We start from the raw sequence: 46226 nt of genomic DNA, 5'->3' as shown, positions 1-46226 counted from the left end.
AAAACCGGAAAACCGGAAAACCGGAAAACCGGAAAACCGGAAAACCGGAAAACCGAAAAACCGGAAAACTATAATAGTGAAAGCCACATCCATGCGGTCAGCACGCAGGCGGCGGTGGACAGCAGAACAGATGACGCTGCAACACGTTGCGCACGGCCATAAATCGACGCGAAGACATAAGCGTTAATACCCGGGGCCATAGCGCTTGTCAGGACCAGAGATCTGAACATTTCTGAGGGCAGGTCGTGGGTGCGGCCAAGGATCCAGGCCAAGGCGGGGTGCATAAACAGCGAAATTGCACAGACATATAGGATTACCCGCATATCGCCTTCGGGTTTATATTGTACCAGCACACCCCCGAGGCCAAACAGGGCCGCGGGCAGGGCGGCGCGGATCATCATATTGATTGCATCCGTCAGGGCAGTGGGGAGAGCGATGCCAGTAAAATTCACGAAAAAACCAAGCGTAATCGCAATCACCAGCGCGTTGCGGAACATAGCGTTTAGGATGGCCTTTAGCGTGTCGCGGGGACGCCCCCCCCGGTTGCGCACGATTTCCATCGCAGTGACGCCGATACCGTAACAGAAGGGGGCGTTGAAGGCGATGATCATATAGTTTGGGCCGAGGGCGGCTTCGCCAAAAGCCCGTTCGGTAATGGGCAGGCCGAGCAAAACGGTATTTGCAAACATGCAGCCAAAGCCGATAACAACGCTGTCTTCCCAGTCCCGCCCGAAAATATAGCGTGCGCCCAAAAGGCCCGCGACAAACCCAGCGCCGGATGCCCCATAGTAGGATAGCAAAAGGCCTGGTTCGAACTGCTGATCCAGATTCAGCGTGGCGATGGCGCGAAACAGCAGGCAAGGGATGGCAAATTGCTGGGTGAATTTCATCAGCCCTTGCACGCCTTCGGGTGAAAATAACCCGCGCCAGACTGCGACATAGCCAAACCCGACGACCAGAAAAACCGGTAAGATAACGTCGAGCAGGGCCTGCATTATCGGCCGTCCGGATCGGGGAGGGTCAGCACCATGCCGTCATAGGCGGCGCTGATGTGATCGGGGGTTTCGGCCTCGACCGTCGCATAGTCAAGATCAATGTGCATATTGGTCAGAACCGCCTGTTTCGGCTGCATGTTCTCGATCCAATCCAGGGATTTTTCCATGTGGATATGGGTCGGATGTGGATCGCGGCGCAGACAGTCCAGCACCCAGATATCTAGGTCCTGCACGTGCTCCCAGGCCTCTGGGTACATGTCAGACACATCTGGTAGGTATGCAAGGTTGCCGATGCGGAAACCATGGGCGTCAATACGCCCATGGGCCACAAGGAAAGGTGTGAACGTGATTTTACCTCCGTCACCATCGACAGTGATCGGGCCGTTGATCAGGTTCAAGTCAAGGATTGGCGGATAGGAAGATCCTTCCGGTTGCACAAAGACATAGGCAAATTTTTCTATCAGCTGGTCAGTGGTGGTCTGATCAGCCCAGACGGGCAGGCGCTGTTTCAGATTGTAAACCACCACACGCAGATCATCGATGCCGTGGATATGATCGGCATGGGCATGGGTGAAGATCACGCCATCCAGTGACCCGATGCCCGCAGACAGAAGTTGTTCCCGAAGATCGGGCGAGGCATCAATCAGCACGCGGGTTGTGCCGTTTTCAGTCACGCGTTCCACTAGCATGGAACAGCGGCGGCGGCGGTTTTTGGGATTGTCCGGATCGCACTGGCCCCATTCGCCACCGGGTTTATCAGACAGACGTGGAACGCCGCCCGACGATCCGGTGCCAAGCAGGGTGAAGCGCAGTTCCGCCATTACGCCGCTTTCCCAATGGCAACGGCCCGCGTGAAGATGCGTTCAAAATTGGCTTCGGTCCGGACAGCGAAATCGGCGTAATCCAAACCAAATACCTCTGCACCAATTCGACCTGTATGGGCGGTATAGGCGGGTTCGTTCCGTTTGCCACGGAAGGGTGTTGGCGCAAGATAAGGTGCATCTGTTTCAAGCAGCACACGATCAACGGGGACGGCTGCAAAAATATCGCGGACTTCCTGGCTGTTCTTGAACGTCGCGATACCGGACATGGACAGATAGAACCCCAGATCGATGGCAGTTTTGGCCAGTTCCGGGCCGGAACAATAGCAATGCATCACGCAGTCATAAGCGCCTTTGGCGTGTTCGTCAGACAGGATGCGGGCCATGTCTTCATCTGCGGCGCGGGCGTGAATGATCAGGGGAAGTTTTGTCTGACGGGCTGCTTCGATATGGATCAGCAGGCTTTCCTGCTGGATCGCTTTGCTTTCGGCTGTGTAGTGGTAATCAAGACCTGTTTCGCCGATACCTACGAATTTGGGATGTGCCGCCAGCGCGACCAGGTCTTCAACGGACACCAGTGGTTCGTCAGCCGCGCTCATCGGGTGGGTGCCTGCGGCCCAGTAAACGGGGGCGTAGGTTTCGGCAATCGCCTTCACCTGATCGACGTTTTTCATTTTTGTGCAGATGGTGACCATGCGCTGAATGCCTGCGTCCTGCGCACGGGCGATGACATCAGGCAATTCTTCTGCGAAATCTGGGAAATCCAAGTGGCAGTGGCTGTCGGTTATTACGGGCGTATCGGTCATCATTTATCTCGTGGCATGTTTCGCGGCAAGCGCGTCAATTTTCAATCCCATATCCAGCAGCAAGGCCGCTGGGTCAAGGTTCACGGCCTTTCCGTGGCGTGCGCGTGCACCCAGTTCCTGCTGGGCTTCCGCCCAAGCACGACCTGCATGCGGATTGGGGGACAGGCGAGTCAGGGTTGCGGCCTCACCATTGCAGGCTTCATGGGCGGGAGGACCTGCAACACCGGCGCGGGCCAAGCGGGCAATGAAGAAATCCAGCAGGCGCAGCAGCAGATCGAAATGATCGGCGTTTTTAACACCAGCGGCACTTTCTGCAAGGCGTAGAATGCCCGGACGATCAATGCCAGGACAGGTGCCAAACAGTGCCACGATATTGTGGTAAGCTTCCATACCGCCAAGGTTCAGGAGACGCAGGGCGGTGCCCGCAGAACCACCGGCAAGGGTGGCAAGCGCTTCGGTGCTGGCCGGGATTTCTGTGCCTGTCTCTGTTAGGGCCTGCGCCATATCCGCAGGGTTCAGTGGATGCAGGCGCAATGTCTGACAACGGGAACGGATCGTCGGCAGCAGGGCAGAGGGCTGATGTGAAATCAGCAGCAGCGTCACATCGGCGGGCGGTTCTTCCAGCAGTTTCAATAGGGCGTTTGAGGCTGATGTGTTCATCTCATCGGCACTGTCGACAATCACCACACGACGTCCGCCATCGGCAGCGGACATCATGAGGAAGTTCTTCAGTTCACGCACTTCATCAATGGTGATGACCGTTTTATGTTTGTCTTTCTTATGGTCCCAAGCCCGACGCAGAAGTTTCAGGCGGGGTTCGGACAGGGCCGCGATCCGTGCGGCAACGGGGTGGAATTCATCGACGTCGAGGTTTTCTGGTGTAGCCGGGGTAAGATCTTCGCCAAACAGTCCGCCGCCAGCATCCGCGTTCACAGGTTGTGTCAGCAGGAAACGCGCCATACGCCATGCAAGTGTTGCCTTGCCGATGCCCTGAGGACCAGTGATCAGCCAGGCATGGTGCAGATGACCAGCGTTAAAGGCTGTTAGAAATTCATTTTCGGCACTGGCCTGTCCAAACAGGATCTGCGTTTCGCGCGGGTGTGGGGCACCTTCAACGCGGTCGGCTTCGGGGATGTTGTCGTCTTTCATGCTGCCCCCGCTATGCGTGCCTGCACCACGGCCAGAATGTCTGAAGCCACGGCATCCATATCCTGTGCGCCTTCAATGATTTCGCAGCGGTCAGGGAATTCCTGTGCCAGTTGCAGAAAGCCCGCGCGCATTTTGGTCTGCAGATCTTCGCCAAAGCCTTCAAAGCGTTCCTCTGATGTCTGGCGGGACAGGGCGCGGGACAGGCCGGTGGCTGGATCCATATCGACGATGATGGTCAGATCCGGTTCACGTCCGATCATCAGGCTGTGCAGTTGATCAACGACACCGCGCAGATCGCCGCGTGAAATGCCCTGGTACATGCGGGTACTGTCTGCGAAGCGATCACAAATGACAATCTTACCGGCCTCAATCGCGGGGGTGATTGTCTTTTCCAGATGATCACGACGCGCGGCAGTGAACAGCAGAATTTCGCTTTCTGGGGACCAACGATCTGGATCGCCTTCTAGCACCAAAGACCGGATTTCTTCGGCCCCGACTGATCCGCCGGGTTCGCGTGTGTGCACAACCTCATGACCGAGATCGCGCAAAGTGGTGGCAAGTCGTTTGGCTTGGGTCGATTTGCCCGAACCGTCAATGCCTTCGAAACTGATGAAAATGCCTGTGTTCATATGGGTTCAATACAGGGGAAAAAGGGTGCTGACCAGAGGCAGCGACGGCGATCAGCCCGCGGGGGCATCAGACGTAAGGAAGCGACGGATCAGAACCGTTGCGGCGGCTTGCATACGTACAATAACACCGCCCTGGGGGACATCGCTTTTTGCCACCAGCGGGATCTGTGCATCGGGCAGACCATTGCGGGTTACAACAAGGGTTGCGACTTCCTGACCGGCTGTTAAGGGCGCTTCCAGTGGGGCGTTATATACAACCTGGGCCTCAACCGCGCCTGCGGATTGTGTGGCTGGGATCAGTACATTGGTGTCACGTGCAGCGACAAGGGCCACATCACGTGCAGCCCCCATCCAGACATTTGCCCGAATGACTTCCTGACCTTCTTCCAGCAGGGCCTGTTCGCGGAACTGACGGAACGCCCAGTTCACGACGGATTCTGCTTCTTCGGCGCGTTCACGTTCAGACTGCAGACCGGTGATCACAAATATAATCCGGCGTGTCCCCTGAACAGCTGATCCGACAATGCCGTAACCTGCTTCGTTTGTGTGACCGGTTTTCAGCCCATCAGCGCCGATATTTAAACGCAGCAGAGGGTTGCGGTTAAAGCGGTTGTCCGGTGCGCGCCCGTCAAAGGCAAATTCACGTTGGCCAAAATAACCGTAATATTCGGGGAACTCGGTGATCAGGCGTTTCGCCAATGTGCCGAGATCACGCATGCTCATCCGTTGGCCTGGGTTGGGCCAGCCAGAAGCATTAGCGAACATCGAATTGGTCATGCCAATGGCTTTGGCACGTTCATTCATCATGCGTGCAAACCCGTCTTCGGTGCCGCCAAGACCCTCCGCAATGGCCACGCAGGCATCATTGCCAGACATGACGATAACGCCCTGAATCAGCTCTTCGACAGTGGGGCGATCCCGTTCGTTCAGGAACATGGTTGATCCGCCCATGCCCGCAGAACGCGCGGAAACGCTGAATTGGGTGCCCATGGTGACGCGGCTATCACGCAGCGCTTCGAACAGCATATTCAGGGTCATGAGTTTTGACATCGATGCCGGGGGCAGGGCGACGTCGGCTTGTTTTTCAAACAAAACCGTGTCGGTTTTGACATCATAGATCCATGCAGCCGTGGCGCGGGTATCAAGCGTGGAAGCCGTTTGCGCCTGCATTGGCAAAGCCGCGCTGATCATGATGATTGCCAGTGCGAACAGATTTTTCACTGTGATTCGGAGGCGGTGGATTTTCCCTGTCATCAGATGTGTCCTCTCAGCGGCTGACGTAATAGGCGTCGGCGAAGCCCAGTTCTTTAACTTTGTTCAGCAAATCACTGCGTTGCGCGGTGGTGGTGGCGGGCCCGACGACAACACGCCAGAATTCGCGGCCATTGGACGTGAGAGAACGCACATCAGATGACATGCCTGCGGTGCGCATGGCTGTGGCTGTGTTGTTGGCGTTTGCTTCGACACTGAAGATGCCGATCTGAATGAATGGCTTACTGACTGTGGAGGTCGTGGCAGCAGCGGCGACCGTTGCCGGGGCCGTTTCCGTTGCGCCATCAATTGCAGCGGCAGCGGCAGCGATCGGATCCAGCTGCGTTTCGTCGATGTCATCGGGTGCGGAAATGGCCGCCTGTTCCGGGGCAGATTCGATCTCTTCAACGATCTCTTCCCGGCGCAAGGCTACCACGTTCAATTGTGCAGGCTGCCCGGCCAGCATGCCAAGGGCGGCGGCCGCTTCGGATGAGACCTGAAATTCAGGACCTGGGCTTAGGCGTTCGCGGCGAAACAAGGCGCCGACGACAAATTTCCCATCATTTTCGTTGCGGATGATCACGCGGCCAGGTTCGCTGACATCGGCATGGGCGACCCAGACACCCCCTAGAGACGGACGCCCATCCCAGAGACCTCGGTCATTTTTCTGAAACACTTCCGGGGCTTCGACATCACGTTCCACGGTGCGCGTGACCGTTTCTTCGGCTGCAGTTTCCGCGGCAGGAGAATTGCGTGGTTTAAACGGGTTAAACCCTTCGCCGTCCTGACAGCCCGTGAGAACGGCTAAACTGCTGAGAATCATGACGGAAGTTCTTAAATAATATGATGTTTTCATGCCTGCCACTTTATTGCCCTCAACTGCCCCGTTATCGTATTGGAAATATGCTTCGCCTGAGACCATCTGAACGGGTCCATTTTTGTGTGCTGAAACATTTACCTGATACACCCGGACTTTAGGTCCCGATTACCGGGATAATAGCCAGAGGAACGGCCCTTGGAAACCCTTGCGACAGGCCGAAGTGAAAAACAGGCGTTTTTCCCCCTTGCAGTCCCCGAAACAGGACGCTAAATACTGCCGTGTCGGAGGAGTGGCAGAGTGGTCGAATGCACCGGTCTTGAAAACCGACGAGGGTTAACGCCCTCCCAGGGTTCGAATCCCTGTTCCTCCGCCATTTTCGCTTGTGGCATTCATCTTGTTGATATTTAGCTATTTTTGCTATTTTGAATGTGCTGCTGCAGGCTTTCACACACGCTTGCCACACACATTTGACCTCTGAAGCGCCCTTGATCGCACTTGGCCAACCCTGTTTCGAGCGTCACGTATGAAATACGTCTCGGGCAGGGGGCGTTCCGTGATGTCGATGGTTCATGCAACAAAGCTATCTAAGGGACAGCAGTATTGTCGCCGCCCTGAAATCACGCCAACCAGAACTGGCAGTTCTGCCAGTTGTGAGAGCGGGTACTTGTTTTCATTATGACGCCCAACACATCGGTCGGTGAAGTGGTTGATTGGGGGAACGATGAAACGTGAAGGAAATAAGAGAGAAATGGATCGCACTGATCAGGCGATCCTGAACGAGCTTTCTGAGAATGCGCGTATTCCCGTCGCGGAACTTAGCAAGAAAGTAAATCTGTCGAGAAATGCCCTGCGAAACCGCCTGAGCAAACTTGAAGCCGATTCAATCATCAAGAAATACACAATTGAAAGAGGGGCGCCTGGCCCCAACGATACCGGCACAATCGGAATAATCATGATTGATCGGCGTGATCGGATGCGCGGGGCTGACGTGACCTCTGCGTTGAAAAAAATACCAGAGGTGAAAACCTGCTTCGTACTCAGTGGACGCTTTGACCTGATTGTTCAGGTTGAGGTCGAAAGCGCCGAGCGACTGAAACAAATTTGTGCGGAGATCTGGGATCTTCCCGGTGTGCAAGACACCAGAACCTATTTCGCCCTTTCCACCATCATCGACCGCAGATGAGCAAATCGGCCAACTGCAGGGCAGACCGCGCAGTCTGAGGGGCAGATTTGGTCACACTGGTCTCTGTGCACTGAGCAGACTCTTGAACAAAATGACCACAAGATGGACACATACGAACGGAGAACAACCATGAAATATCGTCTCGCATTGATTGGGTATGGCGGCGTCGCCCGTGCACTTGCTGAAATTATCAAAGAGCATGGCACACGTTTGCGCCAGGAACATGATCTTGACCTTTCGATTGTTGCAGTGTCGGATATGCGTTTGGGTTCTGCCCAGGATGCGGCGGGATTGCCCCTTGACGATCTGGTGAACCTACCGTCGAGCGAAGGGGCATTGTCCGGTTTGCCAGGAGGATCTGACGCGGCAAACAACGAAGCGATCATTCGCAATTCAAATGCAGATATTGTGGTTGAAGCGACTTTCACCAACCCCAAAACTGGGGAACCTGCGCTAAGCCATTGTGAATGGGCGCGTGAAAGTGGGAAGCATTTGGTGACAACCAATAAGGGACCTGTCGCCCTTAAGGGTGGCCAACTCTACGATCTGGCAAAACGAAATCAGGTCGGGTTCGAATTTGAAGGCGCTGTCATGAGCGGAACCCCTGTTATTCGCTTTGCTAAAAAATGCCTTGCCGGCAACAAGATCACCGGATTTCGCGGCATCCTAAACGGCACAGCGAATTATGTCTTAGGTCTGGTTGAAGAAGGCGCAAGCTTTGATGATGCCATCAAACAGGCACAAGAGCTGGGCTATGCAGAAGCTGACCCGACTGCGGATATTGGTGGATCCGATGTTTTGATGAAAGTTCTCATTCTGTCAAATCAGCTGCTTGGTCATGGTGCGGATCACACAACATCTGTTTGCAACGGACTTGGTGATTTGACGGAAGAAGATGTGCGTTCGGCGCGCAATGATGGGTTTCGTTGGAAATTGATCGGAGAAGGGCGTCTAGATGATGCTGGCAATCCAGCGATTTCAGTACGTCCGCTGCGATTGCCCGAGACTGACGCATTGGCTAGCGTTTCCGGCCCGACAAATGCCGTGACGTTTGAAACTGACCTTTTAGGCGATGTCACTGTGACCGGTCCTGGCGCAGGCCGGATCGAGACAGGATTTGCCTTGCTTTCAGACATCATCGCCATCCAGGAAGCCAGTAGACCTGCACGGTTTGTTTCCAAGAACACCGAGGTGGCGTAATGGCTCATAATACGAAAACCATGGAGCCAGAGTTCACCTCATCCATCGTTAATCCGGCAACGGGTAAGGTGATGGCAACAGTTCCCATTGCGCTGGATCAGGATATTGAGAAAGCCGTCTGCGATGCGAAGCGCGGCAGAGCGATTGCAAAATCTCTTTCCCGAGCAGAGAGAGCGCGTGTTCTAATGACTGTTGCTGAACTTGTTCAAAGCCGTGCTGAAAAATTTGCCAAGACCATTGTGATGGAAAGCGGAAAAACCATTCGCCAAGCCCGCAAAGAAGTTGCACGCTGCGTGAACACACTGACGCTTTCTGCGGAAGAGGCGAAGCGACTGGCAGGGGAAGTCATTCCGTTTGATTCATTCGCAGGAAATGAAGATCGCGACGGGTATTTTCTGCGCGATCCACTGGGGATTATCCTTGCGATTACGCCGTTCAATGATCCGCTTAATCTGGTCGCTCACAAGTTAGGCCCGGCAATTGCTGCGGGCAATACGGTGATCTTGAAGCCATCATCGCTCACGCCACTGTCGGCATTGGCACTGACCGAATGCTTTCATGAAGCGGGCCTACCAAAGGAAGTGTTGTGCGTCGTCACCGGTGACGGGGCAACGGGCGATGTTCTTGTCCGTCATCCAGAAATCGCAATGGTTTCCTTTACTGGCGGTTCGCAGACGGGAGAAAAGATCACGCGTGCGGCAGGTCTTAAACGGATGTCGATGGACTTGGGGGGCAATGCACCGGTGATTGTTATGCCGGATGCTGATATTGCAGATGCGGTCGACGCCTGTGTTTCTGGTGCATTCTGGGCCTCAGGGCAAAACTGTATCGGTACGCAAAGAATTTTCTGTCATGGCGACGTCTTCGAGCAGTTTCTGACGCTCTTTAAAAACGCGACGGTGAACCTGGTGTTTGGCGACCCAATGGACGATATCACCGATGTCGGGCCTATGGCCTCTGCGGTTGAAGCGGAACGTATTGAATCTTGGGTCTCTGAGGCAATCGAACAGGGGGCGGTCCTGGTCACAGGTCACAAACGTGACGGCGCCTTTTATAGCCCAACCGTTCTGACCAATGTGCCGGAAAATGCGAGTGTTCGCTGCGAAGAGGTGTTTGCCCCGGTTGTGATCATCGAGGCTTTTGATGAATTGTCTGAGACGCTGAACAAAGCAAATCAGCCAGACTTCATGCTGCATGCCGGAATTTTCAGCAATGATTTGCGCGTCATTCAAACTGCGATCGAAACGCTGGATGTGGGGGGCTTGATGATCAATGACAGTTCAGATTTTCGGTTTGATGGCATGCCTTTCGGGGGATCTAAGCGCGGCAGCATCGGGCGCGAAGGTGTCAAATTCGCGGTCGAAGAAATGACGCAAACCAAAGTTGTCTGCTTTAGAAGACTTGCTGAATAAGGACGCAAAAATGACCGCATCCTTTGAATTGGCAACATGCAAAGACCAAGCGATTGCATGGCGGCATGACTTCCACATGCACCCGGAAATTGCGTTTCAGGAACATCGGACTGCGTCTAAGGTTGCCATGACTTTGCGGTCGTTTGGGCTTGATGTTGTCGAAGGGCTGGCCGGGACTGGCGTGGTGGGAACTTTAGCAGAAGGCGATGGTCCGTCCATCGCCCTTCGTGCCGACATGGACGCTTTGCCGATCATTGAGGAAAACACCTTTGCACATGCCTCGAAAACTCACGGGTGCATGCATGCCTGTGGTCACGACGGCCACGTTGCGATGCTATTGGCTGCGGCGGGTCATTTGGCGCAGACGCGGAAATTCAGGGGAACGGTTCACTTTATATTCCAACCCGCCGAAGAGAACGAAGCCGGTGCGAAAGCCATGATTGATGACGGTCTATTCGATCGGTTCAACGTGAATGCCGTATATGGAATGCACAATTGGCCGGGGCTTGCTGTTGGGGCGTTTGAGACATGCGAAGGGCCGATCATGGCGGCATTTGATAGGTTTGAGTTGGCAATCAATGGGCAAGGCACGCATGCAGCTATGCCCCATCTGGGGCAAGATGCGGCGCTATGTGCCAGTCAGCTTGTATCGGCATTGCAAACAATTGTCAGTCGCCGGCTCAATCCGATCTCGCCTGCAGTCGTCAGTGTTACCAAGATGCATGGCGGGGACACTTGGAATATCTTGCCCCAAAGATTCACCTTGGCTGGGTCGACGCGGCATTTTGATCCTGCGGTTCAAAATCAGATCGAGACTGAAATATACCGAATATCACAAGGCATCGCGATGATGGCTGATGTGGCGATTTCTTTTGATTACCAGCGCTTTTATCCCGCAACATTTAATTCCCCAGCGGAAACCACATTGGCGGGGCAGGCGGCAACTGCGCTGGTCGGGGCGCAAGCCTTCTCGGCAAATGCAGAACCATCACTTGGATCTGAGGATTTCGCGTTCATGCTTCAAAAGAAACCAGGATGTTATATGCGGGTCGGCAATGGTTCGGCCAACGGGGGGCGCAACCTGCACAGTCCGACGTATGACTTCAATGATGCGGCGTTGATGCCAGGCGCGGCGTATTGGGTGAAGCTGGTGGAGACATGTTTAGGCTGACGTAATACAGCATGTCATTTTACCTTTTCCACCCAATACAACATCAAACACCTAAAAGGCGTTCCGTCGTGAATTTTACGCCTCTTTTTCTAACATTTCCTGCATCATTTTCCGCATGATGAACTTCTGAGGTTTACCTGTTATTGTCATCGGAAGCTTGTCCACGATCCGGACATGTTTGGGGATTTTGTAATGTGCGATTTGTTCATTACAGAATTTCACCACGTCTTCAGAACACAGCGTTTCCCCTTCTTTCGTGACGATCCATGCACAGACTTGTTCCCCAAGCTTTTCGTGCGGAATCCCGAAAACCTGAACTTCGCTGACCTGTGGATGGCGATACAAAAACTCCTCGATTTCGCGAGGGTAGATGTTTTCACCGCCGCGAATGATCATATCTTTTACGCGGCCCGTAATGGTGCAAAACCCTTCTTGGTCGATCACCGCCAGATCACCTGTATGCATCCAGCCATCTTGAATACTTGCTTTGGTTTGCTCTGTGTCTTCCCAATATCCCTGCATCACGGAATAACCATGGGTGCACAATTCACCTTGTTCCCCTACGGGTAAAGTTTCGCCATTGGGGCCGATGATCTTTACCTCAAGATGTGGGTGCACACGCCCAACCGTTTCACAACGCTTGTCTGTCGCGTCATCAACAAAGCTTTGGAAGGAAACCGGTGAAGTTTCCGTCATCCCATAGCAAATTGTCACTTCGCGCATATTCATGTCACTGTTGACGCGCTTCATGACATCTACGGGGCAAGGCGCACCGGCCATGATCCCTGTGCGCAGAGACGACAGATCACGTGGTGTCTGGTCGATTTCTTGCAGCATGGCAACAAACATCGTTGGAACGCCATAAACGGCGGTGCAACTTTCTTTTTCCAGTGTCGCAGCGGTCTGAGCGGCGTCAAACCCTTCGCCTGGAAAGACCATTGTGGCACCCTTGCTGACCACCCCCAACACGCCCATGACCATGCCGAAACAATGATATAGGGGCACGGGAATGGCCAATCGGTCCTGGCATGTCAGGTTGATGCGATCGGTAACAAATCGGGCGTTGTTGACGATGTTATAGTGACTCAGGGTTGCGCCTTTTGGATTTCCCGTCGTGCCAGATGTGAACTGAACATTGATTGGGTCATTCGGTTTAAGCTGGGCTTCAAAAACGTCCAATTCTTGTAACAATTCCGGTGTTGCCAAACCAAGAAGGTCGTCAAAGCGTATCACCTTGCCTGGGGCTTCTTCGCCCATCACAATGACATGCTCAAGCATTGGGAGGCCATTGGCGCAAAGTGGGCCTGTTGTTGCTTGATCCAACTCAGGCGCAAGGGTTCGGATCATTTCAAGATAGTCAGACGTCTTGAAAGATCGCGCAAGAATCAAACCTTTGCAGCCAACCTTGTTCAGCGCGTATTCCAATTCGCTGAGGCGGTAAGCTGGGTTGATATTGACCAGAATGACCCCGATGCGCGCAGTTGCAAACTGGGTCAGAACCCATTCAAATCGGTTGGGCGACCAAATACCAAGTCGGTCACCTTTGCGAAAGCCCTTTGCCAGAAAACCCGCCGCAAGCCGATCGACCTCTTTGGAAAAGGCCTTATATGTCAGACGCAGATCTTGCTCAGGAAATACGACGGCCTCTTGGTCTGGATGTTGATCTACCGCCTGCGCGAGAAGCTCAGATATGGTTTGCACGACAAGTTTTGGCTCAAGCGGTCCTTTAACATGTGACATGCCATTTTCTGGAGCCAATGGAAGCGTTTGTTGCTCAGTCATTGTGAATATCCTTTACAATTCTTCCGCTCATCTGGGTGCATCAGTTGTTTTCTGATCCACCGCGGTGTTGCTTTCAAGAAAAGCAAAGAGCGCTAGATTGAATTCGTCTGGTTTGTTGAAAAATGGCGCATGCTTCCCACCTTGGATGTCCTGAGGCGCACCACGCCAGAGATTGCCGAATTTCAGACGGGCAATATAGGCATGGTTCAAAAAGGGATCATCGCTGCCATTGAAGATCGCAAAAGGGAATTTTCCTTCAGCCAACATGCGCATCTGACGGGGCCAATCCACTACGCCCAGTTTGGTCAGCGCATAAACCCGTGCCCGTCCGTCAGTTCGGCCCAAATTGCGGTGCAGAAAGGCGCTCTCTTCGGATATTGGCGCAGTTGCATTATCTGCATAGTCACGCGCTTCATGACGAGAGAAATACTGCTTACTGGCCAAAACAAGATGCCCATCAGGGTTGTAACCACGGCCAAAATCATCTGGCACCTTATTAAGTGGCGGTGTGCCAGCCAAGGCGACAGCGTTCACCTTCACGTTCTCACGCGCGGCAAGTTCTAGCGCCACATAGCCGCCCAAAGACCAGCCAAAGATACTGACATCTGTCACATCAAGGCTTGCAAGAACTTCCTCGCCGACCTCGGCATAGGCTGCGATGTTATAGGCCGTTTCCGGATCCGCATTGTCCGACATACCATGCCCAGGCAGATCAAATGCGATCACCCGATGCGTTTCAGAGAAAGCTTTAAATTGCTTGTGAAAGGCTTCTTTACAGGCAGAATTCCCGTGCACAAACAATAGGGCGGGCTTATCTACAGCGCCATTGTCAGCAACCGAAATAGCACCGTGACGCGTTTTAACAGAACGTTCAGTTGCTGTTGTCAAAGCCTCGCGGGCAGGACGTTCACGGCGACGCAGGGCAAGCAAGATACGGGTGCGAATTGTGTCTGCCAACTCGCGGATTTCTTGCAACGCGGCCCACAACCCACCGGGGTAAAACACAACAACCAGAATGATCGCGACAGCAATGATGATATTCTGCCAGGCGCCAAAACCTGACAGCCATTCGGTTAGAACTGATATGGCAAATGCGGCGATTACAGGTCCCCAGATCGTACCTGTTCCGCCCACAAGCATGATCGACAGAAGGATCGTCAAAAAGCCCATGCCAAATGCATCTGGCGAAGCCACGCGCAGATAAGCTGCATAGAAAGCGCCAGCCATCCCTGTGAAAATAGCACTGCACATTAGTGTCAATGCGCGTGTGCGAGCTTCAGAAACGCCGCGAGCAATCGCATAGTATTTGTTGTCGCGCAAAGCCACGATGGAACGCCCAAGCCGGGATCGTGTTAGAGCATAAAGGAACCCGATATTGGCCACCAAAAGCACCAAGCCGACGAAATAATATCCGATGCGCCCATCTTTGGTCAGGCGATAGTCCCCAATTTTTAGGGTTGGAAGTGTGACCATGCCGGATGTCCCGCCGGTCACATCAGACCAGGACACGATGATCAGATAGATAAGTTGGGTGAAAGCAATGGTAACCAAGATGACGTATATGCCGTCCAGCCTGAGCACGGGAAAGGCGATCAAGAGCGCCACAATCGACGCCACGAGCCCGCCAGCAGGGATAGCAAGCCAAGGTGACAGTCCCAATGTTTTGGCAAGGATCGCATAAGTGTAGATGCCGACGGCAAACAGGGCCACATGCGCAAAGTTGAACAACCCGCCATATCCAAGGCTAAGATCCCAGCTGGTCGCAACGATGGCAAAGACAAACGCCAAGATCATCACATGTCTGAAGTAGGTTCCTTCAAAGAAGAACGGAAAGGCGACAAGAAGCCCAAGGGCGCCAATGATAGGCAGCAAGCCCTGTGTCTTGTGAAGAGGTGGATCATAACGCATTAGAGAGTCCTCTGATGTTTACCGAACAGGCCTTCAGGCTTGATCAGGAGTACGACAATCATGGTGAAGAACAGCACCGCCGGAGCCATGTAGAGGCCAACGAAATAGACCGAGAAAGCCTCAAGCAGGCCAATGATAAAGGCGGCATAGATCGGGCTTGAGAAACGCGCGACCCCACCAAAAATCACCACGATAAGGGCCTTCATCAGGGGTTCTGCCCCCATGGCTGGGTTCATAAATCGGATGGTTCCGACAAAAACTCCGGCCAGTCCGGCGGTCACGGCGGCCAAGCCAAAAGCCGTTGCAAAATATAGGGGAACATTCAGGCCCAGCAGTTGCGCGGCATCGCGATTTTGCGCAACAGCGCGCATGGCACGACCCGCGCGGCTTTTCTTTAAGAACAGCCCAAGGCCAATCAGAATGGCCATCACAAGCCCCAGAAGAAGCAATTCACTGACTGCAAATTGCAGACCAAAGAGATGCGCTTTGCCTGTTGTCAATTGTTCGATCTGACGTGACCGTGGGCCCCAGATCAACAGCAAGCCGTTTTCAATGATGGCAGAGCCGGCCAATGTGGTGATGACAGAAATCAACACAACATCGGCGCGCCGTTCAAACGGTTTTACGAGAAGGAAGTGAATGACCACGCCAACGGCAAACATAACCACACAAGTCAGCGCGATTGCCGGTGCCATAGGTAAGCCAAGCGCATCGGCATTGCTGAATTGCCAGGCGACATAGGCACCCAAAGCGATGAATGCCCCATGGGCAAAGTTGAAAATCCCAAGTGTGGTCCAAACCAGTGAAAGGCCCGTCGCCATCAGCGCATAAAGCGCGCCAAGAACAAGACCACCCTTCAAGATCGCAGCTAAAGTAACGATATCCATTAGTGATGCTCCCCAAACAAAATGACCATCAATTCGTCATGGTTGGGCATTTCTTCACGGCTCATTCGGCCAGAGATCCGTCCATGATCAAAAAGATAGAGTGTGTCGATGATTTGCTCGAGAAAGGCGACATCTTGGTCGATCAAGATGATCGGAAGCCCGGTTTCCCGAACGCTTAGAACCGCGTCGCAAAGTTCTTGTCTGATCTTTGGGGACAGTCCCAATGTTGGCTCATCTAGGATAAGCAGTTTAGGTGCTGACATAAGCCCCGCGGAAACTGAAACCATCTGCCGTTCACCACCAGACAGGAACCGGATTTTATGGGTCCAACGTTCCGCAAGACGCGGGAAAAGCTCTTTGACCTCAGCAAGCGACCAACCTTTGCGCCCCATGGCGGCGGTGCCTGAAATGGATAGGGTTTCTTCAACCGTCAGTTCCGGAAACAACAGGTTCCCCTGTTGAACATGCACAAGTCCAGCACGCGCCACATTCTTGGGATCCATCCGACGACGCGTGATGGCGTCATAGTTGAAATTGCGCCACTTGCGACTGCCGCGTTCGCCTTTTTTATTGAGGCGTTCATTGCAGAAAAAAATGTCCCCGGCCCATGGGTCAATCAAACCGCTCAGGGTTTTCAGGAGCGTCGTCTTGCCGTGGCCATTTGGCCCGAAAATGCCAATGGATTCACCGGCAGCAACTTGCAAGGTTACATCCTGAAAGACCTGTGTCGGTTCATAACCGCCTGACAAAGATCGGATGTCTAAGATTGGATCAGGCATGTGCGCCTCCCAGATATGCTTCGATGACTTGAGGGTCTTGCGTCACTTCGCCAGGCAATCCGTTCGCGATGACCTGCCCTTGATCAATGATGAGAAGCTGATCGCTGACCTCCATCAACAGGGCCAAGACGTGTTCGATCAAAACGATGGTCACGCCGGAGGCTGAAACCTCCAGAATGATCTCTTTCATGGCGTCGATTTCCGGGCCTGTCAGGCTTGAGGCCGGTTCATCCATCAAAAGTACTTTAGGCTTCAACGCCAAAGCCGACGCAATCATTAACTGCTTACGATAAAAAACTGGTACCGAGCCGGCTTTGACGTTGTGCATTGTTGGCGGAAAGCCAACAATCTCTAGGGCCCTTTCGGCGCGGGCCACTTGTTGCGAAAACCCAAGTTTGGGTGAATGACTTTCAACTGCGACCAACACATTGTCGATGCAACTGAGGCTATCAAAAACATTTTCACGCTGAAATGTCCGCGCGATTCCCGAAAGGCTGATCGCATGCGGGCTGGCTTTTTGCATTTCTTGCCCATCAAGCAAAACCGTGCCGTGGGTTGCCCCAAATGGCACACGCGTGATGACATTGAACAGTGTGCTTTTGCCGCTGCCATTGGGGCCTGCGATACCAAATATCTGGCCGGATTTGACATCAAAGCTGACATTATCCACGGCTTTCAAGCCGCCGAAGTGCTTCGAAATGCCTTGAATACTGAGACGAGGATTTTCCATCGGGGTTCCTGCAATTCTGTAAGTTATTCGCGAGGATGCACCTCAGCTGAATGAAATGCGTTCACCACAGGAAGAGAGGGGGTGGTGAACGCTTTGCGCTACAAAGGGGGTTTGTAGCTAGGGAGACTTCATTGCTCGGCTGTCACCCAAGGTGGCAGGCGGAAGTCACCATTCGTGTATTGCTCAGGGCCAACCAGAACACGTTCCCCTTCCCAGATCTGCCAAAAGCTGACTGGAATATGATCGTTGCTTTGCAAGGCAACGTGGGTTTCGGGATTGAATTCGATATTGCCAGCAACCGTTTCGACCTGGGTTTCACCAATAGCTGTGCCAATGGCGTCATGATCTGTTGGATCACCCACTTGTTCCAGGGCTGCAAAATACATGTTGGTCATCTCATAAAGACCAACACCATAGGCACCGGATTCAAGGTCGAACTTATCCTCATAGGCCGCCAACAAGTCCTGCGCGCGGGGCCATTTAGGCGAGTCGAGCGGACCATTGATCAGATTATAAAGCACGCCGGTAGATTGCTCGCCGGTGAGGTTAATAAATTCTGGAACTGATGGGGCATATTGCAAAAACATCAGGCTATCGGTCGGGTTCTCAAGAAACTGCTTAAGAAACAGCGCTGAGTTGCCTGGGATATAGTCTGTGTTGACGATCAAATCTGGGTTGGCTTCTGCAACCTTCGCCAGGATCACTTTCCAATCGCTCACTTCACCGAAGGGAACCAATTCATCGACAACAACGTTCCAGCCACCTTCAGAGAAATCAGTTTTCATGCCCTCAGAGATGGTCCGGGAATAGGGGTTGTCCGAACTGATAATCGCAACAGTTTTGTCATCGATGATGAACGTACCGCTTTCGCCGATCGCTTCCACCATGGGGCGGACATCGGTTTCGTAGCCTTTGAACGATGCAGTGTAGGACCAGCAACAATTGTAATACTCAGGGTCTTGGCTGACGATGGCCTCAAATCCTGGGCTTGGTCCGGCTGCGATGTACGGCATGTTTTCTTCGGCCATCAGATCGACCTCAAACATGGACAGGCTAGCGTACCCGGTCAGGATGACCTCAACTCCATCTGTTCCTAGCAGGCGTTCAACCGCGCTGGAAACATTTGCTGCGGAATGATCCTTTACGTCGGCCACTTCGATTTCAAAGGTATGACCTGCGACGCCGCCATTTGCATTGGCTTCCTCAACGGCCCATTGAACGCCGCGGATGAACTCCTCCCCATCCGAAGCTGTGGCACCGCTCAAGGGGGCGAGGACACCGATTTTGACAACATCAGCACTTGCCACCCCTGCGCAAAGCGCAAGCGCTGACGCCGACATGAACATCCGTAGACTAAGTGGTTTATGCATTTTTTCCTCCCGAAAATTACCTGTTGAGTATTCGGCGGGAAGAGGCTTGCAGCAACTGGTAGATCTACTAGTTCTGCATATCTGAAAAGATTACCACGCAAAAAACAAACTGATGTGCTATGCCCTAAAGTATGAAAAAAATCGGAGATATCGACTTCACACCCGAGTTGCTTGGTGTTGACGCCCAAGCGGCCCAAGAAGAGATTCGTGCCTTTTTGGACGGGCTGGGGTTGAGCGATTTCAGTTTTGCTATCACATCCCAAGGGGTGAACGCGCCGGTGAACCCAGGTTTTGAGTTGGAAACAACATATGATCCCGAGTGGGAAGAGCGTTACCATCAGAAACGTTATGACACGATCGACCCTCTCATTCAAAAATCCAAACTTGAACGGCGTCCCTTTTTTTGGGGTGACGGCGAATTTCTGAAACGCCTGACCAAACGTGAACACCATTTCTTTATGGAAGCGCGCGAATTTGACGTCAGGGTGGGATGTTCATTTCCAATACGCGAACGCGATGGAACGGTGGGGCTGGTGACATTCACGGCCAACGACGAGGACACACTCAAAACCGTCTTTCGCGAAAACGGCACCAAGCTGTTGCTTGCATCGCATCAAATTATGGATCTTCTGTCCCAACCTTATGAAACCACGGAGCAGGAGAACCCCCTTTCCCTTCGAGAGCGAGAAGCTTTAATTTGGGTGGCACAAGGACTGACAAGCGAAGAGGTCTCAGACAAGATGTTCATCTCGGTTTCTGCGGTGAATTTCCATTTGAACAACTCAACCCGCAAGGTCCACGCGCGAAACCGTCACCACGCAGCTTTGATCGCACTTCAAAACCAGTTCATCTAGGCTCAGGATACAAAACCAGAATATGACGGTTGCGGCGCGCGCGCCGGCGGAGAGGAATACCCTAGGGCATCAGTCGTAACGAGTGGCCACGCGCCGCCAATATTCCAGACGGCCAAACATGATCTCAATCCCATTCGGTCTTTTGTAGCGACGCTTATCGTACTTGATGGTTTTCTCGGGTGTCTCCCGGCTAGGGATACAAGGCGTTCTGCCTATATCTACTATGGCTTCACGGAACCAATTCGCATCACAGCCATGGTCCCCGAGCAGCCAGTAAAGATTGCCAATAAAAACCCCTCAATTTGGGAGTTTGAAACACACAGATCCTACGGCTTCTAGTGACTTAATGGCTCCTGAGTCTAAGGGCACTTCATATAGCGTAAATTACTCGCTTACTCTGAGGTTGGTATGAGCCCTCGTTCTTCCAGGACTTTGCGGGCAATGCGGAAACACTCAACACCCTGTGGCACGCCACAGTAGATTGCGATCACGTGGATGGCGGCGCGGATCTCTTCCATGGTGCAACCATTGGTGATCGCCCCATTCAGGTGCAGTTCCCATTCGTGCATTTTGCCAAGTGCGCCGATCATCGACAGGTTCATCAAGGAACGTGTTTTGACATCAATCGCCTCATCGCCCCAGCCAAAGCCCCAACACCATTCGGTCATGGCTTCCTGAAACGGGCGGTTGAATTCATCTGCTGCGGCAAGGTTCTTCTCGACGTATTCCGCGCCCAGGGTCGCTTTGCGTTTGGCAAGGCCGGTTTCAAATTTATCGGTCATGGCGTGTCCTTTCAATCCAGCGCTTCGATTAGCGCGATATCTGCAGTGCATGCATCGGCGCGCGCGGCACGGGCTTTGCGATACATGTCGGAGGCGTAGCAGGCGCGGGCGGCGTCCATGCTGGGGAATTCAATGATCACACGCCGTTCCCAGCGGGTGCCCTCCAAGGTTTCCGCATCGCCACGAGCAAGAAAACATGCGCCGAATTCGGCAAAGGCTGCAGGCGCAATGGCTTGGTAGCCTTTATAGGCGTCCGGGTCGGTGACGGTGACATTGGCGATCCAATAGGCTTTGGGCATGTCAGGTGCTTTCTTCTTCGGCCAACACGCGTTCTGCGATCGTGGCGGTATCGTTCAGATGGGCGTGCACGGCGGCCTGGGCTGCATCTGCATCGCCCGAGGTTATGGCATCGCAAATCGCTTGCATATGCGATGGGCCGGGTTTTGCGCGATCCGATGTGGCAAGGGTCAGCATGCGAAGGCGGCTGATGCGGCCATTCAGACGTTGCACGATGTCCCAGGCCACGTGATGACCGGCACCTTCAAAGATCTCGGAATAAAAATCAGCGGTTGCACGGAACAAGGCACCGGGGGTTTTATCGGAGAACCCCTGTTTTAGATGGGTCAGGGCGGCCTGAAGGGATTGCGCGCGCTCGGGTGTGATCTGTGTTGCACAGGTGCGGGCGGCGGCGGTTTCAAGCATGCGGCGGATTTCGTAAATTTGGCGCGCGTCTTCCCAGTTCATCAATGCAACAATTGGGCCGCGCCCAGGCAGGATTTCCACCAGACCTTCGGCCTCAAGATAGCGGATGGTTTCGCGAATGACTGTACGGCTGACGCCAAGCTGTTCGCACAAAGGGCGTTCCACCAGACGGTCTCCGGGCTTGAAATGCCCTTCAATTATGGCTTCGCGCATACGTTCCTGAACCATGTCACGCAGGGTGGCAGGTGGATGTTTGATCTTTGAAAGTACTGTTTTGTCCATGATGCGGGGATAGCAGTGCTATGCGCTAGGAGCAAGGCGGGATTGACATATGGTCATATGGTATACCATAAGACACTTAACGAATCGAAACTGTAAGGTGCCGCTATGCCCGCTGAAATCCGCAAAACCCTGCTTCATGTTGAAAACACCCTGATTGAAGGTGGTAAGGTTGCAGAAACCCCATTGAAGATGATCGCTGCGATTGCTGTGATCACGAATCCATGGGCAGGGAAGGGCTTTGTCGAAGACCTGAAGCCGGGCATCTTGGATTGTGCTCCGGGCCTTGGGTCTCTGTTGACAGACATGATCCTGGATGCTGCCGGTGGTGGTGACAAAGTCGAAGGCTACGGCAAATCCGCGATTGTTGGCGTGAATGGCGAAGTCGAGCACGGCTCTGCCCTGATCCACACCCTGCAGTTCGGGAATTTCTATCGCAACGCGGTTGGCGCGAAATCTTACCTGTCTTTCACCAACACCCGTGGTCCTGCGAATGCATCATTGCAGATCCCGCTGATGGATAAGAATGATGGCGGTAAGCGCAGCCATTACCTGACCATCCAGACACAAATCGCCGATGCACCTGCACCGGATGAGATCGTGATCGCACTGGGCGCATCCATCGGTGGCCGTCCACATCACCGGATTGGTGACCGTTATCAGGATCTGAAGGAACTGGGTCATGACGTTGACAACCCTGCAGCTGTCTAAGCCATACGGCAATGTTGCTGTTCACACGGCGGGCGAAGGCGACCCTGTGGTTTTAATCCACGGGGTTGGCATGCGATCCGCGGCTTGGGGGCCGCAGGTCGAATTCCTATCGCAGACCCATCGTGTGTTTGCCATTGATATGCCTGGCCATGGCGGCAGCGATGCCTTGCCAACAGGTGCGCAATTGCCGGAATTCGTGGCTTGGCTGCATGCGGTTCTGACGGGGTTGAATATCGGCCCTGTGAACCTTGCGGGTCATTCCATGGGGGCGCTTGTGTCTGGTGGGTATGCAATTTCACATCCGAATATGGTGGCGCGTGTTGCACTTCTGAACGGTGTTTATCGCCGTTCTGACGCGGCCCGTGCGGCGGTTGTTGCCCGTGCCGATGAGATCAGCAAAGGCAGTTTTGATCTGGAAACACCTTTGACACGTTGGTTTGGCGACAGTGATACCGACAAAGCCGCCTGTACGTTGGTGTCTGGCTGGCTGTCGCGCGTGAACCCCGATGGATATGCCACGGCATATGGCGCATTTGCGCGCGGTGATGCGACTTATGCGGATCGCTTTGGAGACATCACTTGTCCGCTTTTAGCGATGACGGGAGATGGGGATCTGAATTCCAGCCCTGCGATGTCCGATGCCATGGCGCAAGCTGCCCAAAAGGGGCGCGCGGTCATCATTAAAGATCACCGTCATATGGTTAACCTGACCGCGCCTGATCAGGTGAACGAGATACTAAAAAATTGGCTGAACACCCCTGTAAGCGGAGGACAAAATGACTGAGATCGATCCACGCGCCCTGCGCAATGCCTTTGGGGCCTTCATGACGGGTGTGACTGTTGTGACAACCCATGATCAGGATGGCAACCCTCTGGGGTTCACCGCGAATTCCTTTACATCCGTGTCGCTTGATCCGCCGCTGGTGTTGGTCTGCCTTGCGAATTCTTCCCGCAATTATGACGCATTTAATGACGCAACCGGTTTTGCGGTGAACATCTTGGCTGAGGATCAAAAAGAGGTGTCAAACACCTTTGCCCGTCCGGTGGATGATCGCTTTGCAGCGGTAGAATGGAAAAACGGCCCACAGGGATCGCCTGTGTTTGAAGGGGTGTCCGCTTGGTTTGACTGTACTATGTTTAACCGCGTGGAAGCCGGGGATCACCTGATCCTGATCGGCGAAGTCAAAGCGTTTGAGAACAACACCCACCCCGGTCTTGGCTATGCACGTGGCGCCTATGTCACCCCCGCAGCAGAGGCCGAAGCCCTAAGCAACAGTGCAAACCTCGTGGTGTCCGCACTGATCGAATATGAAGGCAAGGTTCTGTTGTCAGGCAATGACGCCGGCAAACTGACCCTGCCTGAGATGAAAGTCGGGAAAGAAGGGGCGACCGAGACCCTGAAACGTCTGATCGCCGCAGCAGGCGTCACGGCGGAACCTGGATTTATCTATTCCGTTTACGAAGATGAAGCGCGCGAAACGCAACATATCTCGTTCTTATGTCAGGCCAGCGGCGATGCTGCCAGCCAGGGCATGTTCACTGAACTTTCCGAAACAACGTTGATGGATATCGCAGACCCGGTGGTTTGCACGATGCTTGAACGGTTCGCGCAGGAAAGCCAGATGGGCAATTTCGGGGTATACTACGGAAACCAGGTCAGTGGCGAAGTGCGCCCGCTGACATCACGGAGCTAAAGAAAATGAAATTCTCGCTTTTCGCACATATGGAACGGATTTCGCCCGATCAGGACCAGAAACAGCTGTATGATGAATTCATCGAGCTGTGTAAGATCGCGGACGAAGGTGGCATGCATGCGGTTTGGACCGGCGAACACCACGGTATGAACTTTACCATCGCGCCAAACCCGATGTTGAACCTTGTCGATATCGCGCGTCACACGAAAAACGTGCGTCTTGGGACGGGTACAGTAATCGCGCCGTTCTGGCATCCGATCCGCCTAGCGGGCGAAGCGGCAATGACCGATATTATCACCGAAGGTCGCCTTGAATTGGGCATCGCACGTGGTGCATATTCCTTTGAGTATGAACGCCTTATGCCAGGAATGGATGCCTGGGAAGCCGGCCAGCGCATGCGCGAATTGGTGCCAGCTGTGCAGGGGCTTTGGAAGGGTGATTACGAACATGATGGCGAATTCCATCAGTTCCCCAAAACCACATCCGCGCCGCAGCCGATCCAACAAGACGGCCCGCCCATCTGGATTGCTGCCCGTGATCCAAACAGCCATGAATATGCGGTTTCAAATGGCTGCAACGTGCAGGTCACCCCGCTGTGGAATGGCGATGGCGAGATCGAAAGCCTGATGGGCAAATTTAACGATGCCTGCGAGAAATTTTCTGATCAGCCACGTCCAAAAATCATGCTGCTGCAACATACTTATGTGGCGGACAGTGATGAAGATGCGAAACTGGGCGCGTCTGAATTGAACCGTTTCTATTGCTATTTCGGCGCTTGGTTCATGAACAAACGTGAGATCACTCAGGGTCTGATTGAACCGCTGAGTGACGAAGATATCGCCGCGCATCCGTTCTATACGCCCGAAGCGATGGAACGTGACCTGGTGATCGGCACACCCGAAACGGTGATTGAACGTCTGAAGAAATACGAAGCCCTGGGCTATGATGAATATTCCTTCTGGATCGACAGTTCGATGCCGTTTGAGCGTAAGAAGGCATCCTTAGAGCGCTTCATCAAAGACGTAATGCCAGCCTTTCAATAAGGCCTGACGGAGGTAAAAAATGCAGATTTTTCAGCAATATATCGGCGGAGCCTTCTCGGATGGTTCTGCACAGTTTGAAAGCTTGGATCCGGCCACCGGCCAGGCTTGGGCGAAGATGGCGGAAGCATCTGTTGCGGATGTAAACGCTGCGGTTTCGGCTGCGGAAGATGCGTTTTTTGCCCCGGAATGGGCAGATATGACAGCCACGGCGCGGGGGAAACTTCTGTCGCGCCTGGCGGATTTGGTCGCAGAAAATGCACCACGTCTTGCTGAAATTGAAACCCGTGACACGGGCAAGATCATTCGCGAAACCAGCGCGCAGATTGCATATGTTGCGGAATATTTCCGTTATTTTGCTGGGCTTGCAGATAAGATCGAAGGGGCACATCTGCCGATTGATAAACCCGACATGGAAGTCTGGCTGCGCCGGGAACCTGTCGGCGTTATCGCGGCAATTGTACCCTGGAATTCACAGCTGTTCCTGTCCGCCGTGAAAATCGGTCCGGCGCTGGCAGCCGGGTGCACCGTGGTTCTGAAAGCATCTGAAGAAGCGCCGGCACCTATGCTGGAATTCGCAAAGATCTTTGATCAAGCAGGGTTCCCGAAGGGGGTTCTGAACGTGATCACGGGCGGGCCGGACGCAGGTGCCGCGCTGACAAGTCACCAGAAAGTCGATCATGTTGCCTTCACCGGCGGGCCGGAAACTGCCCGTCACATTGTGCGCAATTCCGCTGAGAACCTGGCCTCTACGTCTCTGGAACTTGGTGGGAAATCCCCGTTTATCGTCTTTGACGATGCAGATATTGAAAGTGCTGTGAATGCCCAGGTGTCCGGTATCTTTGCTGCGACCGGACAAAGCTGTGTGGCCGGGTCGCGTCTGTTGGTTCAGGCGTCGATCAAGGATAAATTCCTTACGCGCCTGAAAGAAAAAGCCGAAGCGGTGGTGATTGGTCTGCCGGATGATATGGCGACTGAGGTTGGCCCGCTCTGTACGCTGCGCCAGCGTGAAAATGCAGAAGATCTGATTGCGCGGTCCATTGGCGCCGGCGCAAAGCTGATCACCGGGGGCAAGGCGATTGATCGGGATGGTTTCTATTTCCCTCCGACCATTCTGGATTGCTCGGACGCCCCCGGTGCCCCAAGCCTGAGCAATGAATTTTTCGGACCCGTTTTGTCAGTCGTCACCTTCGAGGACGAAGCAGAGGCCGTGCGTCTAGCCAATGACACTGAATTTGGTCTGGCCTCTGGTGTGTTCACCCAAAGTCTGACCCGTGCCCATCGCATGATCCGGCGCATCCGGTCCGGTATTGTCTGGGTGAATACCTACCGCGCCGTCAGTCCGATTGCGCCTTTTGGCGGGCATGGCCTGTCTGGGCATGGGCGTGAAGGCGGTCTGCAGGCGGTGTTGGATTACACCAAAATCAAAACCGTCTGGCTGCGCACCAGCGATGATCCGATCCCGGATCCATTCGTTATGCGCTGAGTAATTTCACCAGTTTCAACGTAATCGCCGGGTGTCGTTTCGCGACACCTTTCGGAAGTCCTGAACTTAATGATGGGAGGAAACGCGTCATGACACAGGAAAATAAACCCTCAGGGGGGGATCATCTGGTCTCTAATACCGGGGTATTCAAGGGGCTACACAACGGGATGAGCATTGCATCAAAAGCAATGATTGCAGCCTTTGTGTTGTTCACAATTCTTAACGTAGAATATGCGGGTAAGGTCTATGGCGGGATCCGTTCATGGGTCGAAGGCGCACTGAGCTGGTATTACATCAGTTCCGTCGTGATCCTGTTCTTTGTCTGCCTGTTCCTGATGTTCAGCCGCTTTGGCTCCATCCGGTTGGGCGATGATGATTCACGTCCAGAATTCTCAAACTTCTCATGGTTTGCGATGTTGTTCTCAGCCGGTGTTTCCATCGGTATTCTGTTCTTTGGCATCGCTGAGCCGCTGTTTTATTTCGATAATTCCGCTGCTTGGGGCTATCCGAACAACCCGTTTGCAGATGCTGCCGGTCATACGGAAATGAACATGGAACGTGCTGTGGATGCGGTGCGCACCACGAACTTCCACTGGGGTCTGCATGGTTGGGCGATCTACACGATGACGGGCCTGGCGCTGGGTTACTTTGCATTCCGCAAGAAGCTTCCGCTGACGTTTCGTTCCGCGCTGTATCCGATCCTTGGTGACAAAATCTATGGTCCCGCAGGTCACGCTGTTGATCTTCTGGCTGTGTTCGGCACCGTTTTTGGCATCGCGACATCCCTTGGTTTGGGCGTGACACAAATGGCCGAAGGCCTGAACGTATTGTTCGGCACAGGCACAAGCACGACCCTGAAAGTTGGCTTGGTTATTGTGATCTCAATCGTGGCGACAATGTCTGCGGTTTCCGGCATCGGCAAAGGCATTCGGATCCTGTCAGAATGGAACATCATCTTGTCCATCCTGCTGGTTCTGTTCTTCCTGTTTGCGGGTCCAACACAATGGCTGATCGGTTTCTTCCTGAACGCAATGGGCGACTATGCGACGTCACTCTGGTCCATGGGGTTCTGGACTGCGTCAGATGCAGGTGACGTGAAATGGCAGGGCGGCTGGACGCTGTTCTATTGGGGTTGGTGGCTGTCTTGGGCACCGTTTGTGGGCATGTTTGTTGCGCGCATCTCAAAAGGCCGTACCATTCGTGAATTCATGCTAGGTGCGATGTTTGTTCCAACCACAATGGCGTTTATCTGGATCTCTATCTTCAGTGGCAACGCTTTGTATCTTGAAATGAACGCGGTTGATGGTGTTGGTACAGCTGGTCTGATCGAACAGGTGAACAACTGGAACCTTGGTGGCACGCTGTATGGGACAATCGAACGTCTTGCTTCAAGCGGCACATTGTCCTGGATCGTATCTGCCTTGGCGACCTTCCTGCTGGCAACTTGGTTCATCACCAGTTCCGATTCAGGCACATTGGTTGTGACCACAATCCTGTCTATGGGCAATGCAAACCCACCTAAGATCCACCGGATCATTTGGGGCGGTGCACAGGGTCTGGTTGCTGCAGTTTTGCTGATGGCAGGTGGTCTATCCGCACTGCAAACCGCCGCAATCGCAGCCGCTTTGCCGATCTCGGTTCTGGTGGTTCTGATGGCTTGGGGCGTGGTCAAATCCTTGATTGAGGATTCCTCTGCAGTCATCATTGACGACAGTGAAAAAGGCGGCACGGCACCTGATGGCACGACCTATGATCGTGACCTGCACGCCTAATTAACCAACGTAACTGAACGGGCGGGGCAATCCCGCCCGTTTTTTAATAACCGGAGACTTCCCATGTTAGACCTGAACCGCAAAGACCTTCTGACTGAAAACGCCTATATCAACGGTGTTTGGCAGTCCAAAGATGCCCGTTTTGATGTGCAAAACCCTGCGACGGGTCAGGTGCTTGCGAATGTTTCTGATTGTTCGATTGATGATGTGAACGGCGCCATTGATGCTGCTGAAATCGCGCAAAAAGAATGGGCGACGCGCACCGGTAAGGAACGCGCTGCGATCTTGCATCGCTGGTTTGAGTTGATGGTTGAGAACGCCGATGATCTGGCTGCTATTTTGACCGCTGAGATGGGCAAACCTCTGGCTGAGGCCAAGGGCGAAATCATGTATGGCGCCAGCTTTATTGAATGGTTCGCCGAAGAAGCCAAACGCGTTTACGGGGACACGATCCCGGGTCACCAACGCGACAAACGTATTATCGTGATGAAACAACCGATTGGTGTTGTTGGCGCGATTACACCCTGGAATTTCCCCAACGCGATGATCACCCGCAAAGCCGCGCCTGCATTGGCTGCTGGCTGTGCCATGGTCGTGCGCCCCGCCAGTGAAACCCCGCTTTCTGCCCTTGCCATGGCGGTTTTGGCCGAAGAAGCAGGCGTGCCAGCCGGTGTGTTTTCGGTGCTGCCATCTACGGACAGTGTCGGCGTCGGCAAAGCATTCTGCGAAAGCCCCGTGATGCGCAAAATCAGCTTCACCGGGTCCACTCGCGTGGGTAAAATTTTGATGCAGCAAGGCGCTGCACAGGTGAAGAAACTGTCACTGGAACTGGGCGGCAATGCGCCGTTCATCGTGTTTGACGATGCCGATCTTGATGCCGCTGTTGAAGGTGCGATGATTTCCAAATTCCGCAACGCGGGCCAGACCTGTGTGTGTTCCAATCGGATCTATGTGCAAGACGGTGTGTATGACGCCTTCGTCGAAAAACTATCTGCGGCCGTGTCCGCCTTGAACGTGGGCAATGGGGCGGACGATGGCGTGGCGATTGGCCCGTTGATCACACCGTCCGCCGTGGCAAAGGTACGCGAACATATCGAAGATGCCACATCCAAAGGTGCAACCATCGCAACTGGCGGCGAAGCGCATGATCTGGGCGGTACATTCTTCCAGCCAACGCTGATTTCCGGTGTCACATCCGATATGGCCGTCGCGAAAGAAGAAACCTTCGGCCCGCTTGCACCGGTCTTCCGTTTCTCCACCACCGAAGAAGTTTTGGCGGCGGCGAATGACACGGAATTCGGTCTTGCATCCTATTTCTACAGCAACGACCTGAAACGCACTTGGCAGGTGATGGAAGGCCTTGAATATGGCATGGTTGGTGTGAACACCGGCCTGATTTCCACTGAAGTCGCGCCCTTTGGTGGTGTGAAAGAAAGCGGGCAGGGACGTGAAGGTTCCAAATATGGGATCGAGGATTATCTCGAGATCAAATATTGCTGCCTGAGCGTGTAAACATCCAGACAGAAATACAAATCATCGGCTCAGGTGTTTCAGAATGCCTGGCCGATGATTTCAGTGCCCGTATTAATAGCTTCGATCTGGTAGGGGGACTTTCTGGATTTCCTCCTGCAGGATATGAATAAACGCCTTTTCCGCGTGGTTCAGGCGGGTGCGCGGATTGGTAACCAGGCAGAGCTCAAACACCGGAAGATCATTAAATGCCGTCAGTTGCCAGAGACGCCCTTGGTCGACAAAACGCTGTGCGACATGCACGGGGTGGGGGCCGATGCCGATGCCGATCTCAATAAACCTGCGCAGCTCTTCCAGATGATAGGATCGGCCGACAGGCGGGGAATCGATGCCATATTCCTTGCGCGCAAGGGTGAAATTATGCAGATCCCCCCCAACGACATCCGTGGGAAATGTCACATAGGGCTGATGGCAGATTTCCTCCAATGTGATGTCATCGCGACCGAATAGGTCGCTTCCATATCCGCAATACAGCGCGAAACGTTCCCGGTAGATCACCTCATATTCCAGGCCGGGCGGGCGTTCCGTGACAAGGGCCAGCCCGCAGGATGCGTTTTTGCGTTTCACTGAGGTGATCACATCGCCCGACGTTACAACTTTGATCGACAGGGTCGCTTTGGGGTGGGACTTGTGAAAACGCACAAGGGCTGCATCCAAGATCGGGCTTTCCACATGTGTCGGCGCTTCGATGGAAACATGGCCGGTGACTTCGTCTCGCACAGTGCGCAAAACACCGGCCATCCGTGACACCGCACTGTAGATTTCCTGACATTCTTCATAGACGATTTGCCCGGTCGGGGTCAGCGTGAATTCGGATGCACTGCGATCCACAAGGGTGCAATCCAGATGTGTTTCAAGACGTTTTAGGGAATTGGTCACCGCAGGTTGCGACACCAGCAGACGTGACGCAGCCCGGGTTACGCCTTCTTCCTCAACAATTATCATGAATGAAAACAAAAGGTTCCAGTCAAGGTTTCGACAGAAATGTTCGATATCTGTGCGGTTCATTTCGTATAATCCATGGTTATGCCGGCATAATCATTATGAATTTGATTTATAAGCGACTGACTGTTTCAGTGTAAAGGCGCGACTTTGGGAGGAAGGCGTGCATCCTGCAGACTACTTCCCGCGAAATGGAACGGCGCCTGGCGCGTCAAACATAGGGTAACCCTGATGACTACACTGAAAAACTTTGCAACCGCGACAGCCATGGGCCTTTGCCTGACCAGCACCGCCTTTGCCGATGAGATCACATTGAAACTTGCGGGCGTTGTTCCGGTGGAACACTACGGCAATGAACTGCTGTCTCAGATCGAAGCAGATATCGAAGGCGCAGGCGTTGGCATCGAAGTCACCGTTTTCCCGGCGGGCCAGCTTGGGTCCGGCGAAGAACTGTTTGAAGCTGCGGCACGGGGCAATGTCGATCTGGTGCATGCTGTGGTTTATGCCCATAACGACCCTGTGCTTGAAATCAATTCTCTGCCCTTCTTGGTCAGCAACTGGGACGAAGCCGAAAACGTCTATCTGCGCAAAGATTCTGCGTTCAACACGATTTTTGCAGAACGTCTGGCCGCACTTGACCTGCACCTGCTGGCGAACGCGCCAGAAGGCTTTGTTGGCGTTGTTGCCAATAGCATTCCTGAAGATGCAGCTGGCACCGGCGACAAAGACATGAACATCCGTGTCTGGAGCTCACAGGTGATCAAAGCCACCGTCGAAGCCATCGGTTTCAACGCGACAACCATGAACTGGGGCGAAATTTTCCCGGCGATCCAATCCGGCACGGTTGACGGCGCGATCTGCTGTACCGCTCAGCTGGCCTATAGCGCCTTTGCAACCTCTAATGTGGGCAAAGCTTACCTTCCGTATAACGCGGTTGTTGAGAACACGACCTATTACGCGTCGCTCGACACCTGGAACGAGATGACAGAAGAACAGCAGACCGTGGTTCAGACGGCTTTTGATAAGGCCGCTTCTGATTACGCAGCATGGGGCCGCGACAATGAATCTTCCTATCTCGGGAAGCTGACTGAAATGGGTTACGAAGTTCTGGAAATGAGTGCGGAAGAACGCGCTGCAATTGCGGATAAAGTGCGCAGCGATGTCTGGCCACAGATTGCAGAAATTGTAGGTCAAGACGTGATCGACGCCCTGCAAAACGACATGTAATCAATCGATTACAACTTCAGGTGGCCAGGCCCATGGCCATCTGTTTTCTTCTGTTATGTATCTGAAAGAAGGACGGCACCATGCAGGATCTGCATCCCCATCTGACACCAGGACTATCGCGGTTTGTAGACAGGATGATTGCTGTCAAAACCTGGCTTCTCGTATTCAGCTGTCTGATCATGGCTGTGACCTTCTTTTTTGTCGTTATCTTTCGCTATGTGTTGAACGCTGATCTGTTTGCCTATGAAGAATGGCTGCTGATCATCTGTTTCTGGATGTATTTCGTCGGCAGCGCCGTCGCCACCCATGACGGATCACATGTGACCGCTGATCTTCTGTCCTATGTCATCACTGACCCCAAAAAGGCCCATGTCCGGGCGCTGATGATCGGTGCTATCGAACTGTTTGTGACCTGCTTCCTGATCTACTGGGCGCTTCTGATGCTGATCGATGAAATCGACAGTTACCCGCGCTGGCGTACGACGATTGCCCTGCGCATTCCCTTCCTTGTGCCCCGTATCGCGATCTTTGTTGGCTTTGTCATGATGGCTTTTTACAGCGCACTGCATTTTTGGGCGCTGTGGAAAACCGGGCCAACGGACAAATCCGGTGACGTAACACGTTCTGAGGCTGGCTAAGCCACCTTTCCCCCAATCAATCGAAAGGATCTGATGTGATTATTCTCGGAAGCCTCATTCTTATCTGCGTGCTGTTGCTGATTGGTGTCAGCGTTCCCCTGGCCTTTGGCGGTGTCTTGATCTTTATTTCCGTCTTTGGCGGTCATGATGTGTCGGGCTTTATGCCGACCGGGCACTGGAAGGTCAGCTCGCTTGTGTTGCTGGCGATCCCATTGTTCATTCTGGCAGGCGCCATTATGGAACGAGGCCGGATTGCCGCCCCTTTGGTGTCTCTTGCGGAACTTATGGTGGGGCATATCCGTGGCGGTCTTAGTGCGGCTGCGGTGGTTGCCAGTGGTATCTTTGGCGCGATTTCTGGGTCCGCTGCGGCGACGCTGACCTGTATCGGTTCCATCATGATGCCACATCTGCGCAAAGCCAATTACCCCGAAGGCATGGCCGCTGCCCTGATCGTATCCGCAAGCCCGCTTGGCCTGCTGATCCCGCCCAGTTCCTCCCAGATCTTGTATGCTTGGACGACCCAGCAATCGGTTTTGAAATGCTTCCTGGCGACCGTTGTTCCGGGACTGATCCTGATCGTGATGCTGTGCATTGTGAATTTTGTCATGTTGCGCAAGGTCAAGGATTTGAAGATCGGGCGCGTGGATGGAAATTTCAGTGTTGAATTCAGGGCGCGTGGCCTGAAAGCCATGCCAGCCCTGATGATGCCTGTGATCATTCTGGGCGGCATCTATGGTGGCTTCATGACCCCAACCGAGGCCGCAGGCGTGGCCGTTGTTTATGCCATTCCCATTGGCTTTTTTGTCTACAAAGGGCTGACAAAAGAAAACTTTTTCCCAACCCTGCGTTATGCCGGCACCACCATTGGTGTGGTTATGATGATGGTCTTTATGGTGCTGATCGTCAGTCAGTTTCTGGTGTTTGAAAACATCCCGGCCATGGCGAAAGATCTGATCTATTCCGTGTCTGACAATCCAATCATCATCCTTCTGATGGTAAACCTTGTGATGATCCTGATCGGCATGTTGATGGATGATATTTCCGGTCTGCTTTTGTCCGCGCCATTGCTTTTGCCGATTGTGCAAAGCGTTGGCATGGATCCCGTGCATTTCGCAGCGGTACTGGGCGTGAACCTTGGGATGGCGAACATCACACCTCCGACAGCGCCGCTTTTGTATCTTGGGGCGCGGGTGACGGAAACACCGGTGAATAAGATGATTAAACCAACACTGCTGATGATCGCTTTTGCCTGGCTTCCAACCCTGATGCTGACAACCTTTATTCCCCAGATTGCTCTGTGGCTGCCCACTGCAATCTTTGGTTAACCTTCGATAAGAGTTCCTAAAATGTCCAATACCTCTCCGTCTGAACTGGCTTTTGTTCCTTTCGTCAGCGTCGATAATATGATGCAACTGATCCATCGGATCGGCATTGAGGAAATGCTGTCCGGCATCGCTGCCTATATTGAAGATGACTTTAAGCGTTGGGAACTGTTCGATAAAACCCCACGCGTCGCTGCGCACTCAAAGGAAGGTGTGATCGAACTCATGCCGACATCCGATGGCACGACCTATGGGTTCAAATATGTAAACGGCCACCCGAAGAACACCAAAGAAGGCCTGCAAACGGTCACCGCTTTTGGCCTTTTGGCGGATGTTTACACGGGCTATCCGGTTCTGTTGACAGAAATGACGGTTCTGACAGCCTTGCGTACGGCCGCAACATCGGCGGTGGTTGCGAAATATCTAGCGCCGGAAAATGCGCGCACAATGGCGATGATCGGCAATGGTGCACAGTCTGAATTTCAGGCCCTAGCGATGAAAGTGATTTGCGGCGTCGACACCCTGCGCCTTTATGATACGGATCCGGCTGCGACCGCGAAACTGATGCGCAATCTGCAGGGCCTGGGCATGACATTGCAGCCCTGCAAGACCGCCGAAGACGCGGTTCAGGGCGCGGAAATCATCACCACCTGCACCGCAGACAAGCAAAACGCGACGGTCCTGAATGACAATATGGTGGGTGCGGGGATCCATATTAACGCGATTGGCGGCGATTGTCCGGGCAAGACCGAATTACAGGTCGATATCTTGAAACGTGCGGATGTTTTTGTGGAATACCCCCCACAAACCCGCATTGAAGGCGAGATTCAGAACATGCCGGATGATTTCCCTGTCACCGAGATGTGGAAAGTCATCCGGGGCGAAGCAAAAGGACGTATCAGCGACCGCCAGATCACCCTATTTGACGGGGTTGGTTTCGCAACTGAAGATTTTTCAGCTCTGCGCTATATCCGCGATCAATTGGAAGGCACGGGTCTTTTCCAACAGTTAGATCTGCTGGCCGATCCCGATGATCCGCGTGATCTGTTCGGCATGGTATTGCGGGCGCAACCCGAACACAAAGGTGCTGCATGAACGTGTTGTCACAAGCGCAGCTGACATATTTGACAGAACTGCGCCATGACCTGCACCGCCAGCCCGAGGTGTCGGGTGACGAAGTTCAGACCGCCGCTCGCGTTGTTCTTGAATTGAAAAAACTGGGTGCGGATCAGATCTGGGAAGGTCTTGGTGGCGCAGGTGTTGCGGCAGAGTTTCGCGGTCTCGAAGAGGGGCCGACAGTGTTGTTCCGCTGTGAACTTGATGGGCTGCCGATCACCGAGGTATCTGATCTTCCTTATAAATCCGAAATTACGGGGAAGGGCCATTTATGTGGTCATGATGGACATATGTGCATGGTTTTGGGCCTAGGTATGGCACTGGCAAAGCGTCCGGCGCGTGGTCGTGTCATATTGCTGTTCCAACCCGCCGAAGAAACTGGATTTGGCGCACAGGCCGTGATCGATGATCCGCGCTGGACTAAGATTAAACCTGACTACGCTTTTGCCTATCACAATGTTCCGGGCCATGCCTTGGGTGAAATTGGCTTACGGTCAGGGCCTGCCAATTGTGCGTCACGTGGCATGCAGATCAATTTCGAAGGCAAAAGTTCGCATGCGGGCGCGCCTGAAGATGGGATTTCACCCGCGCCCGCGATTGCGCAGCTGATCCAGTCTTTTCCGGCCCTGTCTTCGGGCAAGGTTTCAGATCCAGATTTCGGGCTTAGCACTCTGACACATGTGAATATCGGTGAAGCCGCCTTTGGCATTGCGCCGGGGCAGGGTGAATTGCGCGTCACCCTGCGCAGTATGACCGATGATCGCATGGCTGCCCTGATCGATGGCGCTGAAAAACTGTTAGATGAAGCCAGAGGTCCACTGCAGACAGACGTGTCCTGGCACGATGTTTTTCATGCGGTAACCAACAGTGACAAGGCAGCCAAGATCGCTGGTATCGCGGCCGAAAAAGCCGGGGCCATGATACGTGAAATGAATCACCCCATGCGCTGGTCTGAGGATTTCGGTCGGTTTGGCCAGGATGGGGCGGAGGCCTGTTTGCTGTTTCTAGGGGCAGGCAAAACCCATCCACAATTGCACAACCCGGATTATGATTTCCCTGACAGTTTGCTGGCCATTGGTCCGGCTGTCTTTCTGGAAATCACTCGGCAGATACTTGGTAAAACCACCGGATAAACTGCCATGACTGAACCTGTGAAAGCATCCTGGTGCGAAATTTATCCGGATCGCATTGCGAATAATCTGAAGATAGCCCTGGATCTGATCCCACCTAAAACCAAGTTCTGCGCGGTATTGAAAGCCGACGCCTATGGGCATGGGATCAAGGCGGTCGTGCCGGTCGTTCTGGCTGCGGGCGTGAACCATATCGGGATCACGTCAAACGCCGAAGCGCGCGCCGTGCGTGATGCGGGCTTTACGGGCAATCTGTTGCGTCTGAGGTCCGCCACACCTGATGAAATACGAGACGCTTTACACGACAAAGTACAGGAACAGGTCAGCTCTCTCGATGCAGCCATGGTCTTTTCGGATCTCGCGCGAGATGGGCATCAAAACCCCGGGTTGCATCTGGCTTTGAATGCGGATGGCATGTCCCGTGATGGGTTGGAACTGTCTACTCCAGAAGGGCAGAGGGCCTGTCTGCGCATCCTTGATCTGGTCGGGGGACATATCGCAGGCATCTGTACGCATTTTCCTTCGAACACACCCGAAGACCTGCGCCACAGTGATAGGCGTTTTCAGGCAGATGTCAGCTGGGTCATTCAGCATTCCGGGCTGAAACGAACAGATGTTCTGGTACATGCGGGCAGTTCTCTGACGCTGGGATCGCGGCAAGCTGTGACAACGGATATGTATCGTTGCGGCGCGGTTCTTTATGGCATTATTAATCGTGACCTAGGGTTCCGCCCAACGATTGAATTGAAAGCCCATATCACCAATGTCGGGACTTATCCGACGGGCAGCACAATCGGATATGACCGCGCTGCAACCCTTGATCAGCCCCGCAGACTGGCGAATGTATCGCTGGGCTATGCCAATGGCTTTGGTCGTGACAGCTTTGGCCGCGGGGAGGTTCTGATCCGGGGGCGGAAAGTTCCGATCCTGGGGAAAATATCCATGAATACGATTATTGCCGATGTAACAGAACTGCCCGACGTGCAAAGCGGCGATGAAGCCGTGGTTTTTGGCCAACAGGGGCAGGACTGCATTGATATCGTCAGCTCAGAACATCAATTCAGAACGATTATGGCCGACCTTTTTGTCGACTGGGGCGGACGCAGCCCACGGGTTTATCTTCAGGATGACTGACACAGATGCCTGTCGCAAAATGAAGCGGCCTGTGTGTGCGCCGCCAGATCAATCCCCAATCCGATGAAATGCGCCGGTGATGGTGGCGTTACATTGGATGGATAACGCGCAGAGCAGACGTCCATGACAGGTGGTGCCGATTGTTCCTGAAACTGTATTAGTGGGTCATCGGAAACACATTTGTTTTCTTAACGACGCCATAGACAAAACTGCTGTCGATCGATGCGATGCTGCCGATGGAATGCAACGTTCTGCGTACAAAGTTTTCGTAATCCGAAAGATCTGCAACAATCACCCGAAGCAGGTAATCAGATGCACCGGTCATAACAAAGCATTCCAGAACCTGATCAACCCGGGCGATATCGGCCTCAAATTTCTTTACGACAACTTCGGTGTGGCTTTCTAGTTTGACGTGCACGAATACAGTGACGGGCAACCCATAAGCTTCGGCATTAATATTGGCGCTGTACCCTGTGATGACACCGCTTTGTTCCAGCAATTTCAGCCGCCTTAGGCATGGAGAGGGCGACAGGTTCACCTCGGCAGCCAGATCCTGATTTGTCATGCGACCGTGGCGTTGCAGGGTTCGGATGATTTGTTGGTCTTTATTGTCTAATTTTCTCATAACTTGGCATATATTGCTAATTTCAGTGAATAACAAAGCATTATTTGGAATATAACAGCAGGCTGCTTGCAATATTGTACTCCCGAAATCAAGGAGTCACCCGATGCGCAATCGTTCCCACAGCTTTGCAACCCGCGCTATTCATCACGGATATGATCCGATGCAAAACGAAGGTGCACTGACGCCGCCACTTCACCTGACATCAACCTTCGCATTTGAAACAGCCGAAGCAGGTGGCGAGATGTTTGCGGGCGAACGGCCTGGTCATATCTATTCGCGCATCTCGAATCCGACCTGTGATCTGCTGGAACAACGCGTCGCAGTGTTAGAAGGGGCCGAGGCGGGGCTGGCACTGGCATCCGGCATGGGTGCGATCACCGCCACCATGTGGACACTTCTGGCTCCGGGCGATGAAGTCATCCTGGATAAAACCCTATATGGCTGCACATTTTCCTTTATGCAGCACGGGCTGGCCAAATTTGGGGTGACAGTGACCCATGTGGATCTGACCAATCCTGAAAACCTGACCACAGCGATCAGTGACAAGACCAAAGTTGTGTATTTTGAAACCCCTGCAAACCCTAACATGCGTCTGGTTGATATTCAGGCCATTTCAGCGATTGCCCATTCAATGGGCGCTTATGTCGTGGTGGATAACACCTATGCGACGCCATATTTGACCCAACCCGTCAAACATGGTGCCGACATCGTTCTGCATTCGGCGACGAAATATCTTGGCGGTCACGGGGATGTCGTTGCCGGTCTGTTGGCCGGATCGGCTGAACTGGTGTCAGAAATTCGCCTGTATGGCATGAAGGATATGACAGGGGCTGTTATGGCGCCGTTTAATGCGATGCTTATTCTGCGCGGATTAAAGACACTTGAACTGCGAATGGACCGCCATTGCGGCAGTGCGGCCACGGTCGCTGAGATGCTGGAACACGCCTATGGGGTGCAAAAGGTCTGGTATCCGGGATTAAACAGCTTTGAACAATCTGATGTGGCGCAACGCCAGATGTCGCAATTTGGGGGCATGATTGCCTTTGAACTGGATGGCGGTCTTGAGGCCGGGCGCAATATGATGAACGCGTTGAAAATGATCACCCGTGCGGTGTCACTGGGGGACGCGGAAACATTGGTGCAGCACCCAGCCAGCATGACACATTCCACATATACGCCCGAAGAACGGGCATTGCATGGGATCAGCGAAGGCTTGGTGCGCCTGTCCATCGGGCTCGAAGGGGTGGATGATGTGATCTATGACCTTGAACAGGCCCTGCCACGGCCCAAAGCGTATAACGCAGCCTAAAGAAAGCCGTCATGCCTTACGGCTGATTGACCGGTTGAATCATTGCAAATGCACCTGCTCATGTGCCCAGGTTACAAAAGCCTGCACACTTGGGTGGGCGCTGTTGCGATGGGCTATCCAGTAGGAATATCTGGATTGTGCCGATTGTGAAAAGGGCCGGATCAAAGCGGCTGATTTCAATGCTGCGGCCACCAATGGACCGCGCCCCATCGCGACGCCAAGTCCCTGAATTGCGGCCTGTGTCACCAGGTTTGATTGGGAAAATCGACGGGATCGCAGCCCGGTTGGCAACTTGGTGCCGGTTTCTCGGGCCCAGAAATCCCAATCCGGTGCAGGACCGGATTTGTTTTCATATTCATCCATCAAAAGGGTGAACCCCGTCAGGTCATCCGGCGTGGCCGTACCGGGGCGCACCGAAGGCATCAGATTGGGCGCACAGACGGGAAATACATCTTCAGACATTAGATGTTCGACATGCAGCCCGGCAAATTCGCCCATACCATATCGAATGCCAATGTCTGCATCGTCAGGCAGGCGATCTTGGCTCAGATTGTCTGTGGAAACCGACAGTGAAATTTCGGGATGCTTCAGGTCAAAATCCAGCAGGCGCGGAAACAGCCAGGCAAATGCGAACCCCGGGGGGCAACATACCACAAGCCCTGTATCCCTGAATTTCTTACGTCTGATATCAGAACAAATGGTTTCAAGGCGGCCCAGGCTTTCATCAATGGTATGGGCCAGAACTTGTCCCTCGGGCGTGGGGCTTGATTGCCGGGCCCCGCGTATCAGCAAGTCACTGCCCAGCCAGGTTTCAAGCATTTTGACATGCTGACTGATCGCGCTTTGACTGACGCCAAGTTCATCCGCAGCGGCACTAAAGTTGCCTTTCCGAACAACCATTTCAAACGCGCGCAGCGCAACATAAGGCAAAGTTTGTGACATATCAGCTAGGCTAATGGTTTGTATAATAGTTTTCAAATGGTTTCAGGGAAGGGGGCGATTTAGACAGAAGTAAGCCTCACGATTTTGTGAGAATCTCTCTGACTGGAACCGATGACTTACACAGCTTCCCAATATTTTGGCGCACGTAATCTGTTGATGAACTGCGCCCAGGCGAGTCCAGGCGAAACCGTTCTGATTGCCCATGAACCTGCTGATCTGGGGTACTACGACAATCGGGTTGTCGATTGTGTGGCCTCTGCTGCGGAAGGGTTGGGGATGGTGGCGAAATCCTTGAATGTCGGATTTGACAGCCAGGCGCGTGCCTTGCCCGATAAGGTGGTGCAGGCTTTTGATAGCGCCGATGTGATTGTCTTTTTCGCACGCCTCGGTGATCAGTTGCGCTTTTCACAAATGCCAGAAGGTAAACGGATTGTTGTCAGCTATGCTCTGTGTCCCGATATGCTTGGGTCGGGGTTTGGCACGGCGCATCATGATGCTTTTTTACGCCTAAAAGATGCGGTGAACAGCGCGGTTGTTTCTGCCAAAAATGTACATGTAACCTGTCCGCGTGGCACAGATTATACCGGGCAGCCCCAGTTAAAGCTGACCACAGGGTCTGACACGACGATACGACGTTTCCCAATGTCGGTGCCAACGCCGATCCCCGCCCATAGTTTTAGCGGGCGGGTGGCGATGCCCGGGTTCCTGACGGGAACGGGATCTCAATATTACACACCTTACACCGTTGAATTTCAGGGCGAAGTTTTTGCCCTGTTTGAACAGGGGCGCTTGACCGGGTTCGAAGGGGACGCTGAATCAGTCGCCGTGGCCAACCGTCATTATGACCATGTTGCAGACAGTCTGGGGATCGACCGGGATTTCGTGCATTCATGGCACGCAGGCATTCACCCGGGATGTGGGTTTCCAGGCCAAGCGCGTGACAGCTATGAACGGTGGGGCGGGGCTGGATTTGGCAATCCGCGTGTTTTGCATTTCCACACCTGTGGGGGATATGCGCCGGGTGAAATTTCCTGGAATGTGATTGACCCAACTGTGACGCTTGATGGCGTGAAGCTTTGGGACAATGGCCGCCTGCGGGTTGATAATCTGCAGGACTCTTCAGAAATCATGGATATGTTTCCCTGCGCAGCCCAAACCTTTGCCCGGCCAGATGACAGGATCGGCCTCTAACGTTCAAGCCGTCTGAACAACAAGGACAGCCCGAAGCAAATCACGAAATAGAACCCTGCGGTCACGATCCAGGCCTCGAATATCATGCGGGTGGATGCCACAAGCTCAACGGTTTTGAACGTCAGTTCTTGCACTGAAATCAATGAGATGATGGAACTGTCTTTCACAAGTGTGATGAATTGGTTTGCCATGGGCGGCGTGACCTTTTTCATCGCTTGCGGCAGGACGATGTAACGCATTTCTTGCAGGCCCGACATACCAATGGAACGCGCGGCTTCGCGTTGGCCTGATGGTACTGACTGAATGCCAGCACGTACGATTTCGCCCACAAAAGCGCTTTCAAATAGGGCAAGAACCACAACGCCTGAAATCAGCGACGGGAAACGGCGCATATCACCAAAGAAAAATTCCCAGATTGCGTTGTTTTCCTGGCGCGCAATGCCACGGGCCCAGCTTTCGATATTAAAGGCAACGATCAGCTGTTCGGATAGGAAAAAGAAGAAAATGAACATGATCACAACGGGTGGGATGTTGCGCAAAAATTCAAGATAGGTGCGGGCCAGCATGCGGATGGTCAGATTGCTTGCACAGCGCGCCATGCCCAGAATTGTGCCTAGGATCACCGCAAGAATACCGGCATAAATACTGACGCGAATTGTGGTGATCAGCCCCTGAAGCAACAGGTTTGCAACCCATTTTCCCTCAGATTCTTTCCAGCGCAGGATGTAATTCGGGATCCGTTCCCAACGCCAGTTATAATTCAAAGCCCCCCCGATACGCATCACAATTGCCGTGGCGAACACCGCAATCACAACTAGGATCACATAATCAAGCCAGTGTAGTTTTTTTAAAAATTTCGGCACGGGTCTGTCTCTGCTTGGGGGCGGGGTCAGGGGCGGATAACGCCCCTGACATGTGTTTATTACTCAGCTGCGACTTGGTCTTCCCAGTCAAAGCTGCGGAACCAGTAGTTGTTGCGTTCTTCCAGCCAGCCGTTCTTCCAGTTTACGCTGATCCAGTTGTTGAAGAAGTTTTCAGCATCTGGGTCACCCTTGCGGAAACCAAAGGATTCACCGGTCGCAAGGAAAGTGTCTGTGAATGGCACAACCAGGGTCTCAGGATACTGACGCACCTCAATCGAAGGGGTCGGTTCCGCGCCCATTGTTGCGTGTGCATTGCCGTTCAGAACTTCCTGTGTTGCGGCGCCGTCTTCATCAAACAACAGCAGTTCCGCTTCAGGGAACAGCGTTTCGATGACCGTTGCTGGCGTGCCGCCACGGCGCGCAGCAAAGGTAACATCGGCGCTGTTGTAATCTTCCAGCGACATGCCATCCGTCATGCCTTTATTGGACAGAATAGTCAGGCCGGAATAGGCATAGGGATCGGTGAAGTTGATCGTCAGGTTGCGCTGCGGTGTGATCGACATGCCGGAAATGATGACGTCGAATTTGCCAGATACCAACGCCGGAATGATGCCATCCCATGATGTGGGGATGAATTCGACTTCCACTCCCATGTCCTCAGCCAGCTTCCGGCCCACATCCAGTTCGAACCCGATCAGTTCCCCGTCAAGATCGCGCATGGACCAAGGCTTAAAGATGGACAGACCGATCTTGATCACGCCGCGTTCTTTGATGGTTTCAATGACGCTGTCCTGGGCGATGGCCTGGCGTGTTTGTTGGGCCGTTGCCGGCAGGGCAAGTGCTGCAGCGGTGGCCAGCGCCAAGGCCGCACCAACGATACGTTTTGAAAGTTTCATGGTTGTCTCCTTACTGTTGAATGATCCATCTCTTGCGGATGGTTTGTTTGGTTAAGTTCCTGTTGCATATCGTTTTTCCACCAGAGACACCCCAAAGGACAGGATGAGGGTCACAATCATATATACGGCGGCAATGGTGAACCAGATTTCAAAGCTCATGTAGGTGTCAGAAATAATATTACGGCCAATCGTGGTTAACTCAGCAACCGCGATCACGCTGACAATGGCTGAACTTTTCACCATGTGAACGACTTCACCGGTCATCGGCGGCAGCATAAAGCGCACGGATTGTGGCAGCACGATATAGCGATAGGCCTGCCCCGTTGACATGCCAATGGATTTCGCGGCTTCCCATTGTCCTTGGGCGACGGCATTGATGCCTGCACGGAAGATTTCTGAGATTAAAGCTGCGTGAAACACCGCCAGACACAGGATGCTTGCGGTGTAGCGATCAAGCCCAAAAACGGGCCCCAGCACATAGTAAAACAGATAGAGCAGAACCAGCAGGGGCGTGTTTCGGATGACTTCCAGAAAGATGATTGCAACGCCGGTTCCCACCACAAGCCCAGACAGGCGCAACAGCGCAACAATCAGGCCAAGCACCAGAGCCAGCAGAAACGCAACTGTTGACAGTTGCAGGGTTTTTACAAGGCCAACGGCAATTTCGCCCCACTCAAACCCGTCATCTGTGAAACGATATAGATACTGCGGGATCCGGTACCACTGCCAGTTGTAACCCATGGCCTGAGACCCGGCAAAAGCCGCCCAGACCAATGCACCAATAATGATCAGATACAATCCGATTGCGATGGGAGGTGAGCGAAAAAATCGCGTAATGAATGATGGCCCCTGCATGATCAGTGTTCCAGAATCTGATCAAGGAAGGCACGACAACGGGCGCTGTCTGGATTGGTGAAAAACTTTTCGGGCGGGGCGACTTCTACGATTTCGCCAGCCTCCATGAACACCATTTTATCCGCGATCTTACGGGCAAATCCCATCTCATGGGTCACACAGACCATCGTCATACCGGTTTCTGCCAGTTCAACCATGACATCCAGCACTTCGTTAATCATTTCAGGATCAAGTGCTGATGTCGGCTCATCAAACAGCATCACCCGGGTTTCCATACAAAGCGACCGTGCGATGGCAACACGCTGCTGTTGTCCCCCTGACAGCTGCGCTGGATATTTATCGGCCTGTTCCGGGATATGGACGCGTTCCAAATATTCACGCGCACGCTTTTCAGCATCGGCTTTGCTGATTTTTCGCACCTTCATCGGGCCGATTGTTAGGTTTTCCAGAACGGTCAGATGGGGGAAAAGATTAAACTGCTGAAACACCATGCCCACGTCCTGGCGCAGCTTTCGGATGTCTTTGGAATCCGCGTGAACGTCAATCCCATCAACGGTCAACTGGCCTGCATCATGGTTTTCAAGCCCGTTGAAACACCGAATAAGTGTCGATTTACCAGATCCAGAAGGCCCGCAAATCACAACGCGTTCGCCTTTTTCCACACTCAGGTTGATATTTTTTAGGGCCTGAAACGGGCCATAGAATTTGTCGAGTTCCCGGGCGTTGATGATTGGCTTTGCTGTTTGCATCGGCTGTTCTCTCTTTACGCTGAAAATCGGAAAGGCAGGTTCAGTTTGTGGCGACAGGCGGGCCCTGTGCAACAGGTATTTTTCTTATATTTTCTGTGAACACAGGGGGGATGCGAACAAAATTCGCTAAACGTCTGCTTAGGAGGATTTTGAATCTTTTTCATATCTTGGCCCCCTGTGGCTGTGGGTTCCAGAGGCCGCCAATTTCGTCTCGCGCGACCTTTTCTGAAACCACCAGGGCCACGATCCAGCCGGTGATCACGCTGGTGGCGATGCCAAACCAGACGCCCCAAATTGAGAAATCTAGCACCCCAATGTAAATCCAGATGAAAAACGCCACGCCAAACCCCTGACGGTAAATACCAATCCACAGCGTCCAGATCGGGCGTTTTAGCGCTTGCAGCAGCGAATTGATCGCAAACAGCATCATATAGATGGGCAGGATAAACCCATCGACGCGCAAATAGCTTTGCCCCACACGAATGACATCGGCGTTATCTGTGAAAAGCGACATGGCAAAGCCGCCACCAAACCACAGCATCGGACAGGCGACTGCCATAAGAATGAAACCAAGCTTCCAGCAGAAAAACACGGCGTCGCGTACACGATCTGCGTGACCTGCACCAAAATTCTGCGCCGCAATGGGCAGCAGCGCCCCCGTCATACCCAGCACAGGCAGCAACAGGATCTGTTCTACCCGCAGGGCGACGCCATAGGCGGCAAGTGCATGTTCGCCAAAACCTTTTAATGCGAATTGCACAACAAACCCGCCTGCGAACATCACTACGATGGCAAAGCTTGTCGGCAACATTTGCGCTGTGATTTCTTTGAATTTGACCATATCTGGCGTGAACTCAGAACGTTGAAGGCCCTGCATCATATCGCGCCCTAGAATACGCCACAGAACATAAATCATGACACCGGATTGGCTGATCACTGTGGACAAGGCAATGCCGTTGAACCCCATTCCGTCCCAGATGCCCGGGATGCCATAGATCAGCAGTGGGTTCAGCAGGATGTTGGCAAAGAATGCCGCGATCAGACCGCGCTGCAAGGAGAGCACCTCAAAGCGTGGGGCAATTGCGTTTTTGGGATGATCTGACATATTTTCTGGATGTCTGTACCGTCAGAAATTCTTCAACTCAAACTTCGGCTTCTGGACATCAGCCCGATGATCTGGCGGCGGGTGTTGGTTTCGTCGTCCACCACCCTGCACGAGTTACACGGGATTTTGCAGGTCGCGATGGGTTGGGACGGCATTCATCTTTTTCAGTTTGATATTCGCGCCGTGGATTATGGGTCTTGGGAATTGCATGCAGCGAACCCGGATATTCCGCTGAGTGACTTCGGGTTTTGCCAGAACGACCGGTTTTCCTACATCTACGATATGGGGGATTATTGGAAGCACGAGGTCCGTGTCGAAGCCGTATTGGATGCTGATCCCAAGAAGTCCTATCCAGTTTGTACGGGTGGCGCGGGTGCGTGCCCGCCTGAAGAATGCGGTGGGGCCCAAGGCTATTTGGCGCGGCGGGACGAGGCCAGTG

45 protein-coding genes, 1 tRNA gene and 1 pseudogene are annotated in these 46226 nt (G+C 53.4%); 22 read left to right on the top strand and 25 right to left on the bottom strand.

The window, feature by feature from the left end:
- Positions 1–68: 68 nt before the first annotated feature.
- From ACPGUT_RS08530 to ACPGUT_RS08500, 7 genes are read right to left on the bottom strand one after another with little or no spacing between them, the layout of a single operon-like run.
- Positions 69–995 carry an AEC family transporter gene (locus ACPGUT_RS08530; protein ID WP_423990353.1) on the bottom strand — a complete coding sequence of 309 codons (927 nt, stop codon included), beginning with the start codon at positions 993–995 and terminating at the stop codon, positions 69–71.
- The gene (locus tag ACPGUT_RS08525) at positions 995–1816 is read right to left on the bottom strand and encodes an MBL fold metallo-hydrolase (protein ID WP_423990351.1); all 822 of its coding nucleotides are present in this window, start codon (positions 1814–1816) and stop codon (positions 995–997) included. Before ACPGUT_RS08525 ends, ACPGUT_RS08530 begins: the two co-directional genes overlap by 1 nt.
- The gene (locus tag ACPGUT_RS08520; RefSeq protein ID WP_423990349.1) at positions 1816–2622 is read right to left on the bottom strand and encodes a TatD family hydrolase; all 807 of its coding nucleotides are present in this window, start codon (positions 2620–2622) and stop codon (positions 1816–1818) included. The genes ACPGUT_RS08525 and ACPGUT_RS08520 overlap by 1 nt, the downstream gene beginning before the upstream one ends.
- 3 nt (positions 2623–2625) lie before the next feature.
- Positions 2626–3771: a DNA polymerase III subunit delta' gene (locus tag ACPGUT_RS08515; protein WP_423990347.1), complete on the bottom strand. Its 1146-nt coding sequence runs from the start codon at positions 3769–3771 to the stop codon at positions 2626–2628.
- Positions 3768–4400 (bottom strand): dTMP kinase, encoded by a 633-nt coding sequence (gene tmk, locus ACPGUT_RS08510; RefSeq protein ID WP_423990345.1) that lies wholly within the window; start codon positions 4398–4400, stop codon positions 3768–3770. Before tmk ends, ACPGUT_RS08515 begins: the two co-directional genes overlap by 4 nt.
- 51 nt (positions 4401–4451) lie before the next feature.
- Positions 4452–5654: a D-alanyl-D-alanine carboxypeptidase family protein gene (locus ACPGUT_RS08505; RefSeq protein ID WP_423990343.1), complete on the bottom strand. Its 1203-nt coding sequence runs from the start codon at positions 5652–5654 to the stop codon at positions 4452–4454.
- A gap of 13 nt (positions 5655–5667) precedes the next feature.
- A complete protein-coding gene (locus ACPGUT_RS08500) occupies positions 5668–6474 on the bottom strand; it encodes an SPOR domain-containing protein (protein ID WP_423990341.1) in 807 nt (268 codons plus the stop codon).
- A 280-nt stretch (positions 6475–6754) separates the two neighbouring features.
- Here ACPGUT_RS08500 and ACPGUT_RS08495 point away from each other — a divergent pair.
- The 5 genes from ACPGUT_RS08495 to ACPGUT_RS08475 all read left to right on the top strand — a co-directional run bounded on the left by ACPGUT_RS08495 (position 6755) and on the right by ACPGUT_RS08475 (position 11437).
- A tRNA-Ser gene (locus ACPGUT_RS08495) sits at positions 6755–6844 on the top strand.
- Positions 6845–7219: 375 nt separating this feature from the next.
- Positions 7220–7654, top strand: coding sequence for an Lrp/AsnC family transcriptional regulator (locus ACPGUT_RS08490; protein WP_423990339.1), 435 nt, complete (start codon positions 7220–7222; stop codon positions 7652–7654).
- Between the two features lie 129 nt (positions 7655–7783).
- Positions 7784–8854, top strand: coding sequence for a homoserine dehydrogenase (locus ACPGUT_RS08485; RefSeq protein WP_423990337.1), 1071 nt, complete (start codon positions 7784–7786; stop codon positions 8852–8854).
- Complete coding sequence (locus tag ACPGUT_RS08480) at positions 8854–10266, top strand: aldehyde dehydrogenase family protein (RefSeq protein ID WP_423990336.1); 1413 nt, start codon at positions 8854–8856, stop codon at positions 10264–10266. The genes ACPGUT_RS08485 and ACPGUT_RS08480 overlap by 1 nt, the downstream gene beginning before the upstream one ends.
- Before the next feature lie 10 nt (positions 10267–10276).
- Positions 10277–11437, top strand: coding sequence for a M20 aminoacylase family protein (locus tag ACPGUT_RS08475; protein ID WP_423990335.1), 1161 nt, complete (start codon positions 10277–10279; stop codon positions 11435–11437).
- 75 nt (positions 11438–11512) lie between these two features.
- On the opposite strand, the gene ACPGUT_RS08470 is transcribed toward ACPGUT_RS08475, so the two are convergent.
- The 6 genes from ACPGUT_RS08470 to ACPGUT_RS08445 all read right to left on the bottom strand — a co-directional run bounded on the left by ACPGUT_RS08470 (position 11513) and on the right by ACPGUT_RS08445 (position 18893).
- A complete protein-coding gene (locus ACPGUT_RS08470; protein ID WP_423990333.1) occupies positions 11513–13219 on the bottom strand; it encodes an AMP-binding protein in 1707 nt (568 codons plus the stop codon).
- Between the two features lie 27 nt (positions 13220–13246).
- On the bottom strand, positions 13247–15127 hold the full coding sequence (locus ACPGUT_RS08465) for an alpha/beta fold hydrolase (protein WP_423990331.1): 1881 nt from the start codon (positions 15125–15127) through the stop codon (positions 13247–13249).
- Positions 15127–16014, bottom strand: coding sequence for a branched-chain amino acid ABC transporter permease (locus tag ACPGUT_RS08460; protein ID WP_423990329.1), 888 nt, complete (start codon positions 16012–16014; stop codon positions 15127–15129). Before ACPGUT_RS08460 ends, ACPGUT_RS08465 begins: the two co-directional genes overlap by 1 nt.
- Positions 16014–16793, bottom strand: a complete 780-nt coding sequence (locus ACPGUT_RS08455; RefSeq protein ID WP_423990328.1) for an ABC transporter ATP-binding protein — start codon at positions 16791–16793, stop codon at positions 16014–16016. The genes ACPGUT_RS08460 and ACPGUT_RS08455 overlap by 1 nt, the downstream gene beginning before the upstream one ends.
- Positions 16786–17523, bottom strand: coding sequence for an ABC transporter ATP-binding protein (locus ACPGUT_RS08450; protein ID WP_423990326.1), 738 nt, complete (start codon positions 17521–17523; stop codon positions 16786–16788). Before ACPGUT_RS08450 ends, ACPGUT_RS08455 begins: the two co-directional genes overlap by 8 nt.
- Positions 17524–17651: 128 nt before the next feature.
- Positions 17652–18893: an ABC transporter substrate-binding protein gene (locus tag ACPGUT_RS08445; RefSeq protein WP_423990324.1), complete on the bottom strand. Its 1242-nt coding sequence runs from the start codon at positions 18891–18893 to the stop codon at positions 17652–17654.
- A gap of 131 nt (positions 18894–19024) precedes the next feature.
- On the opposite strand from ACPGUT_RS08445, the gene ACPGUT_RS08440 reads away from it, so the two are divergent.
- Entirely contained in the window at positions 19025–19747 is a 723-nt protein-coding gene (locus ACPGUT_RS08440) for a helix-turn-helix transcriptional regulator (protein WP_423990322.1), read from the top strand.
- A 69-nt stretch (positions 19748–19816) separates the two neighbouring features.
- Here the strand turns inward: ACPGUT_RS08440 and ACPGUT_RS08435 are convergent.
- The 4 genes and pseudogenes from ACPGUT_RS08435 to ACPGUT_RS08420 all read right to left on the bottom strand — a co-directional run.
- A pseudogene (locus tag ACPGUT_RS08435) lies at positions 19817–20020 on the bottom strand (IS5/IS1182 family transposase); the annotation flags it as partial.
- 119 nt (positions 20021–20139) lie between these two features.
- The gene (locus ACPGUT_RS08430) at positions 20140–20529 is read right to left on the bottom strand and encodes a carboxymuconolactone decarboxylase family protein (RefSeq protein ID WP_423990321.1); all 390 of its coding nucleotides are present in this window, start codon (positions 20527–20529) and stop codon (positions 20140–20142) included.
- A gap of 11 nt (positions 20530–20540) precedes the next feature.
- Complete coding sequence (locus ACPGUT_RS08425) at positions 20541–20828, bottom strand: DUF1330 domain-containing protein (protein WP_423990319.1); 288 nt, start codon at positions 20826–20828, stop codon at positions 20541–20543.
- A 1-nt stretch (position 20829) separates the two neighbouring features.
- Entirely contained in the window at positions 20830–21513 is a 684-nt protein-coding gene (locus ACPGUT_RS08420) for a GntR family transcriptional regulator (RefSeq protein WP_423990317.1), read from the bottom strand.
- A 105-nt stretch (positions 21514–21618) separates the two neighbouring features.
- Between ACPGUT_RS08420 and ACPGUT_RS08415 the strand changes: the two genes are divergently transcribed.
- The 7 genes from ACPGUT_RS08415 to ACPGUT_RS08385 all read left to right on the top strand — a co-directional run bounded on the left by ACPGUT_RS08415 (position 21619) and on the right by ACPGUT_RS08385 (position 29725).
- Positions 21619–22221 carry an amino acid synthesis family protein gene (locus ACPGUT_RS08415; protein ID WP_423990315.1) on the top strand — a complete coding sequence of 201 codons (603 nt, stop codon included), beginning with the start codon at positions 21619–21621 and terminating at the stop codon, positions 22219–22221.
- The gene (locus ACPGUT_RS08410) at positions 22193–23005 is read left to right on the top strand and encodes an alpha/beta fold hydrolase (RefSeq protein WP_423990313.1); all 813 of its coding nucleotides are present in this window, start codon (positions 22193–22195) and stop codon (positions 23003–23005) included. The genes ACPGUT_RS08415 and ACPGUT_RS08410 overlap by 29 nt, the downstream gene beginning before the upstream one ends.
- Complete coding sequence (locus ACPGUT_RS08405; protein ID WP_423990311.1) at positions 22998–23915, top strand: flavin reductase; 918 nt, start codon at positions 22998–23000, stop codon at positions 23913–23915. Before ACPGUT_RS08410 ends, ACPGUT_RS08405 begins: the two co-directional genes overlap by 8 nt.
- Positions 23916–23920: 5 nt before the next feature.
- Positions 23921–24958 carry an LLM class flavin-dependent oxidoreductase gene (locus ACPGUT_RS08400; RefSeq protein ID WP_423990309.1) on the top strand — a complete coding sequence of 346 codons (1038 nt, stop codon included), beginning with the start codon at positions 23921–23923 and terminating at the stop codon, positions 24956–24958.
- Between the two features lie 19 nt (positions 24959–24977).
- Positions 24978–26441, top strand: coding sequence for an aldehyde dehydrogenase (locus ACPGUT_RS08395; protein WP_423990307.1), 1464 nt, complete (start codon positions 24978–24980; stop codon positions 26439–26441).
- A gap of 89 nt (positions 26442–26530) precedes the next feature.
- Positions 26531–28213 carry a BCCT family transporter gene (locus tag ACPGUT_RS08390; protein WP_423990305.1) on the top strand — a complete coding sequence of 561 codons (1683 nt, stop codon included), beginning with the start codon at positions 26531–26533 and terminating at the stop codon, positions 28211–28213.
- A 63-nt stretch (positions 28214–28276) separates the two neighbouring features.
- A complete protein-coding gene (locus ACPGUT_RS08385; RefSeq protein ID WP_423990303.1) occupies positions 28277–29725 on the top strand; it encodes an NAD-dependent succinate-semialdehyde dehydrogenase in 1449 nt (482 codons plus the stop codon).
- 72 nt (positions 29726–29797) lie between these two features.
- Here ACPGUT_RS08385 and ACPGUT_RS08380 read toward each other — a convergent pair whose 3' ends face one another.
- Positions 29798–30751 (bottom strand): LysR family transcriptional regulator, encoded by a 954-nt coding sequence (locus ACPGUT_RS08380; RefSeq protein WP_423990301.1) that lies wholly within the window; start codon positions 30749–30751, stop codon positions 29798–29800.
- Between the two features lie 165 nt (positions 30752–30916).
- On the opposite strand from ACPGUT_RS08380, the gene dctP reads away from it, so the two are divergent.
- From dctP to alr, 6 genes are all read left to right on the top strand, one after another.
- A complete protein-coding gene (dctP, locus tag ACPGUT_RS08375; RefSeq protein WP_423990299.1) occupies positions 30917–31912 on the top strand; it encodes a TRAP transporter substrate-binding protein DctP in 996 nt (331 codons plus the stop codon).
- An 80-nt stretch (positions 31913–31992) separates the two neighbouring features.
- Positions 31993–32550, top strand: coding sequence for a TRAP transporter small permease (locus ACPGUT_RS08370; RefSeq protein WP_423990297.1), 558 nt, complete (start codon positions 31993–31995; stop codon positions 32548–32550).
- Between the two features lie 35 nt (positions 32551–32585).
- The gene (locus ACPGUT_RS08365; RefSeq protein ID WP_423990295.1) at positions 32586–33875 is read left to right on the top strand and encodes a TRAP transporter large permease; all 1290 of its coding nucleotides are present in this window, start codon (positions 32586–32588) and stop codon (positions 33873–33875) included.
- 21 nt (positions 33876–33896) lie between these two features.
- Positions 33897–34967, top strand: a complete 1071-nt coding sequence (locus tag ACPGUT_RS08360) for an ornithine cyclodeaminase (protein WP_423990293.1) — start codon at positions 33897–33899, stop codon at positions 34965–34967.
- The gene (locus ACPGUT_RS08355; RefSeq protein ID WP_423990291.1) at positions 34964–36121 is read left to right on the top strand and encodes an amidohydrolase; all 1158 of its coding nucleotides are present in this window, start codon (positions 34964–34966) and stop codon (positions 36119–36121) included. The genes ACPGUT_RS08360 and ACPGUT_RS08355 overlap by 4 nt, the downstream gene beginning before the upstream one ends.
- Before the next feature lie 6 nt (positions 36122–36127).
- Positions 36128–37252: an alanine racemase gene (gene alr / locus ACPGUT_RS08350; RefSeq protein ID WP_423990289.1), complete on the top strand. Its 1125-nt coding sequence runs from the start codon at positions 36128–36130 to the stop codon at positions 37250–37252.
- Positions 37253–37409: 157 nt separating this feature from the next.
- Here the strand turns inward: alr and ACPGUT_RS08345 are convergent, their stop codons facing one another.
- Positions 37410–37877, bottom strand: a complete 468-nt coding sequence (locus ACPGUT_RS08345; RefSeq protein WP_423990287.1) for an Lrp/AsnC family transcriptional regulator — start codon at positions 37875–37877, stop codon at positions 37410–37412.
- Between the two features lie 103 nt (positions 37878–37980).
- Between ACPGUT_RS08345 and ACPGUT_RS08340 the strand changes: the two genes are divergently transcribed.
- Complete coding sequence (locus ACPGUT_RS08340; RefSeq protein ID WP_423990285.1) at positions 37981–39186, top strand: methionine gamma-lyase; 1206 nt, start codon at positions 37981–37983, stop codon at positions 39184–39186.
- Between the two features lie 39 nt (positions 39187–39225).
- Here the strand turns inward: ACPGUT_RS08340 and ACPGUT_RS08335 are convergent, their stop codons facing one another.
- The gene (locus tag ACPGUT_RS08335) at positions 39226–40128 is read right to left on the bottom strand and encodes a LysR substrate-binding domain-containing protein (RefSeq protein ID WP_423990283.1); all 903 of its coding nucleotides are present in this window, start codon (positions 40126–40128) and stop codon (positions 39226–39228) included.
- Between the two features lie 111 nt (positions 40129–40239).
- Between ACPGUT_RS08335 and ACPGUT_RS08330 the strand changes: the two genes are divergently transcribed.
- Complete coding sequence (locus tag ACPGUT_RS08330; protein ID WP_423990281.1) at positions 40240–41319, top strand: hypothetical protein; 1080 nt, start codon at positions 40240–40242, stop codon at positions 41317–41319.
- On the opposite strand, the gene ACPGUT_RS08325 is transcribed toward ACPGUT_RS08330, so the two are convergent.
- From ACPGUT_RS08325 to ACPGUT_RS08305, 5 genes are all read right to left on the bottom strand, one after another.
- On the bottom strand, positions 41316–42182 hold the full coding sequence (locus tag ACPGUT_RS08325) for an amino acid ABC transporter permease (protein WP_423990279.1): 867 nt from the start codon (positions 42180–42182) through the stop codon (positions 41316–41318). The two genes, ACPGUT_RS08330 and ACPGUT_RS08325, sit on opposite strands and share 4 nt — an antisense overlap.
- A gap of 59 nt (positions 42183–42241) precedes the next feature.
- Complete coding sequence (locus ACPGUT_RS08320) at positions 42242–43078, bottom strand: transporter substrate-binding domain-containing protein (RefSeq protein WP_423990277.1); 837 nt, start codon at positions 43076–43078, stop codon at positions 42242–42244.
- A 51-nt stretch (positions 43079–43129) separates the two neighbouring features.
- A complete protein-coding gene (locus tag ACPGUT_RS08315) occupies positions 43130–43933 on the bottom strand; it encodes an amino acid ABC transporter permease (protein WP_423990275.1) in 804 nt (267 codons plus the stop codon).
- 2 nt (positions 43934–43935) lie between these two features.
- Positions 43936–44682 carry an amino acid ABC transporter ATP-binding protein gene (locus ACPGUT_RS08310; protein WP_423990273.1) on the bottom strand — a complete coding sequence of 249 codons (747 nt, stop codon included), beginning with the start codon at positions 44680–44682 and terminating at the stop codon, positions 43936–43938.
- 160 nt (positions 44683–44842) lie between these two features.
- Positions 44843–45787, bottom strand: coding sequence for an MATE family efflux transporter (locus ACPGUT_RS08305; protein ID WP_423990271.1), 945 nt, complete (start codon positions 45785–45787; stop codon positions 44843–44845).
- Between the two features lie 9 nt (positions 45788–45796).
- Here ACPGUT_RS08305 and ACPGUT_RS08300 point away from each other — a divergent pair.
- On the top strand, positions 45797–46226 hold a 430-nt coding region (locus ACPGUT_RS08300; RefSeq protein ID WP_423990269.1), incomplete at its 3' end, for a plasmid pRiA4b ORF-3 family protein.

The sequence above is a fragment of the Halocynthiibacter sp. genome (assembly GCF_049608145.1).
Classification (GTDB): Bacteria; Pseudomonadota; Alphaproteobacteria; order Rhodobacterales; family Rhodobacteraceae; genus Halocynthiibacter.
The sequence above is the reverse complement of the archived record's forward strand: the minus strand, read 5'-3'. Positions and strand labels throughout refer to the sequence as shown.

Excerpts from the sequence above, each read along its gene's own strand:
- dctP (WP_423990299.1), top strand. The coding sequence starts at position 30,917 with ATGACTACACTGAAAAACTTTGCAACCGCGACAGCCATGGGCCTTTGC.
- ACPGUT_RS08405 (WP_423990311.1), top strand. The coding sequence starts at position 22,998 with ATGACTGAGATCGATCCACGCGCCCTGCGCAATGCCTTTGGGGCCTTC.
- ACPGUT_RS08330 (WP_423990281.1), top strand. The coding sequence starts at position 40,240 with ATGACTTACACAGCTTCCCAATATTTTGGCGCACGTAATCTGTTGATG.
- ACPGUT_RS08320 (WP_423990277.1), bottom strand. The coding sequence starts at position 43,078 with ATGAAACTTTCAAAACGTATCGTTGGTGCGGCCTTGGCGCTGGCCACC.
- ACPGUT_RS08390 (WP_423990305.1), top strand. The coding sequence starts at position 26,531 with ATGACACAGGAAAATAAACCCTCAGGGGGGGATCATCTGGTCTCTAAT.
- ACPGUT_RS08480 (WP_423990336.1), top strand. The coding sequence starts at position 8,854 with ATGGCTCATAATACGAAAACCATGGAGCCAGAGTTCACCTCATCCATC.
- ACPGUT_RS08490 (WP_423990339.1), top strand. The coding sequence starts at position 7,220 with ATGGATCGCACTGATCAGGCGATCCTGAACGAGCTTTCTGAGAATGCG.
- ACPGUT_RS08470 (WP_423990333.1), bottom strand. The coding sequence starts at position 13,219 with ATGACTGAGCAACAAACGCTTCCATTGGCTCCAGAAAATGGCATGTCA.
- ACPGUT_RS08385 (WP_423990303.1), top strand. The coding sequence starts at position 28,277 with ATGTTAGACCTGAACCGCAAAGACCTTCTGACTGAAAACGCCTATATC.
- ACPGUT_RS08395 (WP_423990307.1), top strand. The coding sequence starts at position 24,978 with ATGCAGATTTTTCAGCAATATATCGGCGGAGCCTTCTCGGATGGTTCT.
- ACPGUT_RS08380 (WP_423990301.1), bottom strand. The coding sequence starts at position 30,751 with ATGAACCGCACAGATATCGAACATTTCTGTCGAAACCTTGACTGGAAC.
- ACPGUT_RS08485 (WP_423990337.1), top strand. The coding sequence starts at position 7,784 with ATGAAATATCGTCTCGCATTGATTGGGTATGGCGGCGTCGCCCGTGCA.
- ACPGUT_RS08450 (WP_423990326.1), bottom strand. The coding sequence starts at position 17,523 with ATGGAAAATCCTCGTCTCAGTATTCAAGGCATTTCGAAGCACTTCGGC.
- ACPGUT_RS08425 (WP_423990319.1), bottom strand. The coding sequence starts at position 20,828 with ATGCCCAAAGCCTATTGGATCGCCAATGTCACCGTCACCGACCCGGAC.
- ACPGUT_RS08355 (WP_423990291.1), top strand. The coding sequence starts at position 34,964 with ATGAACGTGTTGTCACAAGCGCAGCTGACATATTTGACAGAACTGCGC.
- ACPGUT_RS08420 (WP_423990317.1), bottom strand. The coding sequence starts at position 21,513 with ATGGACAAAACAGTACTTTCAAAGATCAAACATCCACCTGCCACCCTG.
- ACPGUT_RS08520 (WP_423990349.1), bottom strand. The coding sequence starts at position 2,622 with ATGACCGATACGCCCGTAATAACCGACAGCCACTGCCACTTGGATTTC.
- ACPGUT_RS08500 (WP_423990341.1), bottom strand. The coding sequence starts at position 6,474 with ATGATTCTCAGCAGTTTAGCCGTTCTCACGGGCTGTCAGGACGGCGAA.
- ACPGUT_RS08310 (WP_423990273.1), bottom strand. The coding sequence starts at position 44,682 with ATGCAAACAGCAAAGCCAATCATCAACGCCCGGGAACTCGACAAATTC.
- ACPGUT_RS08400 (WP_423990309.1), top strand. The coding sequence starts at position 23,921 with ATGAAATTCTCGCTTTTCGCACATATGGAACGGATTTCGCCCGATCAG.
- ACPGUT_RS08440 (WP_423990322.1), top strand. The coding sequence starts at position 19,025 with ATGAAAAAAATCGGAGATATCGACTTCACACCCGAGTTGCTTGGTGTT.
- ACPGUT_RS08530 (WP_423990353.1), bottom strand. The coding sequence starts at position 995 with ATGCAGGCCCTGCTCGACGTTATCTTACCGGTTTTTCTGGTCGTCGGG.
- ACPGUT_RS08335 (WP_423990283.1), bottom strand. The coding sequence starts at position 40,128 with ATGTCACAAACTTTGCCTTATGTTGCGCTGCGCGCGTTTGAAATGGTT.
- ACPGUT_RS08505 (WP_423990343.1), bottom strand. The coding sequence starts at position 5,654 with ATGACAGGGAAAATCCACCGCCTCCGAATCACAGTGAAAAATCTGTTC.
- ACPGUT_RS08415 (WP_423990315.1), top strand. The coding sequence starts at position 21,619 with ATGCCCGCTGAAATCCGCAAAACCCTGCTTCATGTTGAAAACACCCTG.
- ACPGUT_RS08460 (WP_423990329.1), bottom strand. The coding sequence starts at position 16,014 with ATGGATATCGTTACTTTAGCTGCGATCTTGAAGGGTGGTCTTGTTCTT.
- ACPGUT_RS08515 (WP_423990347.1), bottom strand. The coding sequence starts at position 3,771 with ATGAAAGACGACAACATCCCCGAAGCCGACCGCGTTGAAGGTGCCCCA.
- ACPGUT_RS08360 (WP_423990293.1), top strand. The coding sequence starts at position 33,897 with ATGTCCAATACCTCTCCGTCTGAACTGGCTTTTGTTCCTTTCGTCAGC.
- ACPGUT_RS08465 (WP_423990331.1), bottom strand. The coding sequence starts at position 15,127 with ATGCGTTATGATCCACCTCTTCACAAGACACAGGGCTTGCTGCCTATC.
- ACPGUT_RS08340 (WP_423990285.1), top strand. The coding sequence starts at position 37,981 with ATGCGCAATCGTTCCCACAGCTTTGCAACCCGCGCTATTCATCACGGA.
- ACPGUT_RS08430 (WP_423990321.1), bottom strand. The coding sequence starts at position 20,529 with ATGACCGATAAATTTGAAACCGGCCTTGCCAAACGCAAAGCGACCCTG.
- ACPGUT_RS08525 (WP_423990351.1), bottom strand. The coding sequence starts at position 1,816 with ATGGCGGAACTGCGCTTCACCCTGCTTGGCACCGGATCGTCGGGCGGC.
- ACPGUT_RS08370 (WP_423990297.1), top strand. The coding sequence starts at position 31,993 with ATGCAGGATCTGCATCCCCATCTGACACCAGGACTATCGCGGTTTGTA.
- ACPGUT_RS08475 (WP_423990335.1), top strand. The coding sequence starts at position 10,277 with ATGACCGCATCCTTTGAATTGGCAACATGCAAAGACCAAGCGATTGCA.
- ACPGUT_RS08410 (WP_423990313.1), top strand. The coding sequence starts at position 22,193 with ATGACGTTGACAACCCTGCAGCTGTCTAAGCCATACGGCAATGTTGCT.
- ACPGUT_RS08345 (WP_423990287.1), bottom strand. The coding sequence starts at position 37,877 with ATGAGAAAATTAGACAATAAAGACCAACAAATCATCCGAACCCTGCAA.
- ACPGUT_RS08445 (WP_423990324.1), bottom strand. The coding sequence starts at position 18,893 with ATGCATAAACCACTTAGTCTACGGATGTTCATGTCGGCGTCAGCGCTT.
- ACPGUT_RS08455 (WP_423990328.1), bottom strand. The coding sequence starts at position 16,793 with ATGCCTGATCCAATCTTAGACATCCGATCTTTGTCAGGCGGTTATGAA.
- tmk (WP_423990345.1), bottom strand. The coding sequence starts at position 4,400 with ATGAACACAGGCATTTTCATCAGTTTCGAAGGCATTGACGGTTCGGGC.
- ACPGUT_RS08315 (WP_423990275.1), bottom strand. The coding sequence starts at position 43,933 with ATGCAGGGGCCATCATTCATTACGCGATTTTTTCGCTCACCTCCCATC.
- alr (WP_423990289.1), top strand. The coding sequence starts at position 36,128 with ATGACTGAACCTGTGAAAGCATCCTGGTGCGAAATTTATCCGGATCGC.
- ACPGUT_RS08305 (WP_423990271.1), bottom strand. The coding sequence starts at position 45,787 with ATGTCAGATCATCCCAAAAACGCAATTGCCCCACGCTTTGAGGTGCTC.